Raw genomic sequence first — 42991 nt, 5'->3', positions numbered from 1 at the left:
TCTGTTCGCTCGACTTGCATGTATTAGGCACGCCGCCAGCGTTCGTCCTGAGCCAGGATCAAACTCTCCATAAAAAGAAATTTGATTAGCTCAAATTGTTTTGCTGGCATCATGTTTGATGTCCAAAATTTTGTTTCGTTCGCCAACTCAAGGTTAGCTAGTAAAAACTTTATTGATTACGTTTTGCTTGTTCAGTTTTCAAGGTTCATTTCGTTGCCGTTTTCTCAGCAGCAACTTTTATATAATATCATGTCGTAAACTCTATGTCAACAACTAGTTTAGCTGTTTTTTAGTAGCTGTCTTAACGACTTGTATAATATTACACACTTAATTTAAAAACGTCAACACTTTTTTCTAAAAAAGTTTATAGTTTTTTACTCCATCGAGAAATTTCCTATTATAATGATTTTAAAAATAATATAATATTAAACTCATAATATGACATTAATTTAATGTTTTACAGTTATCTAAATTAGATATCATTATAAAATTATTTTGACCTTAAATTACGGACTCGAATGATGTTCCTCGGAATCTTCTTAGAAAGTAAGGTCTTCCCCATCCATTTACGTAGTTCGTATATTATCTCTACCTGAAAATTTCACTTCCTTTTCACTGGTGTCTGGACTTCATTGCTAAACACAAAAAAGTGAGGAGCACACTCCTCACTCTTCACTTATTGTTTTACATAATAGTCTATTTGTTGAGCTTTCATAAAGCCGGCCTTTTCATAAACAGAAAGCGCCTTTCTATTGTCAATTTCTACATCGAGCATGACGAATTTAGCTTTAATTTTGCTCGCATAATCTTTGGAAAATGACAGCATTGCAGTACCAATTCCTTGCCCCTCAAAGTTTGGATGAACTGCCAATGCCGTTACCCATTGAATTTCATTTTCCTGGGCAGTCGTCACTGTTCCAACAATTTCTCCATCTTTACGGGCTATCCATAGCTTTCTTCCAGTAGTTGATGTATTAAAAGCGATTAGCTCTTTAGACTCTTCAGGTAGATCTCCAAACGCCGCACTATAGATGGCAATCAACTCTGCCTGTTCATCTGTATAAGGAATAATTTCGATATTATTCTTTAATTCTACTGACTCTGCTCTTGTTTCTAAAGTGGCCTCTGAAAAGCTATATGTGAAGCCTTTCTTTTCAATAAATGTGTGTCCAAAAGGCGATCCATCAATCACTACTGCCAATTGACCTTCTGCCCCACGCTCTTCGAGACCGGCCTGCAAAGCTTCCACTAAAGCAGTTCCAATTCCCTTTTGACGGTACGTAGGTGTTACAACTAAAGACCATTCATATGTATGCAGTCCCATTAAATCTATTGCACTGGCTGCACCAACTAATACATCTTTGTCATCTTCATATGCAAGTACCATAAATCCCTTCGTTTCAAAGGAACCCGCCATAGGCAAACCCATAGCAGTCTCATATACACGATAATCATGTGTGGTCGCTTCTTCACACAATAATTTTAATTCATTTAATGTTTCTCCATCTAACGGAAAAGACACTGTCATCACTGAAATATTCATCATTTACTCCGTTCTTGTATCAAACTATTGCCCTATTGTAGCAAGAAAGAAAATAAGCTGGCAACAAATTATACTAACCACTTCTAATCATTTCTATTTATTAACAATTTTACTCCAAATATAGTGAAATTAAAAGGTTTTATATGATTTTCAACGGTTATAAACTGAAAATTACTAGAATAAGGTATGTATTTTTATACAACCCATTCACTTGCAGGCCCTATTTCCGCTGCCATTGAGCATCTAGTTGCTCACTCACCTAAAAGAAATATTTCCTCTTAGCCGCCCATACTTAATTATACTATTTATCCCAATAAATTACATTTAAATTATAGAATAAAAATCATTACTTCAACTAAAAAAGAGCAATTCCAAATGTTCGAAATCACTCTTTTTTATACTGGATCAATGAGATTTATACCCTATATCGTTACTTTCACACTACTCATCAAGATGATGAGATGAAGATTGTAACATCTGCGCATAAATACCTCCCGATTCCATTAATTTTTGTTGAGGGCCTGCTTCAACTAACTTACCTTTGCGCATAACAAGCACAATATCAGCATTGTGTACTGTATTTAAACGGTGAGCAATAACAAAGCTTGTGCGTCCCTGCATTAACACATCAAGAGCCTCTTGAATCGCAAGCTCCGTAACAGTATCAATACTACTTGTCGCCTCATCCAACAACAAAATTTTCGGATCAGCAATCAAAGCTCGTGCTATTGATAATAACTGCTTTTGGCCTTGCGAAATTCCACTGCCATCTGCAGCAAGTACAGTGTCATAGCCATCCTTTAGCATCATGATAAAGTCATGTGCATTTGCACGCTTCGCCGCTTCCTCAATCTCTTCGTCGCTAGCATCTAATCGACCATAACGAATATTTTCACGTACAGACGCTTCGAACAGAAACGGATCCTGTAACACAAAGGCCATTTGCGAGCGCAGTGCTTGTCGTTCTATTTGCTGAACGTTTACACCATCAAATAAAACCTCACCCTTTGATACTTCATAAAATCTTGCAATAAGCTGCAAGATCGTTGTTTTTCCTGCACCGGTTGCTCCAACCAGAGCTACCGTTTGTCCAGGCTCCACGTTAAAATTAATGTCCTTCAAAGTGTAAGCTTCCGCTGCTTGCTCATATTTAAAGTACACATGCCGAAAGCTCACTTGTCCTAATAGCTTATGCTCCCGTACCGAAGCAGCTTCCTCCTCGGGCTGTTCATCCAGTAACGCAAATATACGCTCAGCACCAGCAATCGCTGACAGCACGGTATTAAATTGATTAGCCAAATCATTTAAAGGTCGTGTAAATTGCCTCGCGTATTCTGTAAAAATAACAATTACTCCGATTGATACATGCCCATAAAAAGCAAGTACACCGCCAATACCAGCTACAATTGTAAAACTCATATTGTTTAAAAAGTTCATGACCTTTGGTATATACCCTGAATATGTCTGCGCCCAAAAGCCAGTACTTTTTAAGCGTAAACTTTTTTCGCGAAACTCCGCTTTCATGCGTTCCTCTTGTGAGAAAGCTTTGACAATTCGTTGGCCCGAAATCGTTTCTTCAATCATGCCATTCAGAGCTCCTATGGCCGCTTGCTGCTCCTTAAATAATGGTGCGGTTCTTCGTGTGATCCAACGCATCGCCCAAAACATAACCGGTATAATGGTCATCGTTAATACCGTTAGTAAGGGGCTTAAACTTAGCATGATAATCACTGTTCCTGTAAGCGTTACTACACTAGAAAACACTTGGATAAAGGAGCTATTTAATGTTGAGCTAACTGCTTCAATATCGTTCGTCATCCGACTCATTAATTCTCCATGCTGACGACGATCAAAAAAGGTAATCGGCAGTCTTTGGAAATGAGCAAAGACACTCGTTCGTAATCTATATATGGTTTGTTGGGCAACACCAATCATCCAATAGTTTTGCAAAAATAATGATATTGCTAATAGAGCATAAATGCCGATTAACAGCATAATCCCTTTTTCAAGTCCTGTAAGCTCTCCATGCGTTACGTACATGTCAATCATTTTACCAATTAAATACGGTCCAAGAAGAGACAAGATGGAACTCGCCAAGACAAGTAACAGCACAATAATTAGTAGTACACGTTGTTCATCGACTATTTTCCATAAACGTAGTAGTGTGCTTTTCCAATCTGTTGCGCGAGGTCCCTTCTTTTTCTTAACAACTTGCTTCACATCATCTTTCGTCAAAATCGGCTCATAGCCAAAAGGCTTTTGGAAAAATCTCATTATTCCTCCACCTCCTGTTGAGAGATTGCGATTTTTTTATAAAGCACTGACGTTTGTAAAAGCTCTTCATGCGTCCCATATGCAACCACTTTTCCTGCATCAATAAGTAAGATGCGACTTGCACCTTTAGCTGTCCGAATTTTTTGAGTGACTACTAGCATTGTTGCTTGTTCTTCACTCAAAGCCGCCCATAATGCCTGCTCCGTTTTAACATCAAGTGCACTTGTACTATCATCAAGCATTAATATATGCCCTTTTCTTAATAGCGCTCTTGCAATCGATAATCTTTGTTTTTGACCGCCTGAAAGATTAACACCCTTCTGACCGACTTTTGTCTCGTAACCATTCGGGAAATCCTCCACAGATGCATGAATTTGTGCTTGCATTGTAGCCTGCAGCACTGCATCCATTTCAGCCTCTGCATCGCCCCAACGAACATTATCAGCAATGCTTCCTGTAAATAATAACGATTGTTGTGGAACATAGCCGATGATTTCACGCAGCTCTTGTAAATCCCATTGCTGTACATCTTTCCCCTCTACTACTATTTTACCTTCAGTCACATCGTAGAAACGTGGAATAAGCTGTAACAACGTAGATTTCCCTGCACCTGTTGCCCCCATAATGGCGAGCTTTTCACCAGATTTCACTCGGAAGCTTACGTTGGATAGTACAGGCGAGTCTTCCCCAGGATAAGTAAAGCTAACATGCTCAAAAGCCAATTCTCCAAAATTCAAGCCTTTAGACGTTTTCTCTGCAGATGATGGTAGCTCAATCTCATTCTTAGTTGAAAGAACTTCTGCCATACGCTCTGCGGAGGCTTTTGCACGCGCATAAAAAATAATAATAAAGGCAAACATCGAAAACGAGCCTGTCATACGCATTGCATAATTGACAATGGCTACTACATCTCCAAGCGGTGTTGTACCTGAAGCTATTTGTTTTGTCCCAAACCACAGTACTGCAAGCAGACTCATATTCATGATGAATAACAGCACAGGCATAATATACTCCATTGTGCGTAAAGCCTTTACAGTATCTATTTTTAAGCGTGAGGCAACTTCATCAAAACGAGAGACTTCATACGCACCACGAAAATAAGCCTTCACTAATCGTATAGCCTGTAAATTTTCCTGTAGTACACGATTCAAACGATCCATTCTTTTTTGCACAAGTCCAAAATAAGACACACCTTTTGCCACCATAAAAATAAGAAAAATCAAAATAATCGGTGCGCCAATAACTAAAAACAACGCTAATTTAGCATTTACTACAAAGGCCATAACGATGCTGCCAACAACGGCAAGTGGTGCACGAAGCATAATACGCAAACTCATAAACAGCACTGTCTGAACTTGCGTTACATCATTCGTTAACCTTGTAATAAGAGAAGCTGTTGAGAATTTTTGATAAGTGGTTAATGTAAAGGATTGTATTTTTTCAAACAATGCATTTCGTAAATCATAGGAGAAACTCTGTGCTGTATGCGATGAAAAATACGAATTAACGACACCGGCTATAAAGGCTACGAACGATAAGCCAAGTAAAACAATTCCCCATTGCCAAATCACCCCTTGATTTTGAGCTCGTACTCCATCATCTATGATTTTAGCCATGATAAGTGGCTGAGCGAGCTCCACAAACAATTCCAACAGCATTAAGCATAACGCGATAAATGCAGTCCATTTATAAGGCTTCACATAGGAAAAAACTTCTTTCATATTCTTCCCCCTTATTATTAGAAAGGAGTTCCACAAATTTCAAATATAGTGAATAACTCCTATACAGATAGTATTTTTACGCTTTTTCTTCACCTACAGAAAGCCATGTTAAATAAACAAGCATAACGAAGACATCAACAAATTGCCAAAACCTAAATACGATAACTGAAATAACCATTGCTGTAGGGGTTAATACTAGAAATCATACTTGTTTCTACTTAAAATAGCACAAAAACAACAGATTTGACTCCAAATGCAACAATTAATCTCTAATGTAAATCCTCCTATAAGCATTCCCCATACGGCAACAAGTAGTACACTTCATTCTTTTATCAAACTTGCAGGGTACAATGTGTAGAAGGCAAACGTAAGACCAACCGCTACTCCCCCAATAAGGCTTTACTACTAACTAATAAATCGTCAAATGAAGCATTCGTTAGTAGGAGGGAAAAACCTATAAGTGTACCAATAATCCCTATCACTTGATATTTCGATGGCCATTTCTTTAAACTAAGAGAGACATAGGCAACAACAAATATCGGTGCTAGAAACTGTAATAAAGTAAAAAATACATAGAGAAGCCCAGTTTAAGATACCCACGTCCTGTGGCAATTTAACAGTAGGTGTTAGGGCACCCACTGAATGAAGATAAATATGTAGGTAATTAAATACCTGCAAACAATAACGAAATGGAAACCATCAATGGCGTATTGTTGAGTAACAACTCCATTTAAGGTCCGGGTTCTCCCCGTATCATCGCACAGGAGACGATTAATACTATTTTTTTCAATCTTTCCAATAATTCTAGATCCCTATATTCATACTAAAAAATGTTATTTTTCTTCATTTTTTTCCTTATTTCTAACTAAAAAAGTCCCGAAATTTTTTATTATCAAATATTTACAATCATATTCATAATGACTAATTCCCGATAATTAACTATAATAATAGTATATATAGATTACTCAAGGAGATCGAATAATCATGAGTCATATGCAAAAATCATTTACGATCGATGAACATTATTTAAATTCACTTCCTTTTCCTGCTATTGTCATGAATCAAGATGGACAAGTTATAAATTTGGGAAAGCTTGCTGAACAGCTATTTGATTTTTCAGATACTACTATTAAAGAACATACCACTTTATTCATTCATGAAAATTTACTACGTCAGCTTTCATTAGAAACCTTTCAAGCTATTATGCAAAATAATGACAGCACGTATATCAATCAAATTCAATTAAAAACGTATACAAATGAAGAAATTACAACAGCGCTACTAGCTAAACCATTTACTGAACAAGGAAAGCATTTCGTTCTTATGATGTTCATGCTACCAGAGTTAATGATTAATTCTGTCTCAAGTAGCAGCACTCTCGTAGACTTAAAAAAGGGATTAGACTCGACATTTATGACAGTAACACTTGATCATGATGGGTTCATTTTAGAATGTAATAATGAATTTCTAAAAACGAGTCAATGGACACCAAAACGCGTGATTGGTAAAACATTTTGGCAATTATTCCCTGAAAATAAAGAAAGTGAAAAAATCACAAATACCATCTGGCGGAATTTAAACATTGGCCAAACGTGGCAAGGTGAAGTCGAAAAAGTTACAAAAGCGGGTCAATCTTATTGGGTACTACTAACAGCTATCCCTACATTTAATATCGAAACAAATGAGCAACAATTTTTATTAATTGAAAAGGATATCACCAAGTCCAAGTCAATTCAACATCAGCTGGAAAAAATCGCTTATATTGATACAGAAACTGGTCTGATGAATGCACATCGACTTGAAAAAGTGATTTCCAATATGATTGAGGATGAAAGAAACTTTTCTTTTGTCTATTTAAGTATTGATAAATTTTATACATTAAAAGAGTTACATGATCAGCAAATCGGTCAAAGTCTTATTGTAGAGTTTACAAATCGTATAAAAATGTACTTCCAAGATAGTACGATGGCACGTATTAACGAAAATGATTTTGTCGTGATTACACCATTAAGTGAATGGTTTATTCAAGGCTTCCTGTCTTACTTACAACAACATCCAATTTATAACAGTAATGTTGCTGTCCCTATTTCTATTAGTGGCGGAATTACACGTTATCCAGAGGATCAAACTACATTCTCCCAACTAATGAAGGCATCGATTGCTACTATCACAACTGTCCGTGAAGCAGGTGGCGATAAAATCGTCTCACTATCCAAAGCAACACATAAAGCATTAAATCGTAAAGCTTTAATTGAAAAACGTTTACTTCAAGCTCTTGACCAAAAAAATCTAAAAGTCCTCTATCAGCCGCAAATTGATGTTTATACAGGTAAAATTACAGCTGTAGAAGCACTAGTTCGTTGGGAAGATGAAGTAATTGGCGTTGTTTCACCAGATGAGCTTATTCCAATCGCTGAGGAAACTGGTCTTATTAATAATATCGGTTCCTTTATGCTAGAAAAAGCTTGTGAACAGGCGCTAATCTGGCAAAAAGCTGGTCTTGGTTTAAAAGTATCCATTAACTCTTCTGTACGCGAATTCCGTGATAAAAACATGGCAAAGTCAATCCTTGGAACTTTGGCAAAAACCGGCTGTCCTGCAAGCCTTATTCAAATTGAAATCACTGAGAAATTTGCGCTAGAAGCAGAAGCCGCTACCTTTATCACACAGCAAATGCGTAAGCTTGAAAATGAAGGTATTGCCTTTATACTAGATGATTTCGGTACCGGGTATGGTTCATTTAGATATATGCAAATTTTACCAATAGATACATTAAAAATCGATAAAACATTTACAAGTTCTTTATTAAAGTCCGAAAAAACACAAAAGCTAATGCACGGTATGGTGCAACTCGGAAAATCTATGGAACTTAAAGTTGTAGCAGAAGGTGTCGAAACTGCTGAACAAGCAGATCTTTTGATTTCTTATGGCTGTGATGCTATTCAAGGTTACTATATTAGTAAACCAATTCACGCAGAGGAAATTGAAGCATTGCTAGTTAAATAGTAAATTTTAAAAAAGGAGGTTACGTTTAAAACGCAACCTCCTTTTTTATATTTGTTCTATCCGCCGTGCTCATACATTTGATGAGTGTCTTATTTCTTGTAGACCTTTTGGAATGTCGCTTTACTAGTACGTACAGAACGGAAAATAAGCTGTATTAGTACCTCTGCAAACACAAGTCCTATAACGATGGCACCTGTAATTAAAAATGCCTTTAATCCATACTGTAGCCCTTGTATATAATCATCCTCTACAATATTTCTCATTGCATTATAAGCCATACCTCCCGGAACTAACGGGATAATACCGCCGACAATAAAAATAATCATTGGCATTTTGAAGCGCCGAGCATATAAATGGGAAACGATAGCAATTATGAAAGAACTAAAGAATGAGGCATATACTATATCCATGCCATGTTCAGTTAGAATGAAGTAAATCATCCAGCCTACTACCCCAACAAAACCACAATAAACTAGATTTCTTCTAGGTACATTAAAAATAATTGCGATACCTGTAGTCGCAAAAAAACTAAGAATCAACTGTACGATATAGTCCATGCGTCTGCCTCCTAAAACGATAGAGTGACAGCAATAGCTGCACCGATTGCAAAAGCTGTTAAAAAGGCCTCTACACCCTTCGCCATCCCCGACATAAAATGACCTGCTATTAAATCCCGAACTGCATTCGTGATTAAAATACCTGGTACTAGTGGCATAACGGAGCTAATAACAATTTTATCTATTTCTGTACCATGGCCATATTTCACTGAAAAGACAGCTATAGACCCTACTACTAAAGATGCTGTAAATTCTGCGAAAAATTTCACTCTTGTTAAATCATTTATCAATAAAAGCACTAGGAAGCCTAATCCCCCTGCTAAACATGCAAAAAGGAAATCAGACCATCCTCCCTTAAACATTATAAGGAAACAACCACTCGCAAGAGCCGCTGATATGACTTGAATATATGTTGGTAAAAAATAATTTGTTTTTTGTATCGACTTTAGCTCGTCATAAGCTTCTTCTAATGTTATCATGTGAGATGTGAGTCTCCGAGATACTGAATTTACCAAGGCTATTTTTTGCAAATCTGTAACCCTATTGGAAATTGATGTAATTCTCGTCGGCTGTGTCTTGCCTAACGAAAAAATGATCCCTGTAGGTGTAGCATAACATTGCGCATCCAGCATATTTTGAGAATGTGCCATGCGTAGCATTGTATCCTCCACACGGTATGTTTCTGCACCACTTTCAATCATAATTCGACCTGCAAGCAATAAGCAGTCAATCGTAAATTCATTGTCCACTTCATGTAAAACCATTACAGTTATCTGCCTCCTTTAAAGGGTTCCTTGCCAATAGTATCGAACTGCAAATAAAAACTCAACTAAAATTTTTTTAAACTTTTAACCAAAGTACTTTGGCTTTCATATGCTAAAAATGGTAGCTACTGAGTAATTTATTCATGGAGATGGGTTTCCCATAAATTGATAGCAAAACTTCATAGATTCGTATAACTTTTTCAATGACTAACACGTCTGATTTTATAAGCAGTCTAAAAAACTAAATAAGGAAAGGAGCGTATCCACAAAAATGCCGGAACGCAGAAAAAAACGCGGCCCAATGATTGATTTCCTATTAATTGGCCTCATCATTACATTAACAACTATTATTTTAGTCATTATCCTATCAAAGGATGACTTTAAGTTTCAAAAAATTAGTGCCTCTAAAGAGACAACTTCAGATTCAATAGAGAGTAATCTATCCACAGATAGCTCTGCGTTTCCAGGTATACGTATTGTAACAGATGTCTCTAATGATAAGCGAACACCTTTTGCTATTCACTATCCAGAAACAGATAATAAAACTTTTAACGATGCTGTATTACAGTACATAACGGATTCAAAAGAAAACTATCTGTCATCTATGAAAGAAAATAAAGATAAAGAGGTAATGGGTGAGCTTAATATTAGTTTGGAAACTTTCCCATATCAAAAGCAATACTATTCCTTTGTGCTAACAAAAATGTTGTATACAGGCGGCGCCAACCCCGAGGTTTCAACAAAAACATTCTTCATCAATCATGAAACTGGTGAACTAATTTCCATTAAAACATTGTTGAACAACGATAAAAACAATTTATCAGTCTTAGCTACTCATGTACGTAACGACTTACAACAAAACCTTAAGTTAAAGGATGAGCTTTTCAAGGATGATTTAATAAAGTCAACTGAACCGAAGTGGTCTAACTTTAATCGCTTTGCTATCGTTGATGATTCGATACAATTCTATTTTGATGAGTATGAGATTGCTAGCGGAGCAGCAGGTCCACCAATTGTGAAGCTCCCACTATCACTTATCAATCCGTTGTTAGCCTCTGATTTCCAGATTGCTATGGAACAGCCGGTAAAGCCAACTAATACAGGTGATCCAAACAAAAAGCGTATTGCCTTAACTTTTGATGATGGTCCACATCCAAAGGTTACAGAACAGATATTAGATACTCTTGATAAATATCACGCAAAAGCTACCTTCTTTATGCTTGGTAGTCGTGTACAATATTATCCTGATATCGCAAGAGATGTTCTTGCACGAGGACATGAAATAGGGAATCATTCATGGAACCATCCTGTATTAACAAAACTGTCACTAGAGTCGGCAGTAAATCAATACACATCTACAGTTGCGGAGATAGAAAAGGCCATTAACCAAAAGCCAACTGTATTTAGACCACCGTATGGAGCAACAAACGATACTATCAACGGTCAAATTCCAGTTCCTGTTGTTTTATGGTCGATCGATACATTAGATTGGAAGTATCGCAATGCGCAACAGTTACTACCTAATGTCAAAAATAATTTACACAATAACGCCATTGTCTTAATGCATGATATTCATCAATCGACTGCAGATGGTCTTGATTCCGTGCTTGCTTATTTACAAGGGCAAGGCTATGAATTCGTGACAGTATCGGAAATTCTTCCATATCGTCAAAAATAACCACAGCGAAAGTCCAATAACCTCAAGATTAAGGTTATTGGACTTTCCTTTTTATTTTACAGTTAATGTATCAAGTGGTTTGAAGTCTTTTAGCTGATAGCTCTTCACTTCATTGTTCGCTACTGTGTAAAGAGCGTCATCTATATAGACTACTCGCTGTACACGCTGCTCCCAATTTTCATACTGATCGCCAGTGCTTTTATTAACAATATTTCCTTTTAGGACGATTCCTTTATCTGCAGTGATTTCATAGATTTGCGCGCCTTGACCTTTGTAGACGATTTCATCACCCTTCCCTGCATCATACAGGACAACCGGGAAACCGAAGTAATTGTATTCCTTGTTGCGGAATAGTGCTTTCGGATTGTATTGAACTTCAGAGTACGAGCCTTCTCCGCCTATTTTTACTGTTGATTGTTCCGTTGGATTTTTGAAATCTGAAACATCAAACAATGACATTTTCATATTAGTTGTGACCGTAAAATTACGCTTCGAATATGCATCATAGCGTTGCTCGGTATCATAGCCAATGCCGATTAAATGTGTATCGTCTAATGGATGCAAATAGTTACTAAAGCCTGGAATCTTTAGCTCACCTAGCACAGTTGGCTTTTTCGGATTTGCCACATCAATAACAAACAATGGATCCACTTGCTTAAATGTTACTACATATGCTTTTTCGCCCATAAAGCGTGCAGAATACACTTTTTCACCAGGAGCTAAATCTTTTACTGCACCGAGCTCTTGTAAATTTTCATCTAAAATAAATAGGTGGTTTCGAGATATTTTTTGTTCATCCCACGCATTTCCTTCGGTTGTAACGATGCGGAAATTGCCTTCATACTCATCCATTGAATATTGATTTAACACGGATCCTTTTACTTCCGTCGTACCTACAAAATTTATGGCAGTTCCATCAATATTCCATTTAAAAACTTGTGTATTAGTTGTTCTCGGTATCCAGATCATATCCATCATGCGACCTGAAGCAGGCACCCGATTTCCATCATAAACTGGTGTTGTTAAATAAAGTGCATTCTCCGCCATATAAAGTCCACTACTACCACCTAAGTACCCCTTTGTGTTCGCAGTTGTCTTTGCACCATTTTTTAAATCCACCGCTGTAATTAAGTTATATGTTCCATCCATTGTATTTGGTAAAATAGAAATTTTCTCTAGAGGTAAACTTTTGTACTCATTTCCTTCTACACTATCAAATGTTTTCGGTTTTAAATCCGGCGTTTTTTGCTCTCTAAGCATCCAATAATTCGGATACATATTCCCGATTAAATATAATGTATCATCTGTAATTCGAATATCGTTTAAATACCCCTCTTGCCCTACTTCACGTATAAGCTTCGGATTCTTTGGGTTTGAAATATCATACAAAGAGGCTGTCGACATGCTTGTGCCTGTTTTCTCTAAATATTCATCCCCAATTACTATTAATAAATTATCATATAATGCTAGTTTCGAAATATGTCGTGACTCCTTCAGTTTGATTGTAGTTGCTAACTGTAATTTTTTCGGATCTTTAGCATTTACTACAGTAATGCCCTGATCCTTTACAGCATAAATAAAGCCATCTTTGACAACAACAATATCCCCTTCTTCCACCCCTTCGACCTGATTATTCGTTGTAGAGGAGTTGTCTGCACTCGCTTTGTCTTCACTCTTTGCCATTTCTACGGTCGCCTCATTCAGTTCTTTTTGTGAGTTAGCTAAAAGTGTTTCAAAATATTGTTGTAGTTCTTTTTCTGATTTTACAGCTTCAAGCTTTTCAATGATGGTAAATGCTATTACTTGCGATGTTGTTTTAGGTCCATCTAGTACAAACGCTTCTTTCTTCACATGTAATTTATAGCTTCCAGGTGCTAAATCACTTACGATCATTGTCTTTTTATCTTCCCCAAATGTTACTGTTGCTGTTACCTTTTGATTTTTGCTATTTGTTACGTAAACATCGTCTTCCGCTACTGCGCTTTCTTTTAGTGCCTCAGTAAAGGATACTTGCCAGCTATAGGTAGTCGTACTCGTACTCGTACTCTTAGTTTGTGCCTCTACTTTTGGGGTCGAGACCAGCATAATAATTCCTGGCAAAATAGCTAGTACTGCGATGAGTAAAATTGCTAACCAATTCTTTTTCATTATTATTCCTCCCTTTCATAAACTTGTTTATTAATTAGACTACCAAAGAATAGGAAAGTTACATTATTCCGAATTTTTTATCATTAAAAAAACGAGAGGAAGTGAATCCCTCTCGGCTTAATTACGAGCAGCGGCTATTGTATTTTACGTTAGCTGCTACTCTTTTTTAAGTTAGACACTTGATATATGGTTATACATTATAGAGATCAGATCAGCCTCTACTCTTGACACTAAAACTTTCTTCTTAATAATTATTGTACATTTACTGTATATGCCCCGTTTTCATTATCAAATTTATAAATGTATAAATAATATTTGCCTGGTTTCGCATTATATTTACCTTTTATACTATTTCCATCTTCCTGTCCATATGCTACGTAATTTCGCATATCAGACTCATGACAAAGCACCCATGTCATGCCAATTTGATTTTCATTTAAGACAGCAATATCGATTTCTTTTGGTGACGTAACGTCGAATGTGTATACATCCGTATGATCATCATCCATCAAGCTACCTTTTAGGGGCATATTAAATGGAATCGTAGTCGCTTCTTCTGGACGATTATTTGGTTCTATCTCTGTTTTTGATTCATTTTGTACATTTACTGTATATGTCCCGTTTTCATTATCAAATTTATAAATATATAAATAATACTTTCCTGGTTCCGCATGAAGTTTACCTGTTATATTATTTCCATCTTCCTGTCCAACTGCTACGTAATTTTGCTTATCAGACTCATGACAAAGCACCCATGTCATGCCAATTTGATTTTCATTTAAGACAGAAATATCGATTTCTTCTGGAGACGTAACTTCAAATGTGTATGCATCCGTATCATCATCACCCATCAAACTACCTTTTAGGGGCGTATTAAATGGAATTGTCTTCGTTTCTTCTTGATGATTATTCCCTGTTTGTGCGCCCTTCCGTACAGCTACAATTGCATGATCTTTACTTTCTATTCCCTTATCATTTTTCACTGTTAATGTCACATTATATGTGCCTTCTTTTTCGTATACATGAGTAGGGTTTGCCTCTTCACTTGTTTTTCCATCACCAAAATCCCAAAGGTAAGAAACGATTTCTCCATCTTTATCTTTTGAACCATCACTCTTGAACTGGATTTCTTCATTTTCGATTCCAGCATATGGACCATTTATCTTTACAATAGGCGCTTGAATATCTCCTTCATCCGTCGCAATGCCGTGGAAAACAATATCATATTCAAATTGGTTTGCTGCATTTACACGGTAGTTGACGAAATACGCAGTCACTGTTTTATAGCCGCTCCACTCTTTTTGCGACAGTTGCTCCAGTACTTCGTTCACTTGCTTACTCATCGTTTTCCAATCTTTAGATTCACCTTGCGTTTCACTGCCTACATACGTACCTTCGAGTGTAAATGTATCAAAGAATTGAGATTTATGTTTTGTCATTTTTACATCTTGTACGTTAGCAACATCGACAATTTCTTGCTCCACTTCGTTTAATGCTTTTGGTGCATGTTCCACTAAATAATCTTCTGCTACTTGTGGCACCTTGTATTTTTCTTGATTATCAATCAATTGCTGCATATAAGCTTGGTATTCAGCATTCAGTTGTGGATCTTTACTTAAAGCATCACGATACGCATCATAATTTTTCACATCGTTCGCACGAATTAAATCTTGAATTCTATCAAATGTCTCAAATTGATGCGTATACATAAAGGACTGTAGAGCAAAGGAATAGTTATAAAAATCCCATGATCCATATTTCGCAAACAATGTCTGTTTAGCTGTATAGCGTTGTGATGGATCATCTGATAATCCACTAATAATACTCTGACGTGGAACAACATCATTTGTACGCGTTGATCCTGCAAAAAATTCTGCATTTCCTTCTTGGAACCATGTTAGTCGTTCATTTTGATACATATCACCTGTTCCGAATAAACCAGGAACCTCGTATCTACCTTGTAAATAGTGTGTGAATTCATGGCGGAACAGCTCTTCTAAACTATAAATACTTTGCTCCGGCGTACGTTCATATGTAAAGAACGTCCCCTTCTCTTCAATATAAATACCACCATTATTCGTTTCATAGCCGTACAATTGACGGTTTAATCGATATTGATCTGGAGTGTCATAAATAACAACTGTTAATACATCGTCAGCATTACCTGGTTCTAATGCTTTGTCATTCCCAATTACACGGTGATATTGTGCTTTTACTTCTTTTGCAGCCCAGTATAATCTTTGAATTTTGTCGTCTGTTACGTTAGAGCCCGTCTTAAAGACAATCGATCCATTATCAAACGTATATGTTTTCGGTAAATACTGCTTCTTGCCCTCTTCACGCATTTTCTCTAAATCTACTGCATTTCCGTTAAAGTCTTTTCCATCATAATTTGTAGTAAGTTGCTCTACTGCCACAAAGTAAGCTTCACTTAAATATGGATACATATGCATCGCTTGTGTAACAACTTCTAAACCTTTATCCGGATGACTATGGAATACTCCTAAACGCCCTGCATAATAAATGCCATTATTAATTAACCAACTATTGTTATCTGTTACATTATGTAAAAGAGCAATGTTATTCACTTCATCGATGAAACTATCAATCTTTCCATACCACATCGTCGTATTCGCTTCTTTACCTGTCTTATGCATGTACGACTGCAGATCATAATCAATACCATGTATTAAATCATAGATCGCCTGCCCTTTTAAACGATCGCTTTCATATGTAGAGAGATTCTCGTTAAACTGTTTTAAAATCTTCGCAGCATACTGAACTGTTTCTGCATCACTAGAAGCATTACCGATTAATTTCCCATAGGCGGATACCACTTTATCTTGCTCTTCTGTACCAAGTTTAAAGTTCGGATTTTTCGCCATTTCCTTTAATGCTGGTAAACACTTATCATGGAAACTTCTCTCGTTTAAATAACTTAGTTCCTGATTATAAAATCCTAGATAAAATGCAGAACGCAATACCTCTACAAATGTTTCAATACCCTTTGAGTCATCTTTCGTAAAAGAACTTCCTCTTTTCCCTAATTCATTAATAATAACTTGCATGCGTTCTTTATTTTGATAAAAAGCTTTTGTTTCATCATTGAATTGGAATAAATCTGTAATTTGATACCAGCGAATATTTCCTAGCGTATCAATTAGCTCACTATCGCTCATTTTATTAAGCTCTGCCGTCGAGTACTGTTCTTGCAATTGCTTCGTTTCAGCAAGCTTTATAGTTGGAGCTGGGTGTTCCGAAAAATCTCCCATTTCCAAACGTTTTTCAAATGATAATGTTTCATCAGCCGTTGTAGAATGTGCGATTTTATCTTTCGAAGTATCTATGCCCACAGGCTTCATTTGTAATACATTATAAGGCGTTTTTTCTGCTGCCGATGCTTCTGCTTGTAACGCTCCGAACGACAGTGCCATTGTACTTACTCCAATTAACACTTGATTGAGTTTTAATTTCTTCTTCATAAAAAATCCTCCTATAGTACTACCTTTATACAGTGGTAATATATTGATTATTTGGAACTATATTGCCCATATAAAAATAACATATTATGTGAATAAAGCAATATAAAATGTTAATTTTAGCAATATTTTCTTGTATAATTTGAACGCTAAGACACAATTAGACCCTAAAACCATTCTTTAACATAAAAAAAGAATCCGAAATTCGGATCCTAACTAGAAAGCAACTGTAATCATTTGGACTCTCTACGGTCACAAAGACTACTGAATAGTAAAAAGCCGATTATCCCCTTAACGTTTAGGAAATCGGCTTTTTCTTTATGAAATTTCACTTAGAATATTCACATTTTGTAGGTGCTGCCCCCGAAAGAAGTTAAAAGAAGTAAGTCTAATTAACTTTAGACCAATCCATAAAAAGTCACCATAAAACGACTATTCTTCAAATGGCCATTTTGGTAGCATTTTTGCCAATGACTTATCTTGACGTTTTCCTAATACATAGTCAGCCTGCATAATCGTATGAATCTCCCGCGTGCCTTCATAAATAACTGGTGCTTTCGAGTTACGTAAATAACGAGCGACTGGATATTCATCCGAATAACCATATGCTCCATGAATTTGGACAGCATCATCTGCAGCTTTATTCGCAAAATCACAAGCCTGCCACTTTGCTAATGATGTCTCCCGCGTATTACGTAAACCTTTGTTTTTCAACTCTCCAACACGATATACAAGTAAGCGGCTCATTTGATAGCCCGCTTCCATTTTGGCAACCAAACGACCATTATCTAGCGCAGACATGGCAATTTTAAAGCCTTCTCCCTCTTCTCCAAGGCGATTCTCTACAGGTATACGTAGATTTTCAAAAAAGAGCTCGCCCGTATTACCAGCACGAATACCGTATTTACCTTTAATGGCCTTCGATGTAAAGCCCGTCATAGAACGCTCTACGATAAATGCGCTAATACCATGATGCTTCTTCGATTTATCAGTGTAGGCAAAAACGATAAAATGGTCAGCTAGATCACATAAGGAAATCCATGTTTTCTGTCCATTTAACACGTAAAAATCTCCATCCCTTACTGCGGTGGTAGACATTGCAGCTACATCTGACCCTGCTCCAGGCTCTGTTAAACCAAATGCCCCAATCCGAACTCCTCTTGCCTGCGGAACAAGGTATTGCTGTTTTTGAGCCTCTGTTCCCCATTGCATTAAAGTCATGCTATTCAAACCTGTATGAACTGAAACAGCTGTACGAAACGCTGTATCGCCACGTTCAAGCTCTTCACAAACGATGGCGAGTGCATTGTAATCCATCCCACTACCACCGTATTGTTCTGGTACACAAACACCCATTAAACCTAGCTCAGCAAGTCTTGACCAAATCTTCGGATCGAAGCCACCCTCAGCATCCCACTTCGCAATATGTGGAATAATCTCGGCATCCACAACTGCCGCACTGTTTTACGTAGCATTTCTTGCTCAGTGGTAAATTCGAAATTCATGACCAAGCACCTACCATTTCACAATCATTGCTGATATATGAGACGTCTCCTTAATGACAACACCACGTTTTGCCATCTCTTTAATATAAATGTCGCCCGGTACAATTGATTCAGGTGCAAATACACCGCGCTCTGTAATTTTATTTTCCCCAATCATTTGAGCAACGACAGAAATTGTATTTGCTGTTGCACGAGCCATAGCCGTTTCATTAATTGTCATATCTTTACGCACAACCATTTCGAACTCATAAGTCACTTGTTGTTGCGCTTTTTCACCTGCTACAATTACGCGTAGTAGCACTGCATCAGGTTTTGTACCAAGTTCGAGTTTCTTTTTAAGTGCCTCACGAACAACTGGACGCACAGAAACCTCTTGATCTTCTACCTCTACCTTATTACTAGCATCGAGGAATCCTAAATCTGCTAATAACTTAAACTTGTCTGCATGTCCTTTATAACGGATTGTTTTATATTCTAGTGTTTGGACATTCGGGAATGTCTTATACAATGTCGATATACCGCCAGATGTATAAAAAGCCTCAAGCACACCAAAATCTTTGAAATAAATAGGTTCAACACCTGATAACGATGGAACTTCTTGAAGTTTACCTTTTTGAATCATTTTTGACGGCTCTGTATAATGATCAAAGACACCATCTAGGGAAAATACACGTGTATAGTGAAGAGGTGGCTTCGGCTCTGTTGGAATACCGCCTACAAATAGTTTAATAGATTCTACCTCATCTAATTTCGAAGCACCGTAACCCGCTAAAATGTTGACCATACCTGGAGCAACACCCAAGTCCGGAATAATGGTTACACCTTTTGCTTTTGCCTCTTCGTCGAGATCTAATATTTTTTCTGTTACACCGCCAATATGACCACCTAAATCCACGGAATGGACACCAGCTGCGATTGCTGCTCTTGCAACACGCTCATTAAAGGAATAGAACAATGCATTAACGACTACATTGCCTTTTGAGATAACTTCCAATAACGAGTCATCGCGCTCAGCATGAAGCTCTACAACTTCAATCTTATCTGTATTTAAAGAGTCCACAAAGTTCTGCGCTATTTTCACGTCTATATCCCCTAAAAATACACGCTCCACTTTACTATTTTTTATTAAATCACGAGCTACCTCTTTCCCCATTAAACCTGCACCTAATACAACAACTTTCATCAAGAACATCCCCTTTCATTGATCTGTTATTCTGTATCGATTTGTGCTCTTTGTAATTTACCGCTATAGTCTACATAAATACTTTTCCATTCTGTATAGACATCTAAAGCAGCTACACCCGAGTCACGGTGACCGTTCCCCGTGCCTTTTGTGCCGCCAAATGGCAAATGGATTTCAGCACCTGTTGTGCCAGCATTCACATAAACAATACCTGTATCTAAATCTCGTTGTGCGCGGAAAATCGTATTCACATCTTGTGAGAAAATTGAACTGGATAAGCCAAATTTTACGCCATTGTTTACTTCGATTGCTTCATCTAAACTTGCTACTTCAATTAAAGAAACGACCGGACCAAAGATTTCTTCCTGTGCAATAATCATGTCAGGCTTCACGTTGGTAAATAGTGTAGGCTCATAATAAACCCCTTTATCATAAGGAGGCTCAGATAAAATTCTACCTCCAGCTAACAATGTCGCCCCTTCTTGTTTGCCGATTTGCACATAGTGATTAATCTTTTCCAATGCGGCTTTGTTAATCACAGGTCCAATCTTCACACCTTCATCCAGGCCGTCCCCAATTGTTAGCTTTTGCATTTCGTCTAATAGACGTTTTTCTAGTTCCTCTCTTACATCTTTATGCACGATCACGCGACTACATGCCGTACACCTTTGACCAGCAGTGCCAAATGCACTCCATAAGATACCTTCAGTAGCTAGCTGTAAATCAGCATCGTCCATAACTATGACTGCATTTTTTCCACCCATCTCTAATGAAATCTTCTTCAGGTGTTTACCACCTAGCTCTGCTACCTTACTACCTGTTGTTGTAGAGCCGGTAAATGAAATGACCTTAACATCTGGGTGTTCAATTAATGCTGTTCCAACTGTTGGCCCCGTACCAAAAACGATATTTGCCACTCCGCCTGGTAAGCCAACCTCTTCAAAAATTTTGCCCATCTCATACGCCATCATAGGCGTCTCATTTGACGGCTTCCAAATGAACGTATTGCCAGCAACCATTGCAGGGAATGACTTCCAGGTCGCAATAGCTACAGGGAAATTCCACGGAGTTATTAAACCTACAACGCCAATAGGTGCCCGTACACTCATGGCAAATTTATTAGCTAGCTCTGACGGTGTTGTCTCCCCAAATAACCGTCGCCCTTCACCAGCCATATAGTAGGCCATGTCTATCCCTTCCTGTACTTCACCCCTAGCTTCTTCAATAACCTTCCCCATTTCTTTTGTTAAAACGGTCGCCAAATGTTCCTTCTTCTCTTTCATTTTTTGACCGATGGCATATAAATAGTCAGCACGTTTAGGTGCAGGTACTAATGCCCAGCTTTTTTGCGCAATTTTTGCAACCGCTACCGCTTCATCTACCTCACTTGCAGTAGATAACGGTATTGTAGCTAGCTGCTCCCCATTAGCAGGGTTGGTCACTACTATACTTTGTAAATGTGAATTTGTTACCCATTCACCGCCGATATAGTTTTTAATTTCCACTACATACACCCCCTGAACTATCTATTGTGCCTCTGCCTCAATGTTACCAATTGCATTGCTTTCAAACAGATATCATCTATTACTCTATAGTATATAGAATTTAGTGTGTCAAAATTCCGAATTTTTAATATATAGAGGTCTGAAGAGCGTGCTTTTGCAGCAATAACATCGGTGACAATCGTCAGAGGCTTTATTTTCTTTAGCTGAACCATTGATGTCAGTTACGGATGAAAGTCTTTTGTGAGCAATCGATTATGCCTCGGCATAATTGCGTCGGAGGTTTTAACTTCTTTCAGCGGGATGTTTGACACTCGCTGAAAGAAGTTAAAACAATCACAAATTCCAGCTAAACAAAAATAAAAATACTCATTCTAGTGTTTTATATTCGACATTTACTAGCTTATTCCCTTTTTTTCTAAAATATTTAATTATACGATGAAACTAATACAACCTATGATCGTATATAATAACAAAATTATTTTTTGGAGGAATCCTTTATGAATAATCACGAAATTGACTACAAATTATATGGCGACGATATGCAATACGTGCAAGTTGAGCTTGACCCTCAAGAAACAGTGGTAGCTGAGGCTGGAGCTTTAATGATGATGGATGATTCTATCCATATGGAAACGATCTTTGGCGATGGTTCAACAGGAAGCCTAGAAAGTGGACTTATGGGTAAATTATTTGGAGCTGGAAAACGTCTAATTACAGGTGAAAGTTTATTCATGACGACATTTACGAACGTTGGTTCAGGTAAACGCCATGTGTATTTTGCTTCTCCATACCCTGGTAAGATTATTCCAATGGATTTAAGCCAATTGAACGGAAAGATTATTTGTCAAAAGGATGCCTTTTTAGCTGCTGCAAAAGGAGTTTCAATCGGCGTTGAATTCCAGAAAAAAATCGGTGTTGGCTTCTTTGGTGGTGAAGGCTTCATTATGCAAAAGCTTGAAGGAGACGGCATGGCTTTTGTACATGCAGGTGGCACTATTCACGAAAAGACTCTAGCACCTGGTGAAGTATTACGTGTTGATACAGGCTGTTTAGTTGCTATGACATCTGATGTAGATTACGATATCGAAATGGTCAAGGGCGTAAAAACTGCATTATTTGGTGGTGAAGGTATCTTCTTCGCTACTTTAAAGGGTCCGGGTAAAGTATGGATCCAGTCATTACCATTTAGCCGTTTAGCAAGCCGCGTCTTCGCTGCAGCACCAATTTCTCAAGGCGGTGGCGGTCAATCTAAAGGTGAAGGCGGCATTGGCGGTTTATTTGATATGTTTAATAAATAATGGACGCTATTTAATCAATTATGCCGAGGCATAATTGTAGCTTTCTCTACAAATAAACAATGCGTCTGGAATCGGCTTTTGTCCAACAACTGTTTTTTATGCGAAAGCGTAGCGACAGCAGCACAATGTTTTTTGCGCGAAAGCGTAGTGCTGACGTAGCAACAGGTACAGATGTTTGGACACCCGCAGAAATTAGTTAAAGGAGCACATCTAATTACGATGTACTCCTTCTCTTATAATCACAGTTGATTTACACCATTCACTCCCTAAAACCAAATTTTTACAGATTTATAACAAAAGGACCCCTACTTCTGTTACCTTCAGTGTCATCAATCTATTCGATTCGTTACAGCCTTGCCCTGCCCATATGCGGTAAGCTCTTTAACGTTCAGCATCAGCATAGCAGTTCTAGTTTGAAGCGAGGCACTACCGATGTGCGGAATTGCTACAACATTTGGAAGCGTCAATAAGGGATGACTCAAAGCTATAGGCTCTTGTTCAAAGACATCTAGCCCAGCTGCCCACAACTTACCATTTTTTAACGTACCATAAAGTGCATTCTCATCGATAATGCCACCACGTGATGCGTTAATTAATACTGCGTCATCCTTCATCAAAGCTAGTTCCTTTGCTCCTATAAGTCCTACTGTATCATTATTAAAAGGTGTCATAATAACAACAAAATCCGATTGTTTTAAAAGATCCTCCAATGATACATATTGAAAGCCATACATTTCTTCCACCTCATGGCGACGTCTACGATTGTTGTATAAAATTTTCATATCAAAACCTTTTGCTCGTCTAGCAACAGCTTGGCCAATACGTCCCATACCAATAATTCCTATAGTGGATCCTGAAACATCTTTACCTACTAATTGCATCGGATACCAGCTTTTCCATTTACCCTCACGCAAATATCGTTCACTTTCTGGAATTCTTCGAGCAGTAGCAAGCAATAATCCCCATACTAAATCTGCAGTCGTATTTGTTAAAACTCCTGGAGTATTAGTTGCCATTATTTCACGCTTACGCAAAGCTTTGACATCAATGTTATTGTATCCAACAGCTAAATTAGTCACGAGTTTTAGTTTGGGAGCGTGTAATAATAACTCTTCATCGACTTGGTCAGCAAGCGTTACCCACAATACTTCACAATCTGCAACAGCTGCCAATAGTTTTTCCCGTGGTATAACAATTTCCTCCTCCTCCCATTGTTCGATATCATAATACTCTTTCAACGGTTCAACTATATGCGCTGGGAACTTTCGTGTAATAAATAATTTCTTTTTCATATTCCGAACACCCCTCAATTCAATTCGCCTATAGCGTAACACTTAGAACGCTCATTTTCTAGGGATTTCTTATCTTTACGTGTGTGATAGCTACTCTTTTCTGGCACTCCTCAAACTTCATCCATCTATTTATTGTTTTATCCTTCAGAAAGGCGATTTTGTCCTATTATTTATGAAAAATAAAACACGATTTGTTCAAGAGATTAACTACTTTGGGATCAACAGTTCTATCTGTGCGAAAGCGAAGCGTCAGCAAACAAAAGCGGCTTATCGGACGCCCCGAGGAAGCAAAAAAACTATGCATAGGCTCTATGCATAGTCGTTAAAAATCTCTAATTGTTGTATCTAATCGATTGGCAACCTGTTTTAATTCCTCGGAAGATTCTCCAATCGTTTCTATAATTTCCGTCAGTTCCGTTATTTTCAGTCCGACGTTTTGGAAGTTTGAGATAGAACCGTTTACTGAGCTAGATATTGCGTCGAATGCTTTTAAAGATTCCTCATTTTGCTCAATACTATTGTTCACCATCTCTTGAATCTCATGAATTGCTTGAACAACTTGTTGTGTAATCCCATTAGACTTAGTTATGAGATCCGCAATTTGTTCAACCGACGTTTTGGTCTGATCTGCAAGCTTACGAACTTCGCTCGCTACGACAGCAAAGCCTTTTCCGTGCTCTCCTGCACGTGCAGCCTCAATAGCCGAATTTAACGCAAGTAAATTTGTTTGACCAGAAATATTTTTTACTATTTCAATAACAGCATTAATTTTGGAGGAAGAATCATCTAATTGCTCCACCATACCCGACATTTCAACTGTCTTATGATGAATTTTCCCTGTTTGCTCATTGATTAATATTATTTTAGAATAACCTTCAGACGATACCTCTTGCATTGTTTTTGCCTCATCGATACTTTCCTTCAAGTATTCATTCACTTCCTTGGTGTTATAAACGAGTTCTGTCACTGTTTCATTGGTACTATGAGATTGGGTCTCTAGCTGCGTAGATATCCCACCTATAATTTCCTTAACATGTTCTCGAACACTATGCTGTTGCTTCTCAATTAATGTATTAGCATAATTATCATATTCCTCTAGAACAATCTGTTGTTCAAAATTACACATTTTACTAACGGCCTCACAAAACTTTTCTTCTTCATCCCTCGTTAATTGAAGCTTATAAACAATCTGTCTTAAAAATTTTTCAAGATTTTGAAAGGCTGCTAAATACCACTTAGGATACAAGTTAATCTTCACATGCATTTTTGCTACTCGCCTTCTCTTCTTCAAAAATGCATCGTCTATACGCCCTTCGAACATTTCTATAATATGATGGCTTAATGTTTGGCGTAACTTCTCACTAGAGCTATACTTTTCAATAACCTCACGTAATGTTGGCACACTCTCAATCGCATGATAAAATGCTGCCACTACCTCTCCAACATTTCGTTCAATATACGGTTTTAAACTTCTAATTAACTGTAAATCTTCTCTAGTTAAATTTACTAGATTTAACTGTAGTAAACGTTCCTGATCCTGAATAATAACCCCTATACTTGATTCATCAGTAATCTCAATTGTATGCTTCTTAAATTTATTTCCAATTTGAAACAATTTTACCACCCCGTTGTATGTCTATTCTACCAAATATAATCAGAAAACAAAAAACTCTCTGAATTTAATTATAAGTTCTTTACAACTGTAATGACAATATATAGGAAAAAAATATCTGTTTTACAATACGCGTTAATCTAACATACTACTTTCGAACAATACTTATTAACCATGCATTTCTTCTTAATTTAATCATTTATGCCTCGGCCTAATTGCCGCTGTCGCGCAGAAAACATTTGCCGAATCGGCTTAGTACTTAGAGGGTCAACACGATGTCGGTCATTCGTTTATGCCACAGAACGTGGCGTTCGTAGGCTTAGTTCCTCTTTTTGTGCCGAAAACGTAGCAACAGGTAAAATTTGTAACCCGCTGAAAGAAATTAAAAAAAAGCCACTCATTCTTATAATAGAAGAGTGACTTTATTATTTACATAAAGATAATAACAGCTAGTACAGCAGCTAGTACTATACGATAAATAGCAAATGGCATTAATTTCACTTTTGAAATAAGTGCTAAGAAGAATTTAATTGATAGTAATGCGAAGATAAATGAGCTAATGAAGCCTACTACATAGAATCCAAAATAATCCATAGATAGCGTATCCCAGTTTTTCAGGACAGATACTAAACTAGCACCCGCCATAATTGGTACTGCCATAATGAAAGTAAAATCTGCCGCCACACGGTGACTCATGCCAAATAGTACACCACCAGATATCGTTGCCCCTGAACGGGAGAATCCTGGCCAAAGTGATAAACATTGTACTAACCCTACTTTAAAAGCTAAACCATAAGAAATTTTATCTAAAGAATCCACTTTTGGTCTTTTCGGTGCTAATTTATCGGCAGCAATCATTAAAAGTGCTCCAGCTACTAAAGCATAAATAACATGCTCTACTTTAAATAAATGATCATCGATAAAATCTTTGAACGCAAAACCTAATATAACTGCTGGCAACATACCTACAATCACATGTAGTAAGTTGAAGTGACCTTTCACAGATTTCGATTGGCCATCAATTTTATAAAGTCCCACTAAATTTAACATTCGCTTCCACATAACAACGACTACGGCTAAAATGGAGCCAAGTTGTACAACAATTTTAAACGTATTGGCGGGATACATCCCTAAAAACTCCTCTGTCTTTAGCCACATATCGTCTACAATAATCATATGACCTGTCGACGACACTGGCGCAAACTCTGTCATTCCCTCGACAAAGCCCAAAATAAGCGCCTTTAATAATTCAATGATATCCACGTTTTCACCTTACCTTTTATAAATTAAATACCAACATATTATAAAATACACTTTTTCATATACTATGACTATAACATTCAGTTATGAGTAGACTTCCTTATCACCATAACGTGGGGTTGATTTCCGTTCCGGCTGGGCGCTTTCGCACAAAAACCATCTGTGAAGCTAGTCCCAAAGGAGTCGCCCAGCCTTCACTCCATTCTACTTATTCACATGTCATTTATTTCAAAGCGTCTTCAGATGACGGACCAAAATCACCATAATACAGAGATTGTAATTTACCAACTAACGGAAATTTATATCTACAACCCATAACTCGGAACGGCTGCCTATTCGCATTGGCGGACCCCAAAAGCCAAAGCCTGATGAAACAAGTGTATGCATTTTTTCTTTTATCTTATAACCATAATCAAGTTCAAATACACGAGCCGTTATATACTGATTAGGCCATAGTTGACCTTTATGTGTATGCCCTGACATATGGAAGTCTACGCCCATTTTTGCAGGTGTAATTAAATCATTTGGGGTATGATTCATAACAAACCAAGGCAAATCATCTGCTGTCTTCAATGCATCTAGTTGCTTTCTATCCTTATTTGTAATATCCTCTTGCCCCGTTAATACTATCACATTATCGATTCTAATAGTTTCATCACACAAAACTTTTACATTAGCATTTTCCATCTCTTTAATAAATTCAAGGATTTTCTTGCCATAGTATTCGTGATTGCCTAGTACACCGTACACTCCATATGTCGATGTTAATTGCTTCATCACATCTGCCATTCCATCTTTAGCAAACCATTTAGGATCGTCATCCACAATATCCCCAGCTAAAAAGACGATGTCCGGTTGTGCTTCATTCGATAAAGTAACAAAGCGTTGTAAATGTCTTTTATTTGAGAGAACCCCTAAATGGAAATCTGAAGCAACTACAACTCTCATCGAATCTAGCTCACTACTCTTTTTATCCATCGTTATTTCTAAATGACGGACAACAGGTGAATATGCTAAATAAGTGCCTACAATACTTAGTACAAAAAACATAGCAATGGCTATACTTCCAATGATCTGTACACTTTTAAAGGGGCTTAACCAAATAATCAAGTGTGCTAACAAGCAAAGCATTAATCCGTATTCAAAAATAAACATCCAGTAATTATGGATTATTGAAAAGACTCGTAAGGACTCATGCAATCTACTAATAACAATACTAAACGCAATGATATACAGTACTACCCAATATAAAATTGGGAATCGGAACCACCCCATTGCCACAAGCCACTGTCTCAATCCCCATCCTAAGTAAAAAGTTAATGCACTATATATACTTATTAATAGAATTCCACCGATTACTTTAGGCATTTCAGTTCCCTACCTTCATATAGTCTTAGTTGATTATAGCATTATACTTAATTTTTAAATTTGCATTAAGTATTTCTTATTGAAAGTATGTAAGGGCAACCAATGTGCTCATTATATTGTACATTTTTCTTGTCATTTAATCGTATGATTTACATGACAATTTAATTAGAAAGGTGACAATATCGTAATCTAGGCTCTCTTCTGGTTTACAATGAGACCTAAGAAAGCACCTATGAATAATACACTTTAATTTTTCTGAATTTTTAAGTAACATTGTAATTGCAAGAAAAAATTTGCATATACCGGGGGAAAAAGGGGTGTTGTTCATGGCAAAATATAAATTTGAATCAACAGAGCATGAGTTATTTCGTAAAACCTTACGTAAGTTTTTAGCAGAAGAAGCTGAACCATATTATTCACAATGGGAGAAAGATCATCTTATTCCACTTGAGTTTTGGCGTAAGCTTGGAGAAATGGGTTATCTATGCCCTCAAGTAGAAGAACAATACGGCGGTCTCGGACTAGATTTTAGTTTTGGCGTTATTATTCAAGAAGAGCTTGAGCGTGTAGGTTCGAGCCTTATTGGCGTTGGTCTGCATAACGATATTGTCGTTCCTTATATTGAAGCATACGGCTCAAATGAGCAAAAATCACGCTGGCTACCAAAATGCGTTACAGGCGAAAATATTACTGCCATTGCTATGACAGAGCCAGGTACAGGTTCGGATTTGGCAAACATTCAAACAACTGCTATTCGTGATGGCGATCACTATATCGTCAACGGGCAAAAAACATTTATTACAAATGGTATTCATACAAATTTAGTAGTCGTTGCTGTAAAAACAAATCCTCAGGCCGAAAAAAAACATCGCGGTATTAGCCTCCTTGTCATCGAGGACGGGACGCCGGGCTTCACGAAAGGTCGCAAACTTGAAAAAGTTGGCATGCACGCGCAGGACACAGCAGAGCTCTTTTTTGAGGAGTGTCGCGTACCTGTTGAAAATCTCCTTGGCGAAGAAGGTAAAGGCTTTATCTATATGATGGAAAAGCTACAACAAGAGCGTCTAGCAGTAGCCATCGCTGCGCAAACGGCTGCTGAGGACATGCTGGCCTTAACAATTGATTATGTAAAATCACGCAAAGCTTTCGGGAAACCAATTAGTGACTTCCAAAATACACAATTTAAAATAGCTGAAATGGCAACAAAAATTGAACTAGGGAAATCATTTTTAGAATCTTTAATAGTGGAACATATCGCAGGAAATGATGTTGTGACAAAAGTTTCGATGGCAAAATACTGGATAACGGAAAATGCACGCGAGCTTGCTATCCAGTGCATGCAGTTACATGGTGGCTACGGTTATATGGAGGAATACAAGATTGCTAGAAGATATCGAGATATTCCTGTCATGTCCATTTATGCAGGTACTAACGAAGTCATGAAAGTGATTATTGCCAAGAATTTAGGTTTATAACTAAGTATTAAATAAAGTCTGGCTCTTCAACAAAACGAGGGGATTGATTTCCTCCGTTCCTGCGAGCGCCCGATGAGCCGCTTCGCTTCACTTTACAAAATTCCAGCACAAATGATGTGTAAGTGTAGTGTTAGCGCATTGGTAGTGAATTAAAGCGAAGATCCGGGGTGACGGATTGAACCTTCATAACCGTGGATTGAACGTCATTGCCGCGGATAGGAACGTCTTAGCCGTGGATTGAACGTCATAACCATGGATTGAACGTCATTGCCGTGGATTGGAACGTCTTAGCCGTGGATAGAACCGTCTTAATCGTGGATTGAACGTCATTGCCGTGGATTGGAACGTCTTAGTCGTGGATGGAACCGTCTTAATCGTGGATAGGAACGTCTTAGCCGTGGATGGAACGTCTTAGTCGTGGATGGAACCGTCTTAATCGTGGATTGAACGTCATAACCGCGGATAACCCCGCCATACCAAAGAACAGCGGCAAAATGTTTGCCGCTGTTCTTTGTCTATGCTGTTGGAATTCGAACAATTACTTTAAATAAATCTCCATCTACCTCTATACTCATACGAGCACCATGCAAATCTACAATGGATTGTGCTATGGCTAAGCCTAGCCCTGAGCCCTCTGTATGACGTGATGCATCAGCTCGCTTAAAGCGTTCAAATAACTCATCAGCATTCTCGCTAATTTCATATTTTGCAACATTCTTCACCGTGAATTCAGCATCACCTTCTGCCGTCCGTTTCAATGTTACATAAACACGTGTGCCTTCTAATGCATATTTCAAAACATTAACGATTAAATTATCGATTAATCTCCACCATTTTTGTCCATCCACATATGCGTAGATTGGCTCATGTGGTTTTGTCATGCGTAAATCTAAATGCGCCTGTGCTAAATCTTCCTCATGCTCACCTACCGCCTGCTGTACAAGCTGGGTTAAATCAACTCGAGTGCGATGAAGCTCCATATTTCCACTCGCCATTTTAGACACTTCAAAAAGATCCTCAATCAGTAATTTTAGACGTTCTGATTTTTTATCAAGGATATGAATGTATTGCTTACGCTCTTCCTCTGTAACATCAGGATTTTTCAATAAATCTGTATACGTAATAATAGATGTTAACGGCGTGCGTAAGTCGTGACTAACATTCGTAATAAGCTCTGTTTTTAAACGCTCACTTTTAGCCTGTTCATGCATAGACGTGCGTACGCCTTCCCTTAAATGATTAAGATTTTCTGCATGCCCAGCGAGTGGTGATTTGCCCATTACCTTGACATCGCGATTTAAACGCCCCTCTGCCATGTCTTTCGTATCCTTCATAATTCGATTTAAATAGCCCATTCTAGAAAGGAAGAGAATCATGGCTGGTATACCGATCATTGCGCAGATGCCCAACATTAAAAAGGGGAATCCGCCACCTCCTACCATTGTGGCAACAAGGCTGCCACCACCGAAAAACGCTGCCCCAATCATTACAATGGAATGTAATGCAATGGAACGATTTATAAATAAATCTGTGATTGATCCGCCAAGTGACCATAAATAGCTAGCTTTTAAGTCTTCTTTTAATTTCTGTGTTGTATTCACTCGATCATACAACCAAATAAGCTGTACAAAGAACAGCATTGCAATAATGATTAAGGCACCTATTTTAAACAGCAAACTAATTAAGTAATGTACATAGTTAGTTTGATAAGGAACAAACTCAATCGACTCAAAAGCAATTTCAGATGTTATAAAATATATGAATGCACTTATTATTAATAATCCAATTGGGTAATCAATTTTCATCTTTGCAAGAGCTTCTTTTTCCTTTAAACCTTGTACCATCTGCAGTACTTCTTTACGCCTTTTCCATGCAAAAATAGCTGCCACAATACTCGTTAGCCATATAAAGTAGAACATGTATTGATTGCGTGTAAAATGGTCATATCCTCCCAAGATATCGGCTTCTTGGGCTGATTTTTTTGAAATGGTTATGATACCAGTGTAATCAGAAGTTTCCCTCAAATTCTCTATATCCACGTAGCTATCGGCCCGGTAAACAAATTGGTTTAAATTATCAAGTATATTCCAAGCAATTAATGGGTGTTGTCCGTTATACTTAATTTTGAACGCACTACTATCCGAAACATCACCGGAACGATATGTTTTGCCTGTTTCAATGTTCGTCAATTCATAAGACCAATAATTATAATTTTTCGCAAAACTCTTTGCTTCTTCATTTGCTGCCTTTATATATTGATCAACAAGCTCTTCCTTTTGAGCTAGAATTTTTTTACGGACATGCTCATCATCCTCGAAATTACTCGTAATATCTTTAATTATTGCATCCCGCTCTTTCTCAAGCTTGGCTTTTAATTCCGTTGCATTTACATTAGCAGCTTCTTGAATACGTCCTTCATATTGAGTTTTAATACTATCTATCTGTTCTCCTAATGTTCCATAGCGATTACGATGTTCCTCTATTTCACTTTGTGTAACCACAATTTTTCTTTTCAAATCCTCAGCTATTGGCATGTTCAACACTAATGGTCCTAATTCTGACTGAAAATTATCAAGTTCATGCTGGAAATTTTCAGATTGAAAATACGACTTTCCAATATATTGGTACCCGATCTTAGAGAACGTAAATATACCGAAAATCACCCAGATTAAACATATAAGAACGAGAAGAGGTTTCCAATTTTTCAACATACTTTTAACTCCTCTCTAAAAAATTTTCTCAAGTAATTGTAACATCCCCGAAGAGCGTGAAGTTACTATTTGATAGGCATACACACCGAAATAAATTAGTCCAATAACCCCTGCTACAAACCCTGCAATTGTAACATACTGCTCTATTTTATTTTTCCATTTTATAGCCAACGCCCCACACCACCTTTAAATAGCGTGGATTTTTCGGATCTGCTTCGATTTTTTCACGTATTTTTCGAATGTGTACAGCCACAATATTTTCTGCATTGTAAGCTTCCTCATTCCACACACGCTCATAAATCTCTCTTATCGAAAATACACGCCCTACATTTTTCATTAATAATTCCGTAATCTTATATTCGATTGGTGTTAATCGAACAGGCTCACCTTCTAAAATGACTTCCTTTGCATCTTCATCTAATACAAGTCCGTCAATTTCCACCTTTGCTGCCCCCTCATTGTACGTCCCAAGTTGTACATAACGTCGCAGCTGAGATTTCACTCGAGCCAACAACTCTAGCGGATGAAAAGGCTTTGTGACGTAATCATCAGCGCCTACAGACAAGCCATGAATTTTGTCGCCATCCTCCGCCTTTGCACTAAGCATAATAATTGGAATATTGCGCTCTTCTCTAATTTTAAACGTTGCTGTAATTCCATCCATATTTGGCATCATAATATCTAAAATAATTAAATGTACTTCATTGTTTTCTAATTTTCCGAGTGCCTCTAAGCCGTCAGCAGCTTTAATGACATTGTAGCCTTCATTCTTTAAATATATTTCAATACCATCACGAATATCTTGATCATCGTCTGTTACAAGAACTGTTAGTTTCGTCATGATATACACCTCGCTCTCAATTAATAGTGTACCTTTTAAATCTTAAAAACCAGTTAGTATAAAAATGAAGAATTTCTTAAGGTTTTAACTTTGGCGGGTGTCACGGAATCGAAAAGGAATTCCCAAAAGGATGTTCTCCGTTATCACAGGACGTGATGGTTTTAGCCTTCGTTTCGTTCCCCATCGCTAATCCCCAAGGAGTAGGCTAGTCTAATTCCCCCAGGATAGCCCCTTCCCCATTGTTAACATAGTTGATGTTCCCCACATCTTTGTCGCAAGATTTCCGAAGTTCACATTCTAAAGCATCACAAAAGACAGGAGAGTGCTACCAAACGTTACAATGGTCCCAATAGCTACACCTGTAAGACGCATTGATGAGAAAAAAAGACCTTGAATAACGCAGCGAAAATGTCCATTTCCTTGAACATTTCAGACAGCTCATTTTACATTGCAAAATGGTAATAGCTAATCATCATTATTGCCCCCTTAATCGTCACAACTCATTAACATTAATAATACAGATTTATCCAAAATCAAACAATTACCGTTTTCCTTTTTCTTTCATTTATTAACCCATAGTAGGCTTTCTATTAAATGGAGGTTATAATAAAAACAATAAAAGGAGCGAAATTTATGTATAAAACAATTGAAGAAACAGCCATCGAACTTGGTATGCCAGAGGATCAAATACTTCGCCTAGTTTACGAGGGCCGTATTCGTTCAGTATACGACGGAGACCAAATACTAATTAATAGCGGGCAATTTAGCACTTATTTTGAGCAGTTAGATCGTATTAAAGAGGAAATAGAGATTTGGCGGAATACACCTATTCCAGAGGATATCGATGTTAAAGATGAGGATTAAAAAATGCCTATCATTCAAACAATTAGAACATTGTTGAATGATAGGCATCTATTATATTGTTACGACAAATCCAGCTCGCTTACCGATAATTTCCGCATAATCCTCAACCATTACACTAGCTGTTGGATACATGCCTGCCCCAGGTCCAACTAGCGTCAATGTGCCAATATAATTAGTATCTAATGCCACAGCATTATTGACATCATCAACTGGATAAAGTGGATGTTCTTTATCAACTAATTGCGGGCCAACCTTTGCGACCACTTTACCATCTGCTAGTTTCTCAACCTCAGCAACGTGGCGGTAACGCAAGCCTTTTTCACATGCTTCTTTTACTTGCTCTGCCGAAATACTATCAATACCTACTACATCGACGTCAGCCCAGTCTGGTTGTTCTCCAAATGCCAAAGCACTTAAAATCATTAATTTTTTAAAGGCATCCTGTCCTGAAATATCATTATATGGATCTGCCTCTGCATAGCCTAAATTTTGCGCTTCTTTTAATGCAGTTTCGAACGACCAGCCTTGTGAACGCATTTTCGTTAAAATATAGTTGGATGTCCCATTTAAAACACCCTGAATACGACTAACATCATTGACAAGCAAAATGTTTTTCATCGTTTTAATAACTGGTACACCACCAGCAGTCGTTGCCTCAAAGCCTACAAAAACACCGTTTGCTTTTGCAAGATCCTGTAGCTCCAAGCCTCGTTTTGCAAACATTACTTTGTTAGCGGTGATAACATGACATTTATGTTCAACAGCGCGCTTTAAATAAGTAAATGCTGGCTCCTCATTGACAATCGCCTCAAAAACAACCTGCATACCTGGTTCTGCTAAGACTTCATCCATACTAGTTGTCATTAAATGCGCTGTGCCTGGTACACGTTCACGGCTAGTATCTGTAACTAAAATTTTTGCTACTTCTAGCTCAATTCCTAATTTATTTTTAAGCTCTTCACGCTTTTCGTTTAATATATGGTAAATTCCTTGACCTACCGTTCCAAATCCTAATATAGCTGCCTTTATAGTTGCCATTGTTGTATTCCCTCCAACTTACATTCCGCAGTTTCATTAAATTTATTTCGTCTCAGCTTAATTCGGACATATTTTGAATTGTGCGCCGACTTTACAAAGCAGGTCAATTTGCCGTGTTTCCAACACTTCGTTTTCAAACAGATATTTAGGTTAAGTCATCTAACCTTCGCTACAAAAAATATTCTGAATGAAGCTAAAAAACCTTTGAAACACACACAAATTCAAATAATTCAAAATTCAACTTAAAGAAAATTGTAACGTAAATACTTACATTGCACAAGAAAAATCTTTCTAGGATGGACATTTGTTTTCTGTAGACGTGCAAAAGAAATCGTTTTCATCCCTTTTATTATATGATTTTTCACTCGAATCTATAATGATGGAACAATTATTGACTTTTCTTTATCAAGTATGCCTCGGCATAATTGTGTCCGGAATCGGCTTTGTGCTTGCACAAAAAACTCCTTCCCAATTCCATGACATCCGCCGGAGGCTTTAGGCCAATATGATGTTGGTCACTCAGTCGTTGTTGTTGTTGTCGCTTTCGCACAGACAAAACCGTGTTGCTGTCGCACAGATAAATTGCCACAGGACGTGGCGCTCTTAGACTGAGTTCCTTTATTTCAGCGAATGTCTTTTGTATCGAAAGCGTAGCGACAGGTACAGATGTTTGCAAACCCGCTGAAAAGAAACGTAACTACGTATTAATCTCACCAACTATAAATGTGAGAGACCTCTGTAACTGTGCTTCCGTTACAAATATATTTGCTGAAAGAAGTTAAAAAACAAATGCCTTTCTTCTATTATATATGTATGTAAAGACATTCATAAAAATTGTTCTTTTGAAATATATTAATAAAAATTTTTTCTGTATATTTTTATCGTCTAATTTAAAAAGCTCATTCCCTGTAGCAGCAGAGAATGAGCCAAAAATATGAGGGATAATTAACTAGCGTTGGCTAGCAATTTATAACGATATTGAGTTAAAGCTTGTTGAACTAATCCTATTTCCTCCCGCGTAAAATTTGGTATTGCATACGTACGTTCAACTAATTGGAATGTACCGTATTTTAAATAATACTCTGTCGCAGGAAGAGGAATATGATTTGCTCCATAGCTTTCATAAGCTTCGAAAACTTCTTTTACTGTATAGCCTTTCTCTTTGACATAGACCATTTCATTAAAAGCAGAATGTCCAAAGTTCTCTTGCCATTTACGTTCAACTGACGCAAGTATGTTTTGAATGGACATGTTGTTCACAAACACATGACCTTCATTTAATTCATAAATAAGATAAGATGCAATGTTTTGCGCACTATACACATTTCCCATTTAAAACACTCCTTTGTCATCAGTTTTGTAGAAAGAGTAGCTACTGGCTGAGTAACTACTCCTCTTCATCTATTCAAAAGTGGGGGAGCACTTATGAAACTAAATTAGTTTAAGCATTAATTGAAAACATTGGTTCTAGGTTGGTAGCCCTTCGAACACTTTTCTTATTTCCTAGTATAAAACAAGGAATTAAGAAAGTCAATAATACTTATAAAATTACTAGGTATTAATTTTCAGCTTCTTCACCGAATGAGGCGGGCGGATGATGTAGCAACGTTTGACGCATTACCAAATGAGGCCTATCGAATGAGAAAATACGTAAACTCGACAACATTAGCCAATGTCCTTTATTTATTAAGCTTCTACTTTTTGTTGTGAAGCTGTTACTTGTTCAATAGCTTGTTCTAAATCTTCAATGATGTCCTCTACTGCCTCTAAACCGATGGATAAGCGAATGAGCGACTCGGTTACGCCAGTTTGGATTAGCTCCTCAGCAGATAGTTGCTGATGTGTAGTAGATGCTGGATGAATAATTAATGATTTCGCATCCCCTACATTTGCTACGTGCGAGAATAATTTCACACTATCTATTAATTTACGCCCTGCTTCACGTCCACCTTTAATACCAAATGTAAGCACTGAACCGAAGCCATTTTTTAAATATTTTTTAGCTAAATTATAGGTAGGGAAATCTTCTAAGCCGTTGTAATTTACATATTCCACAGATGGGTGGTTTCGTAAATATTCAGCTACCGCTAATGCATTTTCATTGTGTTTAGGAATACGCAAATGAAGCGTTTCTAAACCTTGTAATAAATTAAATGCTGCATCTGCACTTAATGTTGGACCAAAGTCGCGTAGTAATTGCACACGCAATTTTGTGGCGAATGCTGCCTCTGCTGTGTCAATACCATAACGTAAACCGTGATAAGAAGCATCTGGCTCAGTAAAACCTGGGAAACGGCCACGAGTCCAATCGAACTTCCCTGCATCTACTACAACGCCACCTAAAGTTGTTCCGTGGCCACCAATCCATTTTGTTGCGGAATGAACAACAATATCTGCACCGTAGTCAATTGGTGTAGAGCCATATGGTGAAGCAAATGTGCTATCAATAATTAATGGCAAGCCGTTTTCATGTGCTATATTTGCTACTGCTTCAATATCTAGTACCTTTAAACTTGGGTTACCGTAAATTTCAGCGAACACGGCCTTTGTTTTATCAGTAATAGCTGCTCGGAAATTTTCCGGATTTGTTTCGTCTACAAAAATCGTTTTAATACCGTAGTTTGGTAGTGTGTTGGCGAATAAATTATAAGTACCTCCGTATAAAGAGCTACCTGCAACGATTTCATCGCCTGCCCCTGCAAGATTTAAAATGGAAAATGCGATAGCTGCTGCACCAGATGAAAGTGCTACTGCTGCTGTACCGCCTTCTAATAAAGCGACGCGTTTTTCAAAAACATCTACAGTTGGGTTTGTAATTCGTGTGTAAATATTGCCGGCTTCCTCTAAGGCAAAAAGACGTTGCGCATGAGCAGTGTCTTTAAAAACGAAAGCCGTTGAGCGATATATCGGTACTGTTCGTGATCCTGTTACCGGGTCTGGCTCTTGGCCACCGTGTAACAGCAATGTTTCTGGTTTAAATTTTGTCATTGTATACCTCCAAATGGTTATTTTTTTACGATGGTACCGGAGATGAGGAGGATTTTTTTAGTAGAAAACAAAAACCCTCTTCAGCTAAGAAGAGGGTTGCGGCTGCAAGTTTTCCTCCCCTTATCTGCCAGATCCAATAAGAATCTGTAGGAATTAGCACCTTAGCAAGTTCATCACTTACTGGTTGCCGGGCATCATAGGGCCTATCCCTCCGCCGCTCTTGATAAGAGTATGAGATTCAATTTCCATCGTTGTTACACAGTATAAACATAGACTTTTTCACTGTCAATACTAAAATTTTATTTTTTCTGAAACTTCCGTCTGCTTTTTTACGTAATACGAACGCATACACTATTTTGATATTTATTGTTTTTATCACCAAAATGTGGGGTTGATTACAGTTCCGACTATGTGCTCTCCTAGGGGCGCCCAGTCTCCACTCCAATCAACTTTAGGGCATATGTTATAACAAACGTCATTCCTAACATTAGTGACGAGCCTATTTTATTTTGAAAGGAGAATTTTTATGATAAAAGCCGTTATTATTTTTCTTCTTGTTGGTTATTTGATTGGCTGTATTCACGGCTCTAAAGTTGCTCAGTTTTTATCTGGGGTAGATTTAAAAAAGACTGGCCATGGCAATGCAGGTGCCTCTAACGCAACACTTTCCCTTGGCTGGAAATACGGCATATTAGTTGCACTGATCGATATCGGCAAAGGCGTTGCAGCTATAATCTGTGCACATGCCTATTTAGCAGATATAACACAATTAACAGAAGTACAAGTTTGGTTCTTCACGTATATTGTAGCTGCCGGTGTCATTCTAGGTCATAATTTCCCATTTTATATGGGCTTCAATGGCGGTAAAGGAACTGCTTCAATCATAGGGATATTACTTGCGATTGATTGGACAATTGGCTTATTTGCACTCATTTTATTTGTTATATTATCTTTCGTAACGAACTATTTAATTGTCGGTGTACTTGAGTTTTATCTCGTTTTCTGTACAGCCACATATTTATGGATTCCTGGAACAGTCCCAACGATTATAGCCCTATTACTTTTTGGTATAGCCATCATTTTGCATATCGAAAATATTAAGCGATTGCTGCTAGGAACTGAGCCTAAAGTGACTTCAGCATTCAAAAAGAAAAAATAAGGATCCTCACCAAAACGTGTGGTTGATTTCCGTTCCGACTGGGCGCTTTGTTGCTGACGCTTCGCTTTCGCACAGAAAAAACACTTGTTGCTGACGCTTCGCTTTCGCACAGAAAAAACACTTGTTGCTGACGCTTCGCTTTCGCACAGAAAAAACACTTGTTGCTGACGCTTCGCTTTCGCACAGAAAACATCCGCTACGCTGCACGGTCTCGGGCCAACACGATGTTGGTCACGAAGGCGTTATCACAGGATGTGATGCTTTTAGCCTTCGTTCCTCTATTGCTGATCCCCGAGGAGTCGCCCAGTCCCCACTCCAATCAACTATTTACATAGTAGACGTTTTAACAAAAGTCATCCGCAACTTTTGGTGATGGACCAAAAATAATATCTTTTGGATATTTTTGTCTTTTCTATGACCATCTATTTTCTCGCAACTGCCCATTATCGCTATAAATAGAGAGTATTTCACATTCTAGTTTTTTTACAATAAATAGACAAATTAACTTTCTTAATAAAGCATTTTACTAGCCGATGTGAAAATTACAGTCATGTTTAAGAAAGGATGAAAAGGTATGTCTACTTCTGAACAAGCAAAACCAAAACGTAATTTGAAACCACTCTGGATTGGATTAGCCTTCGCTTCATTAATCATCATTACTTTTTTACCTAACAACGGTGATTTACCTGTAGCCGGACAACGCGCTTTAGCTATTTTAGCTTTTGCGGTCATCCTTTGGGTTACAGAGGCAGTATCCTACCCTGTTAGCTCTGCTATGATTATTGCTCTCGTTACAATCTTATTAGGGTTAGCTCCATCAATGGAAGATTCAACGAGAGAGCTAGGCACTTCAGATGCATTAAAATTAGCATTAAGTGGATTTAGTAATTCAGCAGTAGCACTAGTAGCCGCAGCACTTTTCCTAGCGGCAGCCATGCAGATTACCAATTTACATAAAAGACTTGCGCTATGGATCCTTTCACTCGTAGGGACAAAAACGAAAGCCATTGTATTCGGTGCTATTTTAGTATCTATTGCACTCGCATTCTTTGTCCCTTCTGCTACTGCACGTGCAGGCGCAGTTGTGCCAATACTACTTGGAATGGTAGCAGCATTTGGTTTACAACGTGATAGTCGACTTGCTGCTCTACTTGTCATTACCTCTGTGCAAGCTGTCTCTATTTGGAATATCGGTATAAAGACGGCAGCAGCTCAAAATATGGTCGCTTTAAACTTCATCAAAGAACAGTTTGGTGTGGATATTTCTTGGGGTGCTTGGTTACTTTATGCTGCTCCCTTCTCAATCATCATGTCAGTCGCTCTATTTTTCATTATGATTACACTAATTAAGCCTGAAACAAGTAATATTGCAGGTGGTAGAGAAGTAATAAAAAAACAGCTTGCGGAACTTGGTCCATTAAAGGCTCCTGAAATTCGATTAATTATAACATCAGTAGTTTTACTATTTTTCTGGGCTGCTGAGGGCAAACTTCACCCATTCGATACGACAACTGTCACAATCGTTGCAATCGCTATTTTATTAATGCCAAAAATCGGAGTCTATTCATGGAAGCAAGTTGAACCACATATTCCTTGGGGGACAATTATCGTCTTCGCTGTAGGAATTATGCTAGGCACGGTCTTGCTTAATACAAAAGGTGCATCGTGGTTATCTGATAAAGTATTCGGTTCACTTGGTTTAGATTCTATGCCAATTCTTGCAACAATCGCGCTTGTTACTTTATTTAATATTCTTATTCATTTAGGCTTTGCGAGTGCAACAAGCTTAGCATCTGCGCTTGTACCTGTATTTATCGTTTTAGCCTCAACATTAACGACTAATGTCGATCAGGTTGGTTTCGTTATCGTACAACAATTCGTCATTAGCTTCGGCTTCCTCTTACCTATTAGCGCACCGCAAAATATGCTTGCGTATGGGACAGGAGCGTTTACAACAAAAGATTTCTTAAAATCCGGTATACCATTAACGATTATTGGATATATTCTAGTTCTTTTATTTTCTGCAACATATTGGAAATGGATTGGATTACTGTAAGGAAGCCAGGGTTTTTTTAAACAACTGAGGGGATTACCTAATCACTTCCCGGGCTTACCCTATCACTTTTCCGGTCTACCCGATTACCTGATTCACTTCTCGAGGATGCTTTTGGGATTTCATTTTTAACAAATTAAAAGCCCTGAAGGAACAAGTCAACTGTCCTTCAAGGCTTTTATTACTTTATTATTTCGATAAAGCTGGATTTTTCATCGTACCATTTTTTGCGTAATTCACATGCCATGAGAGCGCTTTTTCTAGATTGTGTGGCGTATGGTGTCCACCTGTTGCTTCATTGGCATCATTAAAATACTTCCATAATTGCTCACGATATTCCGGATGTGCACAATGATCGATAATGAGGCCAACCCGTTCTTTTGGAGCAAGTCCACGTAGGTCTGCTACTCCCTGCTCTGTGACGATTACGTCTACATCATGCTCTGTATGGTCTACATGCGAGACCATTGGAACGATACTAGAAATATTTCCACCTTTCGCGTAAGATTTCGTGACGAAAATGCCTAATCTCGCATTACGTGCAAAGTCCCCGGAGCCGCCGATTCCATTCATCATTTTTGTGCCAGAAACATGCGTAGAATTCACATTCCCATAAATGTCTACCTCTAGCGCTGTATTAACAGAAATTAACCCGAGTCGGCGAATAATTTCTGGTTGGTTAGAAATTTCTTGCGGACGTAATACTAGTTTATCTGCATATTTTTCAAAATTACCATAAACTCGGTTTCCAACTTCCTCAGAAAGGGTAATAGAAGTAGCAGATGCAAAGTTTACCTTCCCTGCATCAATTAATTCGAATACTGCATCTTGCAGTACTTCTGAATATACTTCTAAGTTCTCAAACTCAGAATCTTTAAAGCCTAATAAAACAGCATTTGCTACTGAGCCTACACCTGATTGAATGGGTCTTAAGCTTGTTGTTAAACGACCTACTTTAATTTCTTCACGTAGGAAGTTTAATAAATGATTGGCCATAATACCTGTTTCTTCATCTGCAGGAACAATCGTTGATGGTGCATCTAAAATATCTGAAATCACAATGCCTTTTACTCTATCTAAATCTAGTGGTATACCAACTGTGCCAAGCCGATCGGATACATGTTGTAATGGAATCGGATCACGTTTCCCCTGTGGTCCTGGTACAAAAATATCATGGACACCCTCTAATGCATCAAGCTGAGCTATGTTCAACTCAATGATGATTTGGTCTGCTTCTTGCACAAAAATAGGAGAGTTACCAACTGAAGTAGTAGGAATTAGTAAGCCGTCTTCTGTAATAGCAGCCGCTTCAATAATTGCAAAATCAATAGGGCCAATAATCCCTTGGCGCACTAGCTCCGCATTATGTGATAAATGCGCATCAACAAATGAAATTTCGCCACTGTTGATTTTGTTACGAATACCGGCATCTGCTTGGAAAGGTCCACGTTTACGAATAACGCCAGCTTCTGCTAAGTATTGGTCAACTTCCGGGCCAAGTGATGCACCTGTATATACATCTACCTTGAAGCTCTCTTTTTTAGCTTTCTCCACAAGTGCAAGGGGCACCACTTTAACATCACCAGCACGTGTAAAGCCGCTCATCCCAAGTACCATACCATCCTTAATCCAAGATGCTGCTTCTTCTGCTGTTACAACCTTGCTCCGT

At 37.8% G+C, this 42991-nt stretch carries 26 protein-coding genes, 1 rRNA gene, 4 pseudogenes and 1 riboswitch (1 of these 32 running past the window's edge); of the genes and pseudogenes, 7 read left to right on the top strand and 24 right to left on the bottom strand.

Going from position 1 to position 42991, the window contains the following annotated elements; genetic code table 11:
• The 5 genes and pseudogenes from C7Y47_RS16245 to C7Y47_RS26295 form a co-directional block, all read right to left on the bottom strand.
• Positions 1-74: ribosomal RNA gene (locus tag C7Y47_RS16245) — 16S ribosomal RNA — on the bottom strand; the annotation flags it as partial.
• 602 nt (positions 75-676) lie between these two features.
• Entirely contained in the window at positions 677-1546 is an 870-nt protein-coding gene (locus C7Y47_RS16240; protein ID WP_255505219.1) for a GNAT family N-acetyltransferase, read from the bottom strand.
• A gap of 438 nt (positions 1547-1984) precedes the next feature.
• Positions 1985-3817: an ABC transporter ATP-binding protein gene (locus C7Y47_RS16235; protein ID WP_142509727.1), complete on the bottom strand. Its 1833-nt coding sequence runs from the start codon at positions 3815-3817 to the stop codon at positions 1985-1987.
• Entirely contained in the window at positions 3817-5538 is a 1722-nt protein-coding gene (locus C7Y47_RS16230) for an ABC transporter ATP-binding protein (protein ID WP_142509726.1), read from the bottom strand. The genes C7Y47_RS16235 and C7Y47_RS16230 overlap by 1 nt, the downstream gene beginning before the upstream one ends.
• 76 nt (positions 5539-5614) lie before the next feature.
• Positions 5615-6110 (bottom strand): annotated as a pseudogene (locus C7Y47_RS26295) (DMT family transporter); the annotation flags it as partial.
• A gap of 412 nt (positions 6111-6522) precedes the next feature.
• Here C7Y47_RS26295 and C7Y47_RS16220 point away from each other — a divergent pair.
• Complete coding sequence (locus C7Y47_RS16220) at positions 6523-8544, top strand: GGDEF domain-containing phosphodiesterase (RefSeq protein ID WP_142509725.1); 2022 nt, start codon at positions 6523-6525, stop codon at positions 8542-8544.
• A gap of 89 nt (positions 8545-8633) precedes the next feature.
• Here C7Y47_RS16220 and C7Y47_RS16215 read toward each other — a convergent pair whose 3' ends face one another.
• The gene (locus C7Y47_RS16215) at positions 8634-9101 is read right to left on the bottom strand and encodes a threonine/serine exporter family protein (protein WP_142509724.1); all 468 of its coding nucleotides are present in this window, start codon (positions 9099-9101) and stop codon (positions 8634-8636) included.
• 11 nt (positions 9102-9112) lie between these two features.
• Positions 9113-9865: a threonine/serine exporter family protein gene (locus C7Y47_RS16210; protein WP_142509723.1), complete on the bottom strand. Its 753-nt coding sequence runs from the start codon at positions 9863-9865 to the stop codon at positions 9113-9115.
• Positions 9866-10136: 271 nt separating this feature from the next.
• On the opposite strand from C7Y47_RS16210, the gene C7Y47_RS16205 reads away from it, so the two are divergent.
• Positions 10137-11543, top strand: coding sequence for a polysaccharide deacetylase family protein (locus C7Y47_RS16205; RefSeq protein ID WP_142509722.1), 1407 nt, complete (start codon positions 10137-10139; stop codon positions 11541-11543).
• Positions 11544-11594: 51 nt separating this feature from the next.
• Here the strand turns inward: C7Y47_RS16205 and C7Y47_RS16200 are convergent, their stop codons facing one another.
• The 6 genes and pseudogenes from C7Y47_RS16200 to C7Y47_RS16180 all read right to left on the bottom strand — a co-directional run bounded on the left by C7Y47_RS16200 (position 11595) and on the right by C7Y47_RS16180 (position 21363).
• Entirely contained in the window at positions 11595-13691 is a 2097-nt protein-coding gene (locus C7Y47_RS16200; protein WP_142509721.1) for a beta-propeller domain-containing protein, read from the bottom strand.
• A gap of 251 nt (positions 13692-13942) precedes the next feature.
• Positions 13943-14281: pseudogene (locus tag C7Y47_RS26290) on the bottom strand (PPC domain-containing protein); the annotation flags it as partial.
• 6 nt (positions 14282-14287) lie between these two features.
• Positions 14288-17173, bottom strand: a pseudogene (locus C7Y47_RS16195) (collagenase); the annotation flags it as partial.
• A 429-nt stretch (positions 17174-17602) separates the two neighbouring features.
• A pseudogene (locus tag C7Y47_RS16190) lies at positions 17603-18675 on the bottom strand (acyl-CoA dehydrogenase family protein).
• A 10-nt stretch (positions 18676-18685) separates the two neighbouring features.
• On the bottom strand, positions 18686-19858 hold the full coding sequence (locus C7Y47_RS16185) for a saccharopine dehydrogenase family protein (protein WP_142509719.1): 1173 nt from the start codon (positions 19856-19858) through the stop codon (positions 18686-18688).
• 26 nt (positions 19859-19884) lie between these two features.
• Positions 19885-21363: an aldehyde dehydrogenase family protein gene (locus C7Y47_RS16180; RefSeq protein WP_142509718.1), complete on the bottom strand. Its 1479-nt coding sequence runs from the start codon at positions 21361-21363 to the stop codon at positions 19885-19887.
• A gap of 497 nt (positions 21364-21860) precedes the next feature.
• Between C7Y47_RS16180 and C7Y47_RS16175 the strand changes: the two genes are divergently transcribed.
• Positions 21861-22661 carry a TIGR00266 family protein gene (locus C7Y47_RS16175; RefSeq protein ID WP_142509717.1) on the top strand — a complete coding sequence of 267 codons (801 nt, stop codon included), beginning with the start codon at positions 21861-21863 and terminating at the stop codon, positions 22659-22661.
• A 329-nt stretch (positions 22662-22990) separates the two neighbouring features.
• Here C7Y47_RS16175 and C7Y47_RS16170 read toward each other — a convergent pair whose 3' ends face one another.
• The 4 genes from C7Y47_RS16170 to C7Y47_RS16155 all read right to left on the bottom strand — a co-directional run bounded on the left by C7Y47_RS16170 (position 22991) and on the right by C7Y47_RS16155 (position 28193).
• Positions 22991-23953, bottom strand: a complete 963-nt coding sequence (locus C7Y47_RS16170) for a 2-hydroxyacid dehydrogenase (RefSeq protein ID WP_142509716.1) — start codon at positions 23951-23953, stop codon at positions 22991-22993.
• 322 nt (positions 23954-24275) lie between these two features.
• The gene (locus tag C7Y47_RS16165) at positions 24276-25577 is read right to left on the bottom strand and encodes a globin-coupled sensor protein (RefSeq protein ID WP_255505218.1); all 1302 of its coding nucleotides are present in this window, start codon (positions 25575-25577) and stop codon (positions 24276-24278) included.
• Between the two features lie 417 nt (positions 25578-25994).
• Entirely contained in the window at positions 25995-26828 is an 834-nt protein-coding gene (locus C7Y47_RS16160; RefSeq protein WP_142509714.1) for an undecaprenyl-diphosphate phosphatase, read from the bottom strand.
• Positions 26829-27113: 285 nt separating this feature from the next.
• Positions 27114-28193, bottom strand: coding sequence for a metallophosphoesterase (locus tag C7Y47_RS16155; RefSeq protein WP_142509713.1), 1080 nt, complete (start codon positions 28191-28193; stop codon positions 27114-27116).
• Between the two features lie 326 nt (positions 28194-28519).
• On the opposite strand from C7Y47_RS16155, the gene C7Y47_RS16150 reads away from it, so the two are divergent.
• Positions 28520-29668, top strand: a complete 1149-nt coding sequence (locus C7Y47_RS16150; RefSeq protein ID WP_142509712.1) for an acyl-CoA dehydrogenase family protein — start codon at positions 28520-28522, stop codon at positions 29666-29668.
• Positions 29669-30183: 515 nt separating this feature from the next.
• Here C7Y47_RS16150 and C7Y47_RS16145 read toward each other — a convergent pair.
• From C7Y47_RS16145 to C7Y47_RS16140, 3 genes are read right to left on the bottom strand one after another with little or no spacing between them, the layout of a single operon-like run.
• Entirely contained in the window at positions 30184-32379 is a 2196-nt protein-coding gene (locus C7Y47_RS16145; protein WP_142509711.1) for a sensor histidine kinase, read from the bottom strand.
• Positions 32380-32394: 15 nt separating this feature from the next.
• Entirely contained in the window at positions 32395-32550 is a 156-nt protein-coding gene (locus C7Y47_RS25005; protein ID WP_185903509.1) for a hypothetical protein, read from the bottom strand.
• Positions 32528-33220, bottom strand: coding sequence for a response regulator transcription factor (locus tag C7Y47_RS16140; protein WP_142509710.1), 693 nt, complete (start codon positions 33218-33220; stop codon positions 32528-32530). The genes C7Y47_RS25005 and C7Y47_RS16140 overlap by 23 nt, the downstream gene beginning before the upstream one ends.
• Before the next feature lie 633 nt (positions 33221-33853).
• Here C7Y47_RS16140 and C7Y47_RS16135 point away from each other — a divergent pair.
• Positions 33854-34084 (top strand): DNA-binding protein, encoded by a 231-nt coding sequence (locus C7Y47_RS16135; RefSeq protein WP_142509709.1) that lies wholly within the window; start codon positions 33854-33856, stop codon positions 34082-34084.
• A 51-nt stretch (positions 34085-34135) separates the two neighbouring features.
• On the opposite strand, the gene C7Y47_RS16130 is transcribed toward C7Y47_RS16135, so the two are convergent.
• The 3 genes from C7Y47_RS16130 to C7Y47_RS16120 all read right to left on the bottom strand — a co-directional run bounded on the left by C7Y47_RS16130 (position 34136) and on the right by C7Y47_RS16120 (position 38110).
• The gene (locus C7Y47_RS16130) at positions 34136-35122 is read right to left on the bottom strand and encodes a homoserine dehydrogenase (RefSeq protein WP_142509708.1); all 987 of its coding nucleotides are present in this window, start codon (positions 35120-35122) and stop codon (positions 34136-34138) included.
• A gap of 945 nt (positions 35123-36067) precedes the next feature.
• Positions 36068-36454 carry a hypothetical protein gene (locus C7Y47_RS16125; RefSeq protein ID WP_142509707.1) on the bottom strand — a complete coding sequence of 129 codons (387 nt, stop codon included), beginning with the start codon at positions 36452-36454 and terminating at the stop codon, positions 36068-36070.
• Positions 36455-36808: 354 nt separating this feature from the next.
• Positions 36809-38110, bottom strand: a complete 1302-nt coding sequence (locus C7Y47_RS16120) for an O-acetylhomoserine aminocarboxypropyltransferase/cysteine synthase family protein (RefSeq protein WP_142509706.1) — start codon at positions 38108-38110, stop codon at positions 36809-36811.
• A 117-nt stretch (positions 38111-38227) separates the two neighbouring features.
• Positions 38228-38340, bottom strand: a riboswitch (SAM riboswitch).
• A gap of 296 nt (positions 38341-38636) precedes the next feature.
• On the opposite strand from C7Y47_RS16120, the gene C7Y47_RS16115 reads away from it, so the two are divergent.
• The gene (locus tag C7Y47_RS16115) at positions 38637-39269 is read left to right on the top strand and encodes a glycerol-3-phosphate acyltransferase (RefSeq protein ID WP_142509705.1); all 633 of its coding nucleotides are present in this window, start codon (positions 38637-38639) and stop codon (positions 39267-39269) included.
• A 574-nt stretch (positions 39270-39843) separates the two neighbouring features.
• The gene (locus tag C7Y47_RS16110; protein WP_142509704.1) at positions 39844-41325 is read left to right on the top strand and encodes a DASS family sodium-coupled anion symporter; all 1482 of its coding nucleotides are present in this window, start codon (positions 39844-39846) and stop codon (positions 41323-41325) included.
• Positions 41326-41511: 186 nt separating this feature from the next.
• On the opposite strand, the gene C7Y47_RS16105 is transcribed toward C7Y47_RS16110, so the two are convergent.
• Positions 41512-42991, bottom strand: partial view of a succinate CoA transferase gene (locus tag C7Y47_RS16105; protein WP_142509703.1) — the 3' portion only. Its footprint extends 41 nt past the window's final position; 1480 of the gene's 1521 nt are visible here — the last part of the coding sequence; its start codon lies off the right edge, out of view; it ends in the stop codon at positions 41512-41514.

The sequence above is a fragment of the Lysinibacillus sphaericus genome (assembly GCF_006864135.1).
In the GTDB taxonomy this organism is placed as follows: domain Bacteria; phylum Bacillota; class Bacilli; order Bacillales_A; family Planococcaceae; genus Lysinibacillus.
Note: the sequence above shows the minus strand (reverse complement) of the source record. Positions and strands in the feature narration are given on the sequence as shown.

Bases quoted from the DNA above. Each gene is read 5' to 3' on its own strand.
- C7Y47_RS16135 (WP_142509709.1), top strand. From the start codon at position 33,854: ATGTATAAAACAATTGAAGAAACAGCCATCGAACTTGGTATGCCAGAG.
- C7Y47_RS16125 (WP_142509707.1), bottom strand. From the start codon at position 36,454: ATGGGAAATGTGTATAGTGCGCAAAACATTGCATCTTATCTTATTTAT.
- C7Y47_RS16235 (WP_142509727.1), bottom strand. From the start codon at position 3,817: ATGAGATTTTTCCAAAAGCCTTTTGGCTATGAGCCGATTTTGACGAAA.
- C7Y47_RS16220 (WP_142509725.1), top strand. From the start codon at position 6,523: ATGAGTCATATGCAAAAATCATTTACGATCGATGAACATTATTTAAAT.
- C7Y47_RS16205 (WP_142509722.1), top strand. From the start codon at position 10,137: ATGCCGGAACGCAGAAAAAAACGCGGCCCAATGATTGATTTCCTATTA.
- C7Y47_RS16210 (WP_142509723.1), bottom strand. From the start codon at position 9,865: ATGGTTTTACATGAAGTGGACAATGAATTTACGATTGACTGCTTATTG.
- C7Y47_RS16130 (WP_142509708.1), bottom strand. From the start codon at position 35,122: ATGGCAACTATAAAGGCAGCTATATTAGGATTTGGAACGGTAGGTCAA.
- C7Y47_RS16200 (WP_142509721.1), bottom strand. From the start codon at position 13,691: ATGAAAAAGAATTGGTTAGCAATTTTACTCATCGCAGTACTAGCTATT.
- C7Y47_RS16230 (WP_142509726.1), bottom strand. From the start codon at position 5,538: ATGAAAGAAGTTTTTTCCTATGTGAAGCCTTATAAATGGACTGCATTT.
- C7Y47_RS16155 (WP_142509713.1), bottom strand. From the start codon at position 28,193: ATGCCTAAAGTAATCGGTGGAATTCTATTAATAAGTATATATAGTGCA.
- C7Y47_RS16170 (WP_142509716.1), bottom strand. From the start codon at position 23,953: ATGAAAAAGAAATTATTTATTACACGAAAGTTCCCAGCGCATATAGTT.
- C7Y47_RS16120 (WP_142509706.1), bottom strand. From the start codon at position 38,110: ATGACAAAATTTAAACCAGAAACATTGCTGTTACACGGTGGCCAAGAG.
- C7Y47_RS16145 (WP_142509711.1), bottom strand. From the start codon at position 32,379: ATGTTGAAAAATTGGAAACCTCTTCTCGTTCTTATATGTTTAATCTGG.
- C7Y47_RS16115 (WP_142509705.1), top strand. From the start codon at position 38,637: ATGATAAAAGCCGTTATTATTTTTCTTCTTGTTGGTTATTTGATTGGC.
- C7Y47_RS16140 (WP_142509710.1), bottom strand. From the start codon at position 33,220: ATGACGAAACTAACAGTTCTTGTAACAGACGATGATCAAGATATTCGT.
- C7Y47_RS16240 (WP_255505219.1), bottom strand. From the start codon at position 1,546: ATGATGAATATTTCAGTGATGACAGTGTCTTTTCCGTTAGATGGAGAA.
- C7Y47_RS16110 (WP_142509704.1), top strand. From the start codon at position 39,844: ATGTCTACTTCTGAACAAGCAAAACCAAAACGTAATTTGAAACCACTC.
- C7Y47_RS16150 (WP_142509712.1), top strand. From the start codon at position 28,520: ATGGCAAAATATAAATTTGAATCAACAGAGCATGAGTTATTTCGTAAA.
- C7Y47_RS16175 (WP_142509717.1), top strand. From the start codon at position 21,861: ATGAATAATCACGAAATTGACTACAAATTATATGGCGACGATATGCAA.
- C7Y47_RS16215 (WP_142509724.1), bottom strand. From the start codon at position 9,101: ATGGACTATATCGTACAGTTGATTCTTAGTTTTTTTGCGACTACAGGT.
- C7Y47_RS16185 (WP_142509719.1), bottom strand. From the start codon at position 19,858: ATGAAAGTTGTTGTATTAGGTGCAGGTTTAATGGGGAAAGAGGTAGCT.